Source organism: Cellulomonas fimi (assembly GCF_028527925.1).
GTDB classification, from domain to species: Bacteria; Actinomycetota; Actinomycetes; order Actinomycetales; family Cellulomonadaceae; genus Cellulomonas; species Cellulomonas fimi_C.
Map to the genome: position 1 here is coordinate 1 of NZ_JAPESW010000032.1, position 40943 is coordinate 40943.

Below are 40943 nucleotides of genomic sequence, written 5' to 3' on the forward strand. Positions count from 1 at the left end.
GCGTCCCTCTCCCCCGGACCCGCCCGCCCTCGGGCATGCGTCGTCGGCTCCCCGACGACGCTGGCGGGCATGACCGACGACCCCCACGGCCTCGTCTGGAACCCCGACCGCGACGCCCCTGACCGCCACGACCCTGACCGCGAGACGAGCGACGACGTCCCGGCGCCGGACGCCTCGACCTGCGGCACGCGTGCGCCTGCGCACGGCGACGACTGGTCCGACGTCCCGTGGCTGCTCGACCCCGCCGTCCCCGGCGACGGCGGCCTGCCGCGGGTCCCCACCAGGCCGCTGCGTGCGCACGAGGACGTCCTGGACCTGCTCCTGGAGGTCGTGGGGCCCGAGCGGGCCGGACCGCCCGCACTGTGGTTCGTCCTGCTCGACGCCGACGACCGGTGCCTGCCGGTGGTGCTGCCGCTCGCCGAGGTCCCGCTCACGGCGTCGCCGGGCGTCGCCGCGCACGTGATGCACGTGCTGGCGTCGGTGCTCGACCGCGACGCTCCCGGCGGTTCGGTGCTCGTGGGGCTCGTGCGCGCGTCCGGCGGTGACCGAGGGACGTTCGAGACGTCGTGGGCGCCGGTGTTGCGGGACGCCGCGGACGAGCACGGTGCCCGCATCCGTGCCGTCGCGGCGATCGGTGCGAGCCGTGCACGCGTGATCGAGTGGTGACCGGCGCCGCACCGTCCGGATGCGGCGCGTCGACGTCGTCAGGCGGGGCCGGGCGCCACGTCGTCGATCGCCGCGAGCTGCTCGAGCGTCGGCTCCCACAGGATGCTCGTGGCGTTCGCGCGCAGCTGCTCGGGCGTGCGCGCGCCCGCGATGACGCTGGTGACGGCCGGCTGCGCCGCGAGGCCGCCGAGCGCGAGGGTCGGCAGGTCGATGCCCCAGTCCGACGCGAGACCGGCCAGCGCCTCGATGCGGTCGAAGTCCGCGGCGGCGAGCCGCTGCGGCATGCGAGTGAGGCGGCTCCCCTCCGGCGCCCCCGCCCCGCGCTGGTACTTGCCGGTCAGCAGGCCGGACGCGAGCGGGACGTACGGGATCAGGCCGACGCCGGTCCGCTCGAGCGCCGGGACCAGCTCGGCCTCCGCGCCTCGGTCGAGCAGGTTGTAGCGGTTCTGGGCCGACACGAACGGCGTGGTGAGCGTCGTGCGGGCCGTCCAGTCGGCGTCGACGACCTGCCACGCCGCGAAGTTCGACGACCCGACGTACAGCACCTTGCCCTCGGTCACGAGCTCGTCGAGCGCGGCCAGGGTCTCGCCGATCGGCGTCACCGGGTCGGGCGCGTGCAGCTGGTACAGGTCGATGCGGTCCGTGCCCAGTCGCTGGAGCGACCCCTCGACCGCGCGGCGCACGTACCGCCGCGACCCGCGCGCACCCCAGTCGGTGCCGGCGAGGCCCCCGACGTCCATCCCGAACTTGGTCGCGACGACCACGTCGTCACGACGGCCGCGCAGCGCCGCACCGAGCAGCTCCTCGCTCTGGCCGGGACGCCCGCCGTACACGTCGGCGGTGTCGAAGAACGTGATGCCCGCGTCCAGGGCGGCGTCGACGAGCGGGCCCACCCCCTCCGGCGGTAGCGTCGCACCGAACGTGTTGCAGCCGAGTCCGGCGACGGAGACGGTGAGGCCGCTGGCCCCGAGCCGGCGGAAGGACATGGTCGGCGCAGAGGTCGTCGTCATCCGCAGCACTCTACGTCCCGGTCAGGCAGCGGCCACTCAGCAGAAACCGGGTCGCTCGGGTGCGGGCCCTCCTCCCTGTCGGCGGCGGCCGTTCACCAGACCTTCACGGCTTCCTGGAACACTGAGAGGTCGACCGCCGTTGACAACGGTGGAAGTTCTCACTCGACGGCCGGAACCCGGCACGGAGGTCCCCAGATGGCAAACCGGTCCCTGCGCGGCATGCGCATCGGGTCCCACAGCATGGAGACGGACGAGGGCGTCGACTTCGCCCCCCGCCTCCAGGCGCACTACGACTGCCCCAACGGGCACACCATCATCCTGCCGTTCTCGGTCGAGGCCGAGGTCCCGGTGGTGTGGGAGTGCCGTTGCGGCGCCGAGGCGCTGCTGCGGGACGCGTCCAAGCCCGAGGCGAAGGCGGGCAAGCCCGCTCGTACGCACTGGGACATGCTGCTCGAGCGCCGCACGATCGGCGAGCTCGAGGAGCTCCTCGACGAGCGCCTGGGTCTCCTGCGCGCCGGGAAGCTGCGCCGCAGCGCCTGACGCCCCGCGCCGAGGCACGCCCCCGCCTCAGCGCACCCGCGCGCTCCGCGTCCTGCCGAACGCTCCCGCCACCTGGCGGGAGCGTTCGCGTATCCCCCACCGGGTGACGCTCAGCAGCGCCTCCGCCACGATCGCCCGGCTCATCTTCGACCGCCCGACCTCGCGCTCGACGAACGTGATGGGCACCTCGACGACGCGCGCACCCGCCCGGACGGCGCGCCAGGCCATGTCGACCTGGAAGCAGTAGCCCTGCGACGCGACCTCCCCGAGCGGCAGCGACCGCAGCAGGTCGGCGCGGTACGCGCGGAAGCCGCCGGTCGCGTCGCGCAGCGGGATGCCCAGGACGAGACGCGTGTAGGTGTTGCCGCCGAGGGAGAGCACCTTGCGGTGCGACGGCCAGTTCACGACGCTCCCGCCCGGAACCCACCGGCTCCCGAGGACGAGGTCGGCGCCGGCCGTCGCGTCGAGCAGCCGCGGCAGGTCCTGGGCGCGGTGCGAGCCGTCGGCGTCCATCTCGACCACGACGTCGTAGCCGCGGGCGAGCGCCCACCCGAACCCCGCGACGTACGCGGTACCGAGACCGAGCTTGCCGGTGCGGTGCAGCACGGCGATCGAGCGGGGGGCGTCGGCCGACGCGGCCTCGTCGGCTGCGATCTTCTCGGCGAGCTCGCCCGTCCCGTCCGGTGAGCCGTCGTCGACGACGAGCACGTCGGCCGTCGGCACGTGCTCGCGGAGGCGCTCGAGGACCACCGGGATGTTCTCGCGCTCGTCGTACGTCGGGATCACGACGAGCACACGTGCCGCGCTGGGGTTCATGCCGCGCTCTCTTCTCGGTCCGGACGGGGCACGCGGCGGGCACCGAGAGCTCCGGCGACCACCATGCACACCGCGAGGGCGTCGACGACGAGCCCGGGCCAGGGGCCCAGCGCCGTCGCCGGTGTCCAGGTGGTGCGCAGGGGCAGGTCGGCGACCATCTGCTCGGCGGTGAACAGACCGGTCTGCTGGCTCACGGTCCCGTCGGGACCGATCACCGCGCTCACGCCGACGGTCGAGATCTGCACCGTCGCGCGGCCGTGCTCGACGGCCCGCAGCCGCGACATCGCGAGCTGCTGGGTCGACTCGTCGCTCCGGCCGAAGGACGCGTTGTTCGTCTGGACGACGAGCACCTCTCCCCCGGCGCGCACCGCGTCCCGGACGAGCGAATCGTAGGCGACCTCGAAGCAGATGACGTCGCCGATGCCCACGGTGCGACCCAGACGCTCCGACTCGAGCGGCACGTACCCGGGCCGGTCCCCCGGCAGCATGTCACGCGTGACCGTGTCGACGGCCGACGAGAAGTTGCGGACGAACGACCGCATCGGGATGTACTCGGCGAACGGCGCCGGGTGCTGCTTCGTGTACGTCGCGACGACGCCCTCGCCGGGGACCCACAGGACCGCGGTGTTGTAGCGGCCCCCCTCGGGCGGGTACTCGACCGTCCCGACGAGCATCGGGGCGTCGACGGCGCTCGCGGCGGAGTCGATGAGGTCGGCGGCGCGCTCGTCGACCTGCGGGTCGATGTCGGTGCCGTTCTCGGGCCACAGCACCACGTCGAGCTCGCCGGGCTCGACCTGGTCGAGCAGCGCGAGGGTGCCGGTCACGTGGTTCGCGAGGACCGCCGACCGCTGCCCGAACGCGTCGAGGCCCGTGCCGGGCACGTTCCCCTGCACCGCTCCGACGCGCAGCTCGCCGGCCTGCGCGGCCGTCGCGAGCGGCACCATCACGCCGCCCACCGCGACGACCGCGGCGAGGGCGACGGCACCGGTGGCACGCAGCACGCGCCCGCGCGCGACTGTGACCGCACCGCGTGCCAGGAGCACGCCGACCACGACGACGAGCGCGGAGACGAGCGGCGTGCCACCCCACGAGGCGAAGGCGACGAGCGGCGAGTCGGCTTGCGAGAACGCGAGCCGGCCCCACGGGAAGCCGCCGAACGGCCACGTCGAGCGGAGGTCCTCGGCCGCGACCCACAGCACGGTGAAGACGACGACCTGGAGGCCGCCGTTGCGCCACACCGCCTCCCCGCGGCGTGCCCACGCCCAGGCGGCGCCGAACAGCGCGACATAGGACGCCTCGAGCACGGTGAGGGCGAGCCACGGCACGACGCCGACGGCGTCGCCCGCCCAGGTGATGAGCGGCCCGAAGAAGGCGAGGCCCCAGACGAACCCCACGAGGGCGTTCCACCGCGCGCTGTCGCGGCGCATCGCGAGGTACAGCAGCGCCATCCCGACGAACGCGGCCGGCCACCAGCCGGGAGCCGGGAACGCGGCGCGCGTGACCAGGCCGCTGATCAGGGCGAGGCCGACCGCCCACCAGCGGGAGGGTTGACGCGCGAGCACCGCGCAAGAGTACGACAGCGGGTTGTGAGCCTCCGCGGGTGGTCGGGAAGCGCCGGGTGGTGAGCCCCGCGCGGGCGGCGCTGGAAGCGATCCCCTACCGACCGGCCCGCGTGTCCTTCGTACCGGTCCGCGCGCGCGGCGCGACCGTTGTCTGTTGAACACGCGGGCCCGGTCGGAGCCCAGGGATCCGCCCACCGGGCCTCGTCGGGAACCGTCGGCCGCCGACTGCTGCGTCGGCCCGCTGACGGTCTCGCCCGACCGGTCCCCCCCGGTCACGGATACCTTCAGGAACCTACCGAGATCGGCGGAGGTGTCAAGGCGCCGTCCTCGCAGGTGGTGGACCTCTGCCCAGGTCACCACGGCGCCGATCCGGGCCGGCACCCCGTGCGGTGCGGCGTGTCGTGTGGCGTGTCGCGAGAATCGGACATGCGTCCAGATGGCGACCGCGGCGGCAGCCGCAGAAGTTTCACCCGCTCGGGCCTCATGCCCGACCGCCCGGCCGTCCGGCAGCGCGGACCGCGGGCGCGCGATCGCGGATCAGCCGAGCGCGTCGAACAGCACGACACCGTCGCGCACGGTGCGCAGGCAGCGAGGCGTGTCCTCGTCCGGACCGAGGTACGGCAGCAGCGGGGTGCCCGCGCGTGCGTCGGTGCTCCACGACGCCAGCCGACCGTCGGGCGCCTGCACCACCAGGTGGTCGGCCCGCCACACCGCGAGGTGCGCGGGGGCGCCGACCCGCAGCTCGCCCGCCCCCGTGTGGTCGAGGCCCGCGAGCCGCCACCCGCCGCGCGTCGACGCGCGGAACGCGGCCCGCGCGGAGATCCGCTGCTCGGGCGCGGTGTGCAGGACGGCGGCCCGGACCCCCGCCCACGGGTCGACGGGCGTCACCGGCGAGTCGGACCCGAACGCGAGCGGGATGCCGGCACCGGCGAGGTCGGCGAGCGGGTTGAGCGCGGCCGCACGCCCGGCGCCGAGCCGGGTCGCGTACATGCTCTTCTCGCCACCCCAGGTGGCGTCGAAGGCGGGCTGCACGCTCAGCCGCACACCGAGCAGGATCAGCGACGCCAGCGTGGGCGCGTCGACCATCTCCGCGTGCTCCAGGCGGTGCCCGGCACGGCCGATCGCCTCGACGCCCTCGACGTCGGCGGCGGCGCGCAACCCGAGGGCGACCTCGTCCATCGCGCGGTCGCCGATCACGTGGAAGCCGCCCTGCACGCCGGCGCGCGTCACCGCGGTCACGTGGTTCGCGATCTGCTCCGCCGACAGGTACAGCGCGCCGCTCCCCTCGGCGTCCGCGTACGGGGTGCGCAGCGCGGCGGTGCGCGACCCGAGCGAGCCGTCGACGTTGAGGTCACCGCCGATGCCGGTCAGGCCGGGGATCGCGGCGAGGATCTCGCGCGCGTCGTCGACGGTCACGCACAGCTCGCCGCGGTACCCGACGACGAGCGGCAGCCGGCTCGCGGCGTCCGCGGTCGTCGCCAGCAGCTCCACGAGCCCGTCGCGCGTGTCGATGAACGGCGCGCTGAGCTCGTGCACCGACACCACGCCCCGGGACGCCGCGTGCTCAAGGGCGCGGCGGTACAGCGCGGAACGCCGCTCCGGCGTCAGGCGGCGCGCCGCCTCACGGGCCGCGTGGTGCGCCTCGCGCTCGACCCGGCCGTCGTCGGACCACCCGGGCAGCCGGTCGAGACCCTCGGCCTGCGCGAGCGCGGTCGACACGACCGCGGAGTGCACGTCGACGCGCGCCAGGTAGACGGGGGCGCCCCCGGCGGCGGCGTCGAGCTCGGTGCGCGTCGGCGGCCGCCCCTCGGGCCACTCGAGCTCGTCCCAGCCGAACCCGAGGAGCGGGGTCCCCGCGTCGGTGGCGGGACGCTCGCGGGCGGCACGTGCGACGGCGTCGAGCGCGTCCGCGAGGGACCGGACGCCCACGTCGGCGGACAGCGCGACGCTCTCGAGCGCGAGGCCCGTCTCGAGGACGTGCACGTGCGCGTCGACGAAGCCCGGCGCGACGAGCGCGCCGTCGAGGTCGACGACCTCGTCGGCGCGTGCGGCCAGTCCGTCGGCGGTGTCGTCGTCGCCGAGCCAGGCCACGACGCCGTCGTCGACGAGCAGCGCCTGCGCGAACGGGTCTGCCGGGGAGTGGATGACGCCGTTGCGGTAGAGGGTCGCGCTCACATCGGCTCACGATAGGGCAGGTCAGCGCGTCGCACCCGGGCGAAATCGGGACGGATCGCCATGCGTGGGACCGTCGGCCCCGTCACAGCGGTCGCGTCAGACCGACGAGTACGCCACGACGCCGCGCCGGACGGCGTCGACGGCCCGTCGTGCGGTGGTGCGGGTCCGCTCGTGCGGGGCGGCCTGGGCGACCTGATCGAGCACGTCGATGACCTGCTTGCACCACCGCACGAAGTCGCCCGCGGACAGGTCGCCGCCGCGCAGCACGGCGTCGAGGCTGCGGCCGGCGGCCCAGCGGTGGACGGCCTCGACGAGCCCCAGGTCGAGCGGCACGGTCGTCTCCAGCCGGTGCTCGGCCTCGAGGTCCTCGAGCTCCGACCAGGCGCGCAGGGTGCCGTCGAGCGCGACGCCGAGACGGCTCGCGGGGCCACCGGGGACGTGCGGGTCGCCCTGGTCCTCACGCCGGGACCGGTACACGAGCGTCGAGACGGCCGCGGCGAGCCCGGGCGGGTCGAGCTCGTCGAACGTGCCGCGGCGCAGGCACTCGGCGAGCAGCAGGTCGTTCTCGGCGTACAGCCGGCGCAGCCAGCGGCCGTCGTCGGTGACCTCCAGCGCGCCGTCCGTGCGGTCCAGGTAGCCGAGCCGGACGAGGACGTCGCAGATCCGGTCGAACACCGCGGCGATCGACCCCGTGCGTCCCTCGATGCGGCGCACGAGGGCGTCGTGCTCGCCGCGCAGCCGGTCCCAGCGCTCGGCCCAGCGGGCGTGCTCGTCACGGTCGGGGCACGCGTGGCAGGGGTGCGCGCGCAGCCGGCGGCGCAGCTCCGCGATCTGCGCGTCGTCCTGCGCGGCGGTGTGCCGCGGCGGGCGTCCGCGGCGGGCGCCCGGCCGGCGCTCGCCGCGCGGGTCGCCGTCACCCACGGCGCCCGACGCGACGGAGGACCGCAGCGCGGCGGCGAGCTCGCGGCGGGCGGCGGGGACGCGGGCGCTGAATCCCTTCGGGACGCGCAGCCGGCCGACGGTGCGGGCGCCGGTGCCGACGTCGGCGACGGTGAGGCGCCGCACCTGCCGGTCGGTCGTGAGGACCATGGGCCGCGGGCCGTCGAAGCCTCCGGCGCCGCCCGGGTCGATCACGACGGCGTGCCCGGAGCGTCGTCCGACGGGGATCTCGAGCACGTCGCCGACGTGCAGACCCTCCAGCGAGCGGGCGACGTCGGCGCGGCGGGCGGCGGCTGCGGCACGGGACTGGTCGCGCTCGAGCCGGGTGATGTCGCGCCGGATGCGCGCGTACTCGGCGAAGTCGCCGAGGTGGCAGCGCATCGCCTCGGCGTACCCGTCGAGCGCCTCGGCGTGCAACTGCGCCTGCCGGGCCAGCCCGACGACGCCGCGGTCCGCCTGGAACTGCGCGAACGACGTCTCGAGCACCTCGCGCGCGCGGTCACGGCCGACCTGCGCGACGAGGTTGACGGCCATGTTGTACGTGGGCCGGAAGCTCGAGCGCAGCGGGTACAGGCGCTTGGACGCGAGGCCCGCGAGCTGCACCGGGTCGAGCCCGGCGTGCGCGACGACCACCGCGTGCCCCTCGGTGTCGATCCCGCGCCGGCCCGCACGCCCGGTGAGCTGCGTGTACTCCCCCGGCGTGATGTCGACGTGGTTCGACCCGTCCCACTTGACGAGCTTCTCGAGCACGACCGAGCGGGCCGGCATGTTGATGCCCAGCGCCAGGGTCTCGGTCGCGAACACGACCTTGACGAGCCCGCGCGAGAACAGGTCCTCGACGGTCTCCTTGAACAGCGGCAGCATGCCCGCGTGGTGCGCCGCCACGCCCCGCGTCAGCGCGTCGAGCAGGTCCCAGTACCCCAGCACGTCGAGGTCCTCGGGCGGGACCGCCGCGCACCGCTCCTCGACGATCCGCCGGATCGTCGCTTGCTCGGCCGGGTCCGTGAGGCGCACACCGGCGGCCAGGCACTGCTGCACGGCGCCCTCGCACCCGGCGCGGGAGAAGATGAACACGATCGCCGGCAGCAGCTCGTCCTTGTCGAGCGCGTCGACGACCGCGAACCGCGGCGTCGGACGCCCGAACACCGCACCACCGCCCGGACGGTGCCCGCCGCGGCCGCGGTAGCCGCGGTCGCCCGGACCGCGTCGCCCCGGACCCTCCGAGCGCTCGCCGCGGCGCAGCAGCTGCACGAGGTCGGGGTTGATCGGCGGGTCGACGCCGGGGTCGGTGGGGTCCACGTGCCCCGCGTACAGGTCGAGCAGGTCGCCGCGGACCAGGACGTGCTGCCCGAGCGGCACGGGTCGGTGCTCGCTGACCACGACCGAGGTGTCGCCGCGCACCGTCGCGAGCCAGTCGCCGAACTCCTCCGCGTTGGACACCGTCGCCGACAGCGACACGAGCTGCACGTCGTCCGGGAGGTGGATGATGACCTCCTCCCAGACCGGTCCGCGGAACCGGTCGGCGAGGTAGTGCACCTCGTCCATCACGACGAAACCGAGCCCGGCCAGGGTCTGCGAGCCCGCGTAGAGCATGTTGCGCAGCACCTCGGTCGTCATGACGACGACCGGCGCCTCCCCGTTGATCGTCGTGTCACCCGTGAGCAGCCCGACCCGCTCCGGGCCGTACCGGCGCACCAGGTCGCCGTACTTCTGGTTCGACAGCGCCTTGATCGGCGTCGTGTAGAACGCCTTCCGGCCACCCGCGAGGGCGAGGTGCACCGCGAACTCCCCCACGACCGTCTTGCCGGCCCCGGTGGGCGCCGCGACGAGGACGCCGCTGCCGCGCTCGAGCGCCGCGCACGCGTCGAGCTGGAAGTCGTCGAGGGGGAAGCTCAGCAGCTCGCGGAACTCCGCGAGCTCACCGCGCTCCGTCTCCGCGCGGCGGCGCGCCGCCGCGTACCGCTCGGCGGGCGACGGCTCCGCGGACACCGTCGACGTGCCGGGACCGGAGGACGGACGACGCCTGCGAGACACCACACGCACACCCTAGGCACGTGGGGGCGCGTCGCACGCGACGGACCACGGGCACGCCGACCGGTCACCGGCCCGGCCGCGCTCGCGGGCGGCTCACGCGAGGACGGACAGCGCCCCGGGATCGACCTGCACGCGCAGCGGCAGCGGCCCGACGCGCTCCCCGTCCGCGAACGCCGCGGGCGGCACCGACCCGGCCTCGGCGAGCGGCTCGATCAGCACCGCGCGGCTGCGCAGCACGGTCACGGCCGGGTGGTGCACGTGCCGGCCCTGGTAGATGCCCGGGAAGATCCGCGTGACGGCCGTCCGTGAGAGCGGCCCGGCGACGACGACGTCGAGCAGGCCGTCGTCGACGCGCGCGTCCGGGGCGATCCGCAGCCCGCCGCCGAACGACGGCACGTTGGCGACCGCGACGAGCGTCCCGGCGGACTCCCACGTCCGGTCGTCGAGGGTGACGCGGTAGCCGTAGGGCCGGAACGACGCGAGCTCGGCGGCCAGCGCGCGGACGTAGCGCGCCGAGCCGCGCGGCCACGTCATGGTGTTCGCGCGCGCGTTGACGGCGGCGTCGATGCCGCACGACAGCACGCCGAGGTACCACTCGTGCGCCGAGTGCTCGGGGGTCCCGACGCGCACGGCGTCGATCCGGCGCGGACCGGTGTCGAGGGCCCGTTCGACGACGTCGACGGACGCCTCCACGTCGCCGCGCGGGAGGCCCAGGGCGCGCGCGATGTCGTTGCCGGTGCCGGCAGCGACGATCCCGAGCGGCAGGGCCGTGCCGGCGACGACGTTGGCGCCCAGGTGCACCATCCCGTCGCCGCCCACGACGACGAGCGCGTCGAGGCCCTGGACCGCCGCGGCACGCGCCCGGTCGGTCGCCTGCGCGAGCGTCGGCGCGGACAGGTCCTCGACCTTGAGGCCGCGGGCCACGAGCAGCTCGTGGACGTGACGTCCCGCGGCGGCGCCTCGACCCTTGCCCGCCGTCGGGTTCACGACGACGCCGACGTGCCTCACGTGGCGGCAGGCTCGGCGTCGTCCGGGAACGTGCCGTCGAGACGCGGCAGCCCCGCCGCGACACGGCGGCGGTCGACCCGACGGTCGTGCACCGTGCAGATCACCAGCGCCCCCGCGTAGAGGAGGCAGATCGGGATCGCGACCGCGATCATCGTGATCGCGTCCGGCGTCGGCGTCATGATCGCGCTGAACGTGAACGCGATCATCACCGCCCACCGCCAGCCCTTGCGCCACGTCGCGGCCGTGCCGAGCCCCGCGAAGTTGAGCGCGACCATCACGACCGGCAGCAGGAACGCGAGACCGAACACGAGCATCACGCGCATGACGAACCCGAGGTACGTCTGCGCGTCGACCAGGTTCGTCGCGCCCGACGGCGTGAACTCGATGAGCAGCTGCACGGCGTGCGGCAGCACGTACCAGGCCAGCAGCGCGCCCCCCAGGAACAGGGGCACCGCCGCCCCGAGGAAGCCGAACGCGTACCCGCGCTCGCGGCGCGTCAGCCCCGGCGTGATGAACGCCCACAGCTGGTACAGCCACCACGGGCTCGACAGGATCACGCCGAGGAAGATCGTGATCTTGACCCGCATGTCGAACGGCGCGGCCACACCGGCGAAGTTCAGCGAGACGAGCCCGTCACGCGTCGATCCGGCCGCCTCCAGCGGTTGCTGGATGGCCTCGAAGACGGGGTCGTAGAAGATCCAGGCGAGCACGGCGCCCAGGACGACACCGACGGACGCGAGGACGAGGCGCTTCCTCAGCTCGAGGAGATGGGCCCGCAGCGGCATCCTGCCGCCGGGGTCGCGCCCGCGGCGGGAGCTGCTCACGCGGTCAGACCTTCGGAGGCGTGGTGCCCTCGGTCGGCTCGTCGGGACGCTTGTCGTCGTCCCGCAGGTCCTTCACCTCGGACTTGAAGATCTTCATCGACTGGCCGACGCTCTTGGCGAGCCCCGGGAGGCGGTTCGCCCCGAACAGCAGCAGGACGACCAGCACCAGCACGATGATGTGCCAGGCGCTCAGGTTTCGGATCACGGGGCTACCTCCGTCGCGGTGCGAGTCCCGCGCATCCTAACCCCGCCGGACCTGTCCGGATGCTCCCTCAGCTCCAGTACGCACGCCACGACTGCCGCGTCCGCGCGTGCTTCTCCGCACGGTCGGCACGGCGCGCGTGACGCTCCTCGCGCAGCACCGCGCGACGCTCCCGCAGCGGTCCGCGAGGCGCCAGCACGGTCGGTCCGGTGTCGACCCGGTTCTCCGCCGCCAGCGCCTGCAGCTCGGCCAGCCGGTCGGACAGCTGCTCCCACGTCTGCCCGGCCCTCGCGAGCTCGCGCCCGAGCGCGAGCCCCGACCGCCACAGGCGTCGCCCGAGGACGAACGCGCCGGCGAGCGTGCCCACGACCAGCACCGTCCACACGGTGAACCACAGCACGGCGTCAGCCCTCCTCGTCCGCGAGCGGACCGTACGCGGCGAGCGCCGCCCGCGCGGCCGCCGCGACCTCCGTCGCCACCCGGGCCGGGCGCACGTCGAGCACCTCGTCCGCGACCTGCAGCACCAGGTGCCGCAGCCACGCCGGGCGCAGGACGCGCAGGTCCACCTCGAACGAGCCGTCGTCGAGGTTGCGCACGGCCTCCACGGGCGTGCTCTCTGCGACCCAGCGCGCCGAGCTGCGCAGGTGCAGCGTCACGAGCTCGCCGTCGGGGCCGGGCTGGAACTCCGCCGCGTCCGGCGCGACCGTGTGGTCCGCGACCGGTGCGTCGAGGACCTGCGCCGCCAGGATCCGGTCCACCCGGAACAGGCGCTCACCGTCCACCAGGCGGCACCACGCGAGCAGGTACGACCGCTCGTCGTCCGTGACCAGGCGCAGCGGGTCCACGTCCCGCTCGGTCGTCACGTCGGAGGCGTCGACGTAGCGCAGGTGCAGCCGCCGGCCGTTGCGCAGCGCCGTCGCGACCGCCGTCGCCACCTCGGGGGCGGCGTCCAGACCGAGGCGTACGTCGAGCGCCGCGGCCGCGTCACCCGCCGCCGTCGTGAGCTTGTCGAGCGCCGACGACAGCACCGCCGACTGCTCCGCGTCGAGCGCCGGGCGCAGCGACGAGTCCAGCGCCCGCAGCGCCGCGAGCAGCGCGACCGCCTCACGCGCCCCGAGACGCAGGGGCCGCGTCATCCCGCGCGACTCCGTCAGCCGTACCACGCCCTGCTCGTACGACGCCGCGTCGAAGTCGATCAGGTCGTGCGGGAAGTACCCCGGCGTTCCCGTGACCCACAACGTGTCGATGTCCGACAGCACCTGGTCCGCGGTCACCCCGAACTGCTCCGCGATCTCCTCGACCGGGACGCCCGCGTGCCGGTCCAGGTACGTGATCATCCCGAGCATGCGCAGCAGGCGGTCGCTCGCGCGCTCAGCCATCCGTCCCACCCCCGACCGTCGTGCGGTCCAGCGTCGCCGCCGTCCGCAGCAGGTGCAGCACCGCGTGCCGCACGCTCGGCGGGTCCAGCACGACCACCGCGTCGCCGTACCCGACGAGCTCCTCCGCGAGCTCCCAGTCGAGCCGGAACGGCACGTGCACCACGTCGCGGTGCGCCAGCACGGCAGCCAGCCGCGGGTCGGAGCGCACGTCCGGCGCGTCGTCGGGCGCCGGCACCGCACGCGCCCGCGCCGCACCCGCACGCTCCGGCAGCACCGCGAGCGTCGCGACCCGCTCCGGCCGCTCCTCCCACGGGTGCAGCGCCGACGCGAGCTCCTCCGCGGGCGGTGGTTCGAACGCACCCGGCGCGCCCACCAGACGCACCGTCCCCTCGACCCGGCTCAGCCGGAACGAGCGCGGCGCGTCGCGCTCGCGGTCACGCCCCACCAGCAGCCAGCCCCCGCGGCGCGCGAGGAGCTTCCACGGCTCGACGGTCCGCTCCCGCACCTCACCCGTGTTCGCCGCGCGGTACACGAACCGCACGACCTGCCGCGCCTGCACCGCGTCGAGCAGCGGGCCGATCGCCCCGCCCCCCGAGCGCACGCGCGGCGCGAGGCCCGCGACGAGGTCCGTGGACTGCGGCGCCGCGCCGACCGCACGCAGCTTCGTCAGCGCACGGGACGTGTCCGCGCGCAACGACTGGTCCTGCCACACCTGAGCCGCCATCGCCAGCACACCGAGCTCTCCCGCCGTGAGGTCCAGCGGTGCGAGCGCGTACTGCTCGGCGTCGATCCGGTAGCCGATGTCGTCCCCGTGACCCGCGTCCGTGACCGTCAGGACCGGGATCCCGAGCTCGCGCAACGTGTCCTTGTCCCGCTCGAACATCCGCTCGAACGCGTCGTCCGACGGCGCGTCCTGGTAGCCGGCGACGCTCGCGCGCACCTGCTCCTTGGTCATGCGGCCGGACGTGTTCACGAGGGCGATGACGAGGTTGAGCAGGCGCTCGGCGGGCGGGATCGCGGGGGGCATCGGGGAACACGGTAGCCGCCCCGGTACGGTGGGGCCGTGATCACGTGGCGTTCGGGTGTCGTCGTCGCGAGCGGGACGGCCTGGCCGGGCGCACAGGAGCTCACGGTGGCCCTCGACGACCCGGGCACCGGCCCCCTGCCGGACACCGTCCGGGCGCTCGCCTACCCCGCCCTCGTCGGCTCCCCCGGCGTCGGCGACCGGGTCCTGCTCAACGTCTCCGCGCTGGCCCGCGGGCTCGGCACCGGCGGGTACGCGCTCGTCGCCGCCCCCGGCGGCGAGCTCCCCGCCGATCCACCCCCCGGTCCCGGGCACCTCGTCAAGGCCCGCTACACCCCCCTCCAGGCGATGGTCCTGGGCGTCGACGACCAGGAGTCCCCCCACCACGAGACGCTGCGCGACGCGGACGACCTCGACGGCCTGCCCGTCGTCGTCGCCGACCTGCACTCCGCGCTCCCCGCGATCGTCGCCGGCGCCCGGTACGCCGCCGCCCGCGCCGGCCGGCCCGCACCCACGGTCGCCTACGTCATGACCGACGGTGGCGCCCTCCCCGCCTGGTTCTCCCGCACCGTCGCCGGCCTGCGTGACGCCGGCTGGATCGACGCCTGCGTCACCACCGGCCAGGCGTTCGGCGGCGACCACGAGGCCGTCACCGTCCACACCGGGCTCCTCGCCGCGCGGCACGTCGTCGGCGCCGACCTCGTCGTCGTCGCGCAAGGACCGGGCAACCTCGGCACCGGCACCCGCTGGGGCTTCTCGGGCGTCACCGCCGGGGAGGTCGTCAACGCCGCCGCGACCCTCCGCGGCCGCCCCGTCGCCTCCCTGCGCGTGAGCGGCGCCGACCCCCGCGAACGCCACCTCGGCGTCTCGCACCACTCGCTCACCGCCTACGGGCGCGTCGCGCTCGCGGCCGCCGACGTCCCCGTGCCGGTGTTCGACCCGGACCCCGAGGGCGGGCTCGACGCGCTCGGCCGGCGCGTGCGGCACCAGGTCGCCGCGCTCGCTGCGCCGCACGGGCGGCACCGCCTGGTCGACGTCGAGGCCGGTCCGAACCTGCTGAGCGCGCTCGCGGGCGCGCCCGTGCGGCTGTCGACCATGGGACGCGGGCTCGACGACGACCCGGCCGCGTTCCTCGCGGCCGCCGTCGCGGGCGTGCACGCGGTCGACCTGCTGACGTCCGCGCCCTGAGCGCGCCGTCGCTCGGGGTCAGTCGTCCCGGGAGGTGCGGGTGTGCTGCGCGACGAGCGTCGCGAGCCGGCGTGCCTCGGCCTCCGCGAGCTCGCCGTCGGCGCGCTGGATGCCCATGACGGCGAGCGTGTCCCCGTCGCCCAGGTCGAGCTGCACCCACGGCCGGCCGTGACCGAACCGGACCGACACGATCTCGGACCACTCGAGCCGCCGCGTGAGCATCAGGTTGCGGACGGTCAGGCCACTGTCGTCCGCACGCGCGCTCACGGTCGCCTGCCGCCAGCAGAACCACGCGATGAGCAGGCCGACGAGCGCGAAGCCGGCGCGGTCCAGCGGTCCGGCGTTCGGCAGCACCACGATGATGACGGCGGTGAGCACCAGGACCACCACGGCCAGCGCGAGCGTCACGAAGCGCGCGAGCCGCGGCCGGAAGACCGTCGGGGTGGCCACGGTGACCGTCACAGACGGCACGCGTGGATCGAGGTCACGAGGATCGCGCGCGCACCGAGGTCGTAGAGGGCGTCCATGACGCGGTTGGTCTGCGACCGCTGCACCATCGCGCGGACCGCGGCCCACTCGCGGTTGTGCAGCGGCGAGACGGTGGGCGACTCGAGACCGGGCGTGATCGCGACGGCCTGCTCGACGAGCGCGAGCGGGACGTCGTAGTCGATCAGCACGTACTCGCGTGCGGTGAGCACGCCCTGCAGTCGTCGGGTGAGCACGTCGAGACCCGTCGGCTCGTCGGTGCCCGCGCGGCGGACCAGGACGGCCTCCGAGCGCAGGATCGGCTCGCCGAAGATCTCGAGCCCGGCGGCCTTGAGCGTGGTGCCGGTCTCGACCACGTCCGCGATGACGTCCGCGACCCCGAGGCGGGTCGCGGTCTCGACCGCGCCGTCGAGGCGCACGATGCCGGCGGCGTTCACGCCGCGCTCGGCGAGATAGGCGGCGACCAGGCCCGGGTACGACGTAGCCACGCGGCGACCCTCGACGTGCGCGACGTCGCTCATCTCGCCGACCGGCGCGGCCCAGCGGAAGGTCGAGCGGCCGAAGCCGAGCGCGAGGTGCTCGACGGCCGCCGACTCCGAGTCGAGCAGCAGGTCGCGGCCTGTGATGCCGACGTCGACCGTCCCGGCGCCCACGTACACCGCGATGTCGCGCGGGCGCAGGAAGAAGAACTCGACGTCGTTGTCCGGGTCGGGCAGGACGAGCTCACGGGAGTCGCGGCGCTGGCGGTAGCCGGCCTCCCGGAGCATCTCGGCGGCGGGCTCGGAGAGCGAGCCCTTGTTGGGGACGGCGATCCTCAGCACGGGGGTCCTATCGGGGGTGTCGGTGCGGGCGGCGGCAGGCTCAGAGGTGCGTGTACACGTCGTCGAGCGTGAGCCCGCGGGCCAGCATGAGCACCTGCAGGTGGTACAGCAGCTGGGAGATCTCCTCGGCGGTCCGCTCGTCGCTCTCGTGCTCGGCGGCCATCCACACCTCGGCGGCCTCCTCGACGATCTTCTTGCCGATCGCATGGACGCCGCCGTCGAGCTCGGTCACGGTGCGGGAGCCGGCGGGGCGGGTGGCCGCCTTCTCGGCGAGCTCGGCGAACAGGACGTCGAAGGTCTTCACGTCGGACAAGCCTAGACGCGCGTCCGGGGTGGCCCGTCGCGCGTCCGCCTGTCAGGCGCCGGCCCCTCCCCTCCGGGCTGAGCACGGCGTGCGGTGAGCCGGAGATGCGGCGTGGGGTGCGGGCATGTCGGACATACACATGCAATGGCCTGTTATCGCACATCTCGGACCCGATGGTGCCGGAACACACCGGCGTCCACCTGCACCGCGTCCGCCTGCACCCGTCGGGCGGCCGCGGGTCGGCAGCGGCCCGTGTCGCGGGCACGGGCGCGACCCACGCACGCGCCTCGCTCCTCCCCCCTTCCCCACGCGCAGCGCACCCCCGGGCTCCGGCGACGGCCCCGGGGGTGCTGTGCGGGCTGAGGGGCCCGGGGTCAGGCGGTGACCTCGCGCCGCTCCCCCGCCGGCACCGCGGGCTCCTCGCCGCGCGCACGGAGCCACACGGTGAAGCCGTAGATCACGACGCCCGCGTAGACGACGTAGAGGACCGCCGACGGGTAGTAGCCCGCCGAGACCAGCAGCGGGACACCGACGACGTCGACCGCGATCCAGATGAGCCAGAACTCGATCCAGCCGCGCGCCATGCCGTACGTCGCGAGCAGCGAGCCGACGAAGATCCACGCGTCGGCCCACGGCCCCCACGAGCCGAGCGCCGAGAACAGGGCCGCGAAGCCGACCGTCCCGAGGACGGCCACGCTCCCGATGAGCACCCACCCGCGGGGTCCGGCCCACCGCGGCACGACCGCCGGGGTGTCGGCCGGCGCACCGTGCTCGAGCGCCGCGCGCTGCGTCTGCCGCCAGCGCACCCACCCGTAGACGGAGACCGCGACGAAGAAGACCTGGCGCCCCGCCTGGCCGTACAGGTCGGTCTGCTGCGGGGTGTGGAACACGCCGCCCAGGAAGACGGTGAACAGCAGGACGTTGCCGACGATGCCGACGGGCCACGCCCAGACGCGGCGACGCAGGCCGCCCACCGCTGACGCGAGGCCGAACAGGTTGCCGACGATCTCCCGCCAGAGGATGTCGTGGCCCGCGATCGTCAGGGTCGCGTCGAACAGCCAGCCGAGCGGCCCCACGTCACAGGCTCCGCAGCGTGACAGCGGTCGCGACGGCGGCCTCCGCGGCCTCGGCGCCCTTGTCCTCGCGCGAGCCCTCGAGGCCCGCGCGGTCGAGGGCCTGCTGCTCGTCGTCGCACGTGAGGACGCCGAACCCGACGGGCACGCCCGTCCGGACGGCGACGTCGGTGAGGCCGAGCGTCGCGCCCTGGCACACGTACTCGAAGTGCGGGGTGCCGCCGCGGATGACGACGCCGAGCGCGACGACCGCGTCCGACGTGCGCGCGGCGACGGCGGCCGCGACGGGCAGCTCGAACGTGCCGGGCACGCGCACGACGCGCACGTCCGTGACGTTCGCGTCCGCCAGTGCGCGGTGCGCGCCGGCGAGCAGCCCGTCCATCACGGTCGTGTGCCAGCTCGCGGCGACGACGGTGACGCGCAGGCCGGTGCCGTCGACGGTCAGGGTGGGTGCTCCGGCACCGCTCATGCCAGGTCCTCCAGGTTCTCGAACGTGTGGTCGGTGGTGTCGGCGCCGGGCGTCGCCGGGGCGGCGAGCACGGGCCGGACGGGGATCGGGTCGCGCTGAGCGCCGGTCGGCAGGTGCAGCAGGTGCCCCATCGACGTGGCCTTGGTGCGCAGGTACGCCTCGTTCTGCGGGGTGCGGCCGACCTCGAGCCCGCGGACCTCCGCGACGTCGATGCCGTGCGCGCGCAGGCCCGCGACCTTGGCGGGGTTGTTCGTCAGCAGGCTGACGCGTCGCACGCCGAGGTCGGCGAGGATCGCGGCGGCGGCCCCGTACTCGCGCCGGTCGGCGGGCCAGCCGAGGTCGAGGTTCGCCTCGACGGTGTCGCGCCCCTCGTCCTGCAGCGCGTACGCGGCGACCTTCGCGAGCAGGCCGATCCCCCGGCCCTCGTGCCCGCGCAGGTAGACGACCGCACCGCCCTGCTCGGCGGCGAGCTCCAGGGCCGCGTCGAGCTGCGGCCCGCAGTCGCACCGCGCCGAGCCGAACGCGTCGCCCGTGAGGCACTCGGAGTGGACCCGTACGACCGGTGTGGTCGCGAGGCCGCGGGTCGGCACGAGCGCGACGTGCTCGTCGCCCGTGCGCAGGTCGCGGTACCCGTGGATGCGGAAGTCGCCGTGCCGCGTCGGCAGGTAGGCGGAGTGCGTCGCGTGCACGCGCTCGCGCAGCGGCGCGGCCGCCGGGTCGACGGGCTCGACGTCGTCGTGCGCGGTGCGCCACGCGACGATGTCCTCGATCGTCAGCAGCACGAGGCCCTCGGCCTGCGCGAGCGCCGACGCGTCCGGCAGGCGGGTCATGGAGCCGTCGTCGTGCACGAGCTCGGCGATCGCGCCGACGGGCTCGAGACCGGCGAGGCGGCACAGGTCGACGGCGGCCTCGGTGTGACCCGCGCGGTGCAGGACGCCGCCCGGGACGGCGCGCAGCGGCAGGACGTGACCAGGGCGGATGAGGTCCTCGTGCCCGGAGGCCGGGTCGGCGAGCACCCGCAGCGTGCGGGCACGGTCGGACGCGGAGATGCCGGTCGTCACGCCGGTCGCGGCGTCGACCGTGACCGTGTAGGCGGTGCGTCGGGGGTCCTGGCTGTGCGGGACCATGAGCGGCAGGTCGAGCGCGTCGGCGCGGGCCGCCGGCATCGGGGCGCAGAGGTAGCCCGACGAGTGCCGGATGGTCCAGGCGACCCACTCGGGCGTCGCGGACTGCGCGGCGAGGATGACGTCGGCCTCGTTCTCGCGGTCGGGTGAGTCGGCGACGAGGACGGGCCGGCCGGCGCGCAGCGCGTCGAGCGCGTCCTCGACGGTGCCGAGCCGCACGTCGCTCACCGGGCGGTCCCAGCGGTGGCGAGCAGGCGCTCGGTGTACTTCGCGAGGACGTCGACCTCGAGGTTGACGCGCGCGCCGGGCGCGAGGGTGCCCAGCGTCGTGACGGCGAGCGTCGTGGGGATGAGGGACACGCCGAAGGAGTCGTCGCCGACGTGCGTCACGGTGAGCGACACCCCGGAGACGGTGATCGAGCCCTTCTCGGCGACGTACCGCGCGAGCGCCGGGTCGAGGCCGATCTCCACGTCGTCCCAGCGCGGGCCGGGGGTGCGCGACAGCACGGTGCCGACACCGTCGACGTGGCCCTGCACGACGTGCCCGCCGTACCGGCCGCCGACCGCGAGCGCGCGCTCGACCTGCCGCTCATGGTCCCGCACAGCCAGGACCGCGCACGCGACCCCGGACCCCCAGCCCACCCAGGAGGCCTGAATGTTCACCGGCATCGTCGAGGAGATCGGCACGGTGGAGGCCGTCGAGCCCGGCACCGACGCCGACGGGGTCGTCACCGACGCCCGCCTGCGCGTGCGCGGCCCCCTCGTCACCTCGGACGCCCGGCTCGGCGACTCCATCGCCGTCAGCGGCGTCTGCCTCACCGTGACGGAGCTCCCCGGCGACGGGACGTTCACCGCCGACGTCATGCCCGAGACGCTGCGGGTGGTGAGGCGGAGGGCGTCGCCGATGGTGGTGACGCCGAGGTCGGCGACGGCTGCGGGTCCGGCGCCGAGCAGGACGGGGGCGACGTAGGCGTGCACCTCGTCGACGAGCCCGGCGCGCAGGAACGCGGCGGCGAGCGTGGGGCCACCCTCGACGAGGAGGTGGCGGACCTCGCGCTCGCCGAGGACGCGCAGCACCTCGGCGGGGTCGTGCGTGCGGACGTGGACGAGCTCGCCGCCGGGGCCGTGCAGGCGCGCGCCCGCGGGGACGTCACGGTGGCCGACGACGACGCGGAGGGGCTGGTCGGTGTGGAGCTCGCCAGCGGCGTTGCGGGCCGTGAGGGTGGGGTCGTCGGTGAGGACGGTGCCGGTGCCGACCGCGATCGCGTCGACCTGGGCGCGCAGGTCGTGCGCGTGGTGGCGGGCGACGTCGGAGGTGATCCACCGGCTGGTGCCGTCGGCGGCGGCGGCGCGTCCGTCGAGGGTCGTGGCGAGCTTGAGGGTCACGAAGGGGCGGCCGCGCTCGACGGACTGCAGCCACGTGCCGAGCAGCGTGCGCCCTTCGTCCTCGAGGACGCCGGTGAGGACGTCGACCCCGGCCTGCCGGAGCCGGTCGGCGCCGCCGGCGGCGACGGGGTTGGGGTCGGCCACGGAGACGACGACGCGGGCGACGCCGGCGGCGAGGAGCGCCTCGCTGCAGGGACCGGTGCGGCCCGTGTGGTTGCAGGGTTCGAGGGTGACGACAGCGGTGGCGCCGGTCGTGTCGTGGCCGCGGCGGGTCGCGTCGGCGAGGGCGGCGACCTCCGCGTGCGGGGTGCCGGCGCCGGCGTGCCAGCCCTCCCCCAGGACGACGCCCGCGGTCCCGAGCAGGACGCAGCCGACGCGTGGGTTGGCGCCGTGCCGGGGTCCACGCCGGGCGAGGAGGAGCGCCTGCCGGAGGGCGGCGATCTCGACGGGGGTGGCGGCGCTCGTGGGGATGGCCGCCCCGCGCGTCGCGCTCGCGGCCGCCGTTCGGGGGGCGCCGGTGGGGACGGGTGCACCGGTCGTCGTGCTCGTCATGGTCCACCTCCGGGCGCCGTCGAGCCCCGGGGTCGCGCAGGAGGGTGAGTCCTGCCACGGGACGACGCCGAGCGTCGCCCCGCCACGTACTTCCTCCCATCCGGACTTTCACCGTCGGTCCTGGAGTTCCACCAGGTCAACCGCCCGGTCCGTGAGGACCGTGCGGGTCGCGGACTGTCACCGCCGGCTCGGAATTACACCGACCCCGGAGCACGTGTTCGTGTTCTGCACTGCGCCAACGATCTTGCCACACGGTGAATCCCCGCCCGGCGGGCGTGGACGCGCGTCTCACTTCCCGGACGATCCGTCCGGCAGGTGGTCCGACCGCCAGGGCTGCCCGGCAGCCCGGTGGGCGGACCGTCAGCGCTGGTGGGCCGCGTCGGCCAGGGAGCGCAGCGCGGTGATCTCCCCGGCGACGTCGTCCGCGCCGTACACCGCGGAGCCCGCGACGAAGACGTTCGCTCCGGCCTCGGCGATCCGCCCGACCGTGTCGCGCGACACTCCCCCGTCGACCTGCACCCAGGTGTCCAGGCCGGCGGCGTCGATCGCGGCGCGCGTGCGGCGGATCTTCGGCAGAGTGCCCTCGATGAACGACTGGCCGCCGAAGCCGGGCTCGACGGTCATGACGAGCACCATGTCGACCTCGGCGAGCAGGTCGAGGAACGGCTCGACGGGCGTCGCGGGGCGCAGCGCGACCGAAGCCCGCACCCCGGCGGAGCGCAGCTCGCGCGCGAGCCGGACGGGTGCCTGCGCCGCCTCGGCGTGGAAGGTGACCGACGCGGCGCCGGCCGCGGCGTACTCGGGGGCCCAGCGGTCGGCGTCCTCGATCATCAGGTGGACGTCGAGCGGGACGGGTGACACCTCGGCGATGCGTCGCACGACCGGCAGCCCGAGCGTGAGGTTGGGCACGAAGTGGTTGTCCATCACGTCGACGTGCACGAAGTCCGCCGACGCGATCGCGGCGAGGTCGCGCTCGAGGTTCACGAAGTCGGCGGACAGGATGCTCGGGCTGATGAGGGCGGGCACGCGCCTCAGCGTAGTGAGCCGCGACCTCGGCCGCCGTGCCGGTCCTCCCCCGGGGCGCGACGCGCGCCTCAGGACGTACGGCGCAGCAGCGTGAGGTGCATCGCGTCAGTGCCGTGCACGTGCGGCCACAGCTGCACGTGCGAGCGGTCGGTGAGGTCCACCTCGCGCCGCGCGACGCCCTGCACCACGGCCGCGGTGTCCAGGCGCTCGACGTCGATGCCCGCCTTCGTCGCCGCCCGCAGGGCGTCCTTCACGACGAGCCGCGTCTCGGCCAGGTGCGGCGAGCAGGTCACGTACGCGACGACTCCGCCGACCCGCACGGCCCGCAGCGCGGACCCGAGCAGGTCGCGCTGCAGGGCCGTGAGTGCCGTCAGGTCCGCGGGGGTACGGCGCCAGCGCGCCTCGGGCCGGCGCCGCAGCGCGCCGAGCCCCGTGCAGGGCGCGTCGACCATGACCCGGTCGAACGCGCCGGGCTCGTCGTCACCCAGCACCCGTCCGTCGCCGGTCCGGACGACCTCGACCGCGTCCGACGGGACCGCGCGCAACGACTGCCGCACGAGTCGCGCGCGGTGCGGCTGCACCTCGTTCGCCACGAGCCGCGCACCGCGGCCCGCGGCCTCCGCCGCGAGCAGGGCCGCCTTGCCGCCCGGACCCGCGCACAGGTCGAGCCAGCGGGCGTCGCGGCCCTCGAGCGGTGCCGCCGCGAGCGCGAGCGCGACGAGCTGGCTGCCGTCGTCCTGCACCCCCGCGCGCCCCTCGCGCACGGCGGGCACCGACGCGGGGTCACCGCCGGTCAGCACGACGGCGGTCGGCGAGAGCGGGGCCGGCGCGTCCGACGTGGCGCCGAGCTCGTCGACGGTCGCCAGGCCGGGTCGCGCGACGAGCGTGACGAGCGGGGCCGTGTTGTCGGCGGCGAGCAGGGCGTCGAGCTCGTCGACGGGCCGGCCGTCCCCCGCGAGCGCCTCGCGCAGGGCCCGTGCGACCCACAGCGGGTGGCTGTCGACCACGGCGAGCCGGGCGACGGGGTCCTCGCCGGCGGCGTCGGCGATGCGCCGCTCCCACGCGTCCCACGGTTCACGGGAGACGGCGCGCAGGACGGCGTTGACGAACTGGGCCGGTCCGGCGCCGAGCGCGTCGCGGGCGAGCCCGACGGTCTCGGACACGGCCGCGTGGGGCGGGACGCGCATGCCGAGCAGCTGGTGCGCGCCGAGCCGCAGGACGTCGAGCACGGGCGGGTCGATGCGGTCGGTCGAGCGGGCCGCGGCGAGCTCGAGCACGGCGTCGTAGCGGCCTCGCAGGCGCAGGGTGCCGTACGCGAGCTCGGTCGCGAACGCGGCGTCGCGCCCGGTCAGGCCGCGCTCGCGCAGCAGCGGCGGCAGGACGAGGTTGGCGTAGGCGTCGCTCTCGGCGACGGTCCGCAGCACGTCGTAGGCGACCCGCCGGGACGGGTCGGTGCTGCGGCGGCGCTGGGAGGGTGCCGCGGCGGTGCGGGACGAGCGGCCCTCGCGCCGTGCCGCGCCGCGCTGGCGTCCCTGCGCGTCGCGCCCCGCGCCGCCGTCGCCGCGGCCGCGGGCGTCTCGGGGCCCGTCCGGTCGGTCCGCCGGGCTCACGCGGCACCGTCCGCGCCGAGGACCGTGCCGTCCGCGGGTCGGGCACCGCGCGCCCAGTCGGCGGCGTCCATGGGTCGCTTGCCCGGCGGGGTGACGAGCCCGAGCCGGACGGCACCCCCGCCCGTGCCGACGAGCACCTCGCGCTTGGTGGCGCGCAGCTCGCCGGGCCGCAGGTCGCGGACGTCGGGCAGCGGGGTCACCGGGCCGAGGCCGAGTCGCGCGCCGTCGGGGAGCGTCGTCCACGCGCCCGGAGCCGGGGTGCAGCCGCGGATGCGGCGGTCGACGGCGTGCACGGGGTGCGACCAGCGGACCCGGGCGTCGTCGACCTCGATCTTGGGCGCGTGGCTCACGCCGTCGGCGGGCTGCGGGACGGGGCTGAGGATGCCGTCCTCGATCGCGTCGAGCGTGCGGACCAGGAGGCCCGCGCCTGCGTGGGAGAGCCGGTCGAGCAGGTCGCCCGCGGTGTCGCGCGGGCGGACGGTCTCGGTCAGCGTGCCGAAGACGGGCCCGGTGTCGAGGCCCTGCTCGATGCGGAACGTCGTCGCGCCCGTGACCTCGTCGCCGGCGATCAGGGCGTGCTGCACGGGCGCGGCGCCGCGCCACGCGGGCAGGACGGAGAAGTGCAGGTTGACCCAGCCGTGGGTGGGCACGTCGAGGACGCTCGCGGGCAGGATCGCGCCGTACGCGACGACGGGTGCGGCGTCGACGGCGAGCTCCTTCAGCCGGGCGACGAACTCCTCGTCGCGCGGGCGTGCGGGCGTCAGCACCTCGACGCCCGCGTCGAGCGCGCGTTCCTTGACGGGGCTGGGGTGCAGGGTGCGGCCGCGGCCGGAGCGGGCGTCCGGCCGCGTGAGGACGGCGACGACCTCGTGACGCGACGCGAGGAGCGCCTCGAGCGACGGCACCGCGGCCGCAGGTGTTCCGGCGAAGAGCAGTCGCATGCGGACGATCCTAGGTGGCGCCGGGGTCGGCTCCCGCGTCGAGCAGGCCGCGCGCGACGAGGTCCCGGCGCAGCGCGGCCGCGTCGGTGAAGACGATCCCGTCGAACCCGGCCTCGCGCGCACCGGCGACGTTCGCCGGGGAGTCGTCGACGAAGAGGGCGTCCGCCGGGTCGACGCCGTACCGCTGCGCGAGCAGCCGGAAGATCGCCGGATCGGGCTTGGCGAGACCCACCTCCCCCGACACGAGCACGTCCTCGAGCAGTCCGATCGCCGGCGCCGCGGGTGCGGCGTGGTGGAACGTCTCCGCGGACCAGTTGGTGAGGCCGAGGAGGCGCACGCCAGCGGCGGCGAGGTCGCGGACGACGTCGGCGCTGCCCGGGACGGGCCCCGCGAGGGTGTCGGCGAAGTGCCGGACGTACAGGTCGAGCGCGGGGACGTGCTGCGGGTGCGTCGCACGCACGGCCTCACGCGCGTCCGCCCAGGGCCGCCCCGCGTCCTGCTGGTGGTTGAGCGCCGCGAAGTCGACGTCGGCGAAGAACCGGTCGACGTCGGCCCGCGCCATCCGACCCGCGTACGCCCCGTACGGGTCCCACCGCACGAGGACGTTGCCGAGGTCGAGCACGACGACCGTCACGACAGGTCCGCCGGGTCGAGCTGGACCCGCAGCGTGCCGCCCTCGCGCCGCGCGCTCCGGACCGCGAGCGAGGCCGCCATCGCGCGGGCGAGCGCGCCACCGCGGGCTCGCGGCACCCGCACGAGCGCCCGCACGTCGGGCTCGAGGGCGGTCGTCGGGCCGCGGCCGGGTGCGACCGGCGCGGGGACGGGCCCGAGCACGTCGACGTCGTCGAGGTCGAGGCGTGCGACGACGGCCTCGACGGCGTCGCGCGGGCCGGTGACGGCGGCGACGCGGACCGCGGGCGGCAGCCCGAGCTCGACCCGCTCGTCGGCCTCGCGCTCCGCCAGCCCCGCGGGGTCCCACCGGACCAGGGCCTGCGTGGGCCGCTCGGGCGCGTCGCCGACGAGGAGGACCGTGCCGCCGTCGGCGGAGGGTCGCACGAGTGCGGCGGCGGCCAGCCAGCGCCGGAGGGCCGCGACCGCGCTGCCCAGTCCCGCGCCCGACGTGCCGACGGCGGCGTCGAGCAGGACCGCGGCCGCGTACCCGGCGGGCGCGACCGGCTCGGCGCCCGGGGTCGCGACGACCACGGCGGGCGCGTCGGGCACCTGGTCGAGCACGCCGCCCGACGCGCGCGCGCCCGACACCCGCACGGTCACGCCGGGGAACGCCCGGCCGAGCTCCTCGGCGGTCCGCTCCGACCCGACGCGGACCGAGCGCAGCGCGGTCGACCCGCACGCGCCGCAGCGCCACGACGTCGCGAGACGCCCGCACCAGCGGCACGTCGGCACACCGTCCTGACCGGTGAGGCCGAGCGGGCCGTGGCACGTCCCGCACCGGGCGTCCGCGCGGCAGCGGCCGCACGCGACGACCGGCACGTAGCCCGCCCGGGGCACCTGGACGAGCACCGGACCGGCCGCGAGCCGGTCCCGGATCGTCCGCCATGCCGGCGACGGCAGGCGGGCGGCCGCCGCGGGCCCCTCCCGCGCCAGCTCGACCGACGTGAGCGCCTGGACGCGGGGGGTGCGCGCGCGGACCGTCGGGCGGTCGGCCGCGACCTCGCGCGCCCAGCCCGACGCGACGAGCGCCTGCGCCTCGACCGTCCGCGCGTGCCCGCCGACGAGCAGCGCGCACCCCGCGAGGTCGGAGCGCAGCGCGAGCACCTCGCGGACGTGCGGGTACGGGGCGCGCGGCTCGGCGTGCAACGGGTCGCCGTCGTCCCAGCAGACGGCGAGGCCGAGGTCCCGCACGGGCGCGAACGCCGACGCGCGCGTCCCCACGACGACGTCGGCGGCGCCGCGCAGCGCCGCGAGGAACGCCCGGTACCGCGGCGCGGGCCCGTCGTCGGCCGTCAGCCGGACGACTCCCCCGGTCGTCTCGGGCGACCACGCCGGCACGCCCGCGGTTCTGAGCGCGGCCAGGACCCGGACGACGTCACGCGCGTCCGGCACGACGACGAGCGCGCCGCGGCCGCCCAGCACGCACGCGGCGACGGCCTGCGCGACCGCGTCCTCCCACCGGTCCCCGGGGCCCCCGGGCAGCGCCGTCCAGACCGCGCGCGGCGCACCGCCGGCCTGCACGTGCTGCACGAACGCGGGCCCGCCGCGGTAGGCCGACCACGCCGACGCGTCGGCGCCGGCGACGGGCGGGCGCGGGGCGCCGTCGGGGACGGCGAACGTCTCGGACTCGACGCGTGCGTGCCGCGTGGGCACCGCCAGGCGCAGCACGTCGGACAGGGTCCCGGCCCACCGGTCGGCGACCGCGCGCGCGAGCGCGAGCACCTCGGGCGACAGGACCGGCTCGCCCGACACGACGCGACGCAGCGGCGCGAGCGTGCCCGTGTGCTCGGCGGTCTCGGCGCGGTCCAGCAGGTAGCCGTCGACGTCCTGACCGCCGAACCGGACCTTGACCCGCACGCCCGGCACCGCCTGCGCGTCCAACCGCGCGGGCACCAGGTACTCGAACGTCCGGTCGAGGTGCGGCGGGGACAGGTCGACCGCGACCCGCGCCACCGGCAGCCGCTCCGCCGGCTCGAGTCCGGCCGCCCCGAGACGCGGGCGCGCGCGACGACGCGGGCCCGGCACCCCGTCCAGGACGAGCTGCTCGCCCGCCGTCACGTCGACGACCCCGTCCGGCGGGGCGCTCGGCTGCGCGGCACGCGTCGCGGCTCAGCCGACGGCGGCCAGCAGGTCGGCCGCGCGGTCGGTGCGCTCCCACGTGAAGTCGGGCAGCTCGCGCCCGAAGTGGCCGTACGCCGCCGTGCGCCGGTAGATGGGACGCAGCAGGTCGAGGTCGCGGATGATCGCGGCCGGGCGCAGGTCGAACACCTCGCGGATCGCCGCGGTCAGACGCCCGACGGGCACGACGCCCGTGCCGAACGTCTCGACGTACAGGCCGACGGGGTGCGACTTGCCGATCGCGTAGGCGACCTGCACCTCGCAGCGCTTCGCGAGGCCCGCGGCGACGACGTTCTTGGCGACCCAGCGCATCGCGTACGCGGCCGACCGGTCGACCTTCGACGGGTCCTTGCCGGAGAACGCGCCGCCGCCGTGCCGGGCGAAGCCGCCGTACGTGTCGACGATGATCTTGCGACCCGTCAGGCCCGCGTCGCCCTTCGGACCGCCGACGACGAACGTGCCCGTCGGGTTCACGAGGAGGCGGTGGCCCGACGCGTCGAGGTCGAGCTGCGCGAGGACCGGCGCGACGACGTGCTCCGCGATCGCGGGGCGCAGGTAGCTGTCGAGCTGGACGTCGGGGTCGTGCTGCGTGGAGAGGACCACGGTGTCGAGCGAGACCGCGCGGTCGCCCTCGTAGCCGATCGTCACCTGCGTCTTGCCGTCGGGGCGCAGACCCGGCACGAGCTCCTGGCGGCGGACCTCCGCGAGGCGCTCGGCGAGGCGGTGCGCCGCCCAGATCGGCAGCGGCAGGAGCGACGGGGTGTCGTCGCACGCGTACCCGAACATCAGGCCCTGGTCGCCCGCGCCCTGCAGGTCCAGCGGGTCGATGTCCGCGGAGTCCTGGCGAACCTCGATCGACTTGTCGACGCCCTGCGCGATGTCCGGCGACTGCTGCCCGATCGAGACGGACACGCCGCACGAGTCGCCGTCGAAGCCGATGTGCGACGACGTGTAGCCGATGCCCTTGACGACCTCGCGGACGACCTGCGGGATCTCGACGTACGCGCTCGTCGTCACCTCGCCGGCGACGTGCACGAGACCGGTGGTGACCATCGTCTCGACCGCCACGCGGGCCGCGGGGTCCTGGTCGAGGATCGCGTCGAGGATCGCGTCGGAGATCTGGTCGCAGACCTTGTCGGGGTGGCCTTCCGTCACCGACTCGGACGTGAACAGGCGCGCGGAAGCCTCAGTCATGGCGCACAGCCTAACGGGACGGAAACGGCCCCCTCACCGGCCGTTCACCAGCGCGTGAGCACCGCGTCCCACACGGCGTCCGCGACGTCGTCCTTGCTCCCCGCCGCCGACGCCACCACCTCACCCGCCCCGTCGAGCACGACGACGTCGTTCGTGTCCGTGCCGAAGCCGCGGCCGTCGCCGACCGCGTTCACGACGAGCAGGTCCGCCTTCTTGCGCAGCGCCTTGGCCCGGCCGTGCTCGAGCACCGACCCGTGCTCGTCGCCCGTCTCGGCGGCGAACCCCACGACGACCTGCCCCTCACGGAGGCGGTCCGCGGCGAGCTCGGCCAGCACGTCCGGGTTCTCGACGAGGTGCAGCGTCGGGGCGGACCCGTCGCCGCGCTTCTTGATCTTGGCGTCGGCGAGCGACGCGGGCCGGTAGTCGGCGACGGCCGCCGCCATGACCACCGCGTCCGCGTCCTTCGCGGCGGTGCGCACCGCGTCCCGCAGCTGTGCCGCGGTCTCGACGGGCACCGCGTCGACGCCGGGCGGGACCGGGACGGAGAGGTTCGCGGCGACGAGCGTCACCTGCGCACCGCGCGCGGCGGCGGCCCGCGCGAGCGCGACGCCCTGCCGGCCGGAGCTGCGGTTGCCGAGGAACCGGACGGGGTCGAGCGGCTCGCGCGTCCCGCCGGCGGAGACGACCACGCGGCGACCCGCGAGGTCGCGCGGGCCGACGAGCGCGAGGGCCGCGGCGGCGATCTCCTCGGGCTCGGGCAGCCGGCCGGGGCCGGTGTCGGCGCCCGTGAGCCGGCCGCTCGCGGGGTCGAGCACGTGGACGCCGCGGCGGCGCAGGGTGTCGACGTTCGCGACCGTCGCGGGGTGCTCCCACATCTCGGTGTGCATCGCCGGGGCCATGAGCACCGGGCAGCGCGCGACGAGCAGCGTCGCGGTGAGCAGGTCGTCGGCGCGGCCGGTCGCCGCACGCGCGAGCAGGTCGGCCGTCGCGGGGGCGACCACGACGAGCTCGGCCGTCTTGCCGACGGCGACGTGCGCGACCTGGTCGACGTCCTCGAAGACGTCCGTCGTCACGGGATGCCCGGACAGGGCCTCCCACGTCGCGCGCCCGACGAACTCGAGCGCGGCGACGGTCGGCACGACGCGCACGTCGTGCCCCGCCTCACGGAAGAGGCGCAGCAGCAGCACCGCCTTGTACGCGGCGATGCCGCCCGCGACGCCCAGGACGATCCGCATGTGCGGTGCCTCAGGCCTCCGTGGCCTCGGAGGTCAGCAGTCCGGCGTCGATCTCGCGCATGGCGATCGACAGCGGCTTCTCCTGCGGGCGCGTGTCGACGAGCGGGCCGACGTACTCGAGCAGGCCCTCGTTGAGCTGCGAGTAGTACGCGTTGATCTGACGGGCGCGCTGCGCCGAGTACAGCACGAGGGCGTACTTGGAGTCGGCGCGCTCGAGGAGCTGGTCGATCGGCGGGTCGGTGATGCCCGTGGGGGCGGCGACGGTTCCGGACACGATGGTCTCCCGTGAGGTCGATGGGGGGTGCGGCGCGGTGGCCGCGGGGCGGAGCCTGCCCACGATCCTACCTGGTCGCGATCCCCATCACCCGGACCAGCTCGTCCGTGGCCCGGTGCACGTCGTCGTTGACGATCACGGTGTCGAACTCGGACTCGGCCGCGAGCTCGACGCGCGCCGTCGCGAGGCGCCGCTCGCGCTCCTCCGCGTCCTCGGTCCCCCGCCCGACGAGCCGGCGCTCGAGCTCGGCGAACGACGGCGGGGCGAGGAACACGAAGTGCGCGTCCGGCATGGACGCCCGCACCTGGCGGGCGCCCTGCAGGTCGATCTCGAGGAGCGCCGGCTCACCGGCGGCGAGCCGACGCTCGACGGGCTCACGAGGCGTGCCGTACCGGTTGCGACCGTGGACGACCGCCCACTCCAGCAGGTCGCCGTTCTCGACCATCCGGTCGAACTCGTCGACGCTGACGAAGTGGTAGTGCACCCCGTCGACCTCGCCCGGTCGTGGCGACCGCGTCGTCGCGGACACCGACAGCCAGACCTCGGGGTAGCGCGTGCGGACGTCGGCGGACACCGTGCCCTTGCCGACGGCGGTGGGTCCGGCGAGAACGGTCAGCCGGGCGGGCGTCGTCGTCATGGGTGGTGCGGTACTCCTCGTGCGCAGCGGTGACGGGCGACCGTCACCCGAAGCGGTCGACGAGCGCCTTCACCTGGTGGGGTCCGAGGCCGCGGACGCGCCGCGTCTCCGAGATGCCGATCTCGGAGATGATCGCACGAGCCTTGACCTTGCCCACACCGGGCAGGGACTCGAGGAGGGCGAGCACCTTGAGCTTGCCGATCGTCTCGTCCTTCTGGCCCTGCTCGATGACCTCGGACAGGGTGCCCTGGGAGTACTTGAGGCGGTTCTTGACCTCGGCACGGGCCTGCCGGGCGGCGGCGGCCTTCTGGAGCGCTGCGGCTCGTTGTTCGGGAGTCAGCGGAGGAAGAGCCACGCGCGTCACCTTCTCGTCAGTGGGCCAGCGATCTCGACGGATGCGCAGGGATCGTGACAACGAAACTAGCGAGGCCCATCGAGGTCGGCAACGCGGACGCGCCGGAGCGACCTGCGAGGACGCCCGTTCGGGCAACCGACCCACGAGTGCCCGCGGCACCCACGCGGCCGCGGGCGCGGCCGGACTCGCGCACCGGCAGCCGCCCGCGCGGGGGCCGCCGGTGCGCGAGCCGCGCGGGTCAGGCGAGCGCCGCGGCGGCCTCGTCCGCGGCGCGACGGGCGGCCGTCCGCAGCCGCTCGACGTCCGGTCCCGCGGCCAGGACGCCCCGCGAGGACGACGCGAGGACCTGCCGGCGGGCGGCGCCGAAGACGGCCGTGAGCTCGCGCGGTCCCGCGCCCTGCGCCCCGACGCCGGGGGCGAGGAGCGGGCCGTTGACCGCGGTCAGGTTCGTACCGGTCCGCGCGGCCGCGTCGCCGACGGTCGCGCCCACGACCAGGCCGATCGAGCCCATCGGCTGGACGCCGGCGTTGAGCGCCGCGGCGCGCGCCGCGATCGTCGCGGCGACCGTCGAGCCGTCCGCGGTGCGGGCGTGCTGCACCTCGGGGCCCTCCTTGTTCGACGTCAGGCACAGCACGAACAGGCCGCGGCCCGTCGCGAGCGCGGCGTCGACGGCCGGGTCGAGCGACCCGAAGCCCAGGTACGGCGAGACCGTGAGCGCGTCCCCGGCGAGCGGCGAGCCGTCCCGCAGGTACGCGTCGGCGTAGCCCTCCATGGTCGAGCCGATGTCGCCACGCTTGGCGTCGACCACGACGAGCGTGCCCGTGCGACGGCCCTCGGCGACGACGTCCTCGAGCACGGCGACGCCCGCCGAGCCGTGCCGCTCGAACAGCGCGGCCTGCGGCTTGACCGCCGCGACCCGGCCGCCGACCGCCGCCATGACGGTCGACGCGAAGGCGCGCAGGCCGTCGGCGTCGTCCGTCAGGCCCCAGTCGGCGAGCAGCGCCGGGTGCGGGTCGATGCCGACGCACAGCGGGCCGTGCGCGGCCATGGCGGCGGCGAGGCGCACGCCGAACGGCTCGCGCCCCACCTCCCCGTCGACCGCACCGGTGCCGGCCGGGGCCGTCACGCGGTCACCACGGCTGCCTGTGCGCGGCGCTGGTCCGCCGCGGCGTCGTGCTCCTGCAGGCTCGTCACCGCGAACGGCCCGGCCTGGGCCGCCTCGATGGCCTGCACGGCCGCACCGAGCTGCTGCACGGTCGTGACGATCGCCTTGTCGGCGGCCGTCGTGGCGGCGCGGATCTCGTAGCCGTCGGCGCGCGCGCCCTGACCCGAGGGCGTGTTCACGACGATGTCGACCTCGCCGGCCGTGATGAGGTCGACGATCGTCGGCTCGCCGTCGACGCCCCGGCCCGACGAGTACTTGCGCACGACGCGCGAGCGGATGCCGGAGCGGTGCAGGACCGCCGCGGTGCCCTCGGTCGCGAGGATCTCGAAGCCGAGCTCCGCGAGCCGCTTGACCGGGAACACGATCGAGCGCTTGTCCCGGTCGGCGACCGAGATGAACGCGGTGCCGCTCGTCGGCAGCCCGCCGAACGCCGCCTCCTGCGACTTCGCGAACGCCGTCGGGAAGTCGACGTCGAAGCCCATGACCTCGCCCGTCGAGCGCATCTCCGGGCCCAGGACGGTGTCGACGACGACGCCCTCGGCGGTGCGGAACCGCTTGAAGGGCAGCACGGCCTCCTTGACGGCGACCGGCGAGTCGAGGTCGAGCACGCTCGCGTCCTGCTGCGGAAGCAGCCCCGCCGCCCGCAGGTCGGCGATCGACCGGCCCGCCATGACGAGCGCCGCGGCCTTCGCGAGCGAGACGCCCGTGGCCTTGGAGACGAACGGCACGGTCCGCGACGCGCGCGGGTTGGCCTCGAGCACGTAGAGCACGTCGGACACGAGCGCGAACTGGATGTTGAGCAGGCCGCGCACGCCGACGCCGCGGGCGATCGCCTCGGTCGAGAGGCGGATGCGCTCGAGCTCGGACGTCGACAGCGTCACGGGGGGCAGCGCGCACGCCGAGTCGCCCGAGTGGATGCCGGCCTCCTCGATGTGCTCCATGACGCCCCCGAGGAACAGCTCCTCGCCGTCGAACAGCGCGTCGACGTCGATCTCGATCGCGTCGTCGAGGAAGCGGTCGATGAGCAGCGGCGGGAGCGTCCCGGCGCGGCCGCCGTCGGCGGCGTTGTCGAGCGCGCGCTGCACGTACTCGGCGAGCTGGTGCTCGTCGTAGACGATCTCCATGCCGCGGCCGCCGAGGACGTACGACGGGCGGACCAGCACGGGGAACCCGATGCGACGCGCGGTCTCCCGGGCGCCCGCGAGCGTCGTCGCGGTGCCGAAGGCCGGCGCCGGCAGGCCCGCGGCCTCGAGCACCTTGCCGAACTCGCCGCGGTCCTCCGCGGCGTCGATGGCCGACGGGGGCGTGCCGAGGATCGGCAGACCCGCGTCCGCGAGGCGCTGCGCGAGCGACAGCGGCGTCTGGCCGCCGAGCGTCACGATGAGCCCCGCGACCGGGCCCGCCGCGAGCTCGGCCTGGTAGACCTCGAGCACGTCCTCGAACGTCAGCGGCTCGAAGTACAGGCGGTCCGAGGTGTCGTAGTCCGTGGAGACGGTCTCGGGGTTGCAGTTGACCATGACGGTCTCGAACTCGCCCTTGAGCGCCAGCGCGGCATGCACGCACGAGTAGTCGAACTCGATGCCCTGCCCGATGCGGTTCGGGCCCGAACCGAGGATGAGGATCGCGGGACGCTCGCGCGGCCGCACCTCGGTCTCCTCGTCGTAGGACGAGTAGTGGTACGGCGTGAGGGCAGCGAACTCCGCGGCGCACGTGTCGACCGTCTTGTAGACGGGCCGCAGGCCGACCGCGTGGCGGGCGCCGCGCACGGCGTCCTCGGTCGTGCCGCGCAGCTGCGCGACCTGCGCGTCCGACAGTCCGTGCCGCTTGGCGTGGGCGAGCACCTCGCGGGTCAGCGCCGGGGCCGCGGCGGTCTCGGCGGCGACCTCGTTGACGAGCTGGACCTGGTCGAGGAACCACGGGTCGATGCCCGTGCGCGCGTACACCTCGTCGACGCCCACACCGGCGCGCAGCACCTGCTGCACGTCGATGAGCCGCCCCTCGGTCGGTCGGCCGATCGTCCCGAGCAGCGCGTCGAGGGCCTCCCCCGTCGCCGGCTCACCGGCCCAGTGGAACACCGAGCCCTTCTTGTCGATCGACCGCATCGCCTTGCCGAGCGCCTCGGTGAAGTTGCGGCCGAGCGCCATGGCCTCGCCGACGGACTTCATGGTCGTCGTCAGCGTCGGGTCCGCGGCGGGGAACTTCTCGAACGCGAACCGCGGCACCTTGACCACGACGTAGTCGAGCGTCGGCTCGAACGACGCCGGTGTCGAGCCCGTGATGTCGTTCGGGATCTCGTCGAGCGTGTAGCCGACCGCGAGCTTCGCGGCGATCTTCGCGATCGGGAAGCCCGTCGCCTTCGACGCGAGCGCCGACGACCGCGACACGCGCGGGTTCATCTCGATGACGACGACGCGGCCCGTCGACGGCTCGACCGCGAACTGGATGTTGCAGCCGCCGGTGTCGACGCCGACCTCGCGGATGACCGCGATGCCGATGTCGCGCAGCTTCTGGTACTCGCGGTCGGTGAGCGTGAGCGCGGGCGCGACGGTCACGGAGTCACCGGTGTGCACGCCCACGGGGTCGACGTTCTCGATCGAGCAGACGACCACGACGTTGTCGTGCTTGTCGCGCATGAGCTCGAGCTCGTACTCCTTCCAGCCGAGGATCGACTCCTCCAGGAGCACCTCGGTGGTCGGCGAGTAGTGCAGGCCCTGGCCGACGATGCGGCGCAGGTCGTCCTCGTCGTACGCGATGCCCGAGCCGAGGCCGCCCATCGTGAACGACGGGCGCACGACGACCGGGTAGCCGAGGTCCTCGACCGCGGCCAGGGCGTCGTCGATCGTGTGCACGATCGCGGACCGCGCGGACTCGCCGCCGCAGACCTCGACGACCTGCTTGAACTGCTCGCGGTCCTCGCCCTTCTGGATCGCGGGGATGTTCGCGCCGATGAGCTCGACGTCGTACTTCGCGAGCACGCCGGCCTCGTCGAGCGCGATCGCCGCGTTGAGGGCCGTCTGGCCGCCCAGCGTCGGCAGGATCGCGTCGGGACGCTCCTTGGCGATGATGCTCGTGAGGACCTCGGTCGTGATCGGCTCGACGTAGGTCGCGTCGGCGAACTCCGGGTCCGTCATGATCGTGGCGGGGTTCGAGTTGACCAGGACGACCCGCAGGCCCTCCTCCTTGAGCACGCGGCAGGCCTGCGTCCCCGAGTAGTCGAACTCGCACGCCTGGCCGATGACGATCGGGCCGGACCCGATGACCAGGACGCTGGAGATGTCGGTGCGGCGGGGCATCAGGCGGCACCCTTCGTGGTCGGGTCGTCGGTGCCGGTCATGAGCCCGACGAAGCGGTCGAACAGGTAGGCGGCGTCGTGGGGACCCGCCGCCGCCTCCGGGTGGTACTGGACGGAGAACGCGGGCAGGTCGAGCGCGCGCAGGCCCTCGACCACGTCGTCGTTGAGGTCGACGTGGCTCACCACGACCCGGCCGTAGCGGCCGCCGTCGTGCGGTGCGGTGGACTCACCGTCGAGCGGCGCGTCCACGGCGAACCCGTGGTTGTGCGCGGTGATCTCGACCTTGCCGGTCGCGCGGTCGATCACCGGCTGGTTCACGCCGCGGTGCCCGTACCCGAGCTTGTAGGTGCCGTAGCCGAGCGCGCGCCCGAGCAGCTGGTTGCCGTAGCAGATGCCGAAGAACGGGATCTTCCGGTCCAGCACGTCGCGCAGGAGCTCGACCTCGTGCGTCGCGGCCGACGGGTCGCCCGGGCCGTTCGAGAAGAACACGCCGTCGGGCTGCGTCGCGAGGACGTCGTCGATCGTCGAGGTCGCGGGCAGCACGTGCACGCGCACCCCGCGCTCGGCGAGCCGCTGCGGGGTCATGGCCTTGATGCCGAGGTCGACGGCCGCGACGGTGGCGACGGGCGTGTCGAGCGGCGTGCCGTCGGGGCCGAGGGCCTCGACGACGTAGGCCTCGTCGGTCGAGACCTCGCCCGCGAGGTCGGCGCCGGCCATCGCCGGGGCCGCGAGCACCTCGTCGAGCAGCTCGTCGACCGGACGGCGCTCGCCGTCGGGACCGACCAGCGCGCCGCCGGAGAACACGCCGGCCCGCATGACGCCGCGCTCGCGCAGGTGCCGCGTGAGGGCACGGGTGTCGACGCCGCTGATGCCGACGACGCCCTGCGCGTCGAGCTCCTCGTCGAGCGTGCGGCGCGCGCGCCAGCTCGACGACCTCCGCGCGGGGTCGCGCACGACGTACCCGGCGACCCAGATGCGACCCGACTCGGGGTCCTCGTCGTTCACGCCGGTGTTGCCGATGTGCGGCGCCGTCATCACGACGATCTGGCGGTGGTACGACGGGTCGGTCAGGGTCTCCTGGTAGCCGGTCATGCCGGTGTTGAAGACGATCTCGCCGAGCGTCCGGCCGGTGGCGCCGTACGCCTGCCCGGCGAACGTCCGGCCGTCCTCGAGGACGAGCACTGCGTCGGTCATGGTGTCTCCTCCTGCCCGGCGGGGGCGCCGGGCGTGTGGTCGATGAGGGCGGCGACGGCGTCGACCAGCGCGGGGCGGTCGGCGGCGTGCCGGGGGCGCAGGCCGGTGTCGAGGCCGCGCGGGTCGTCGGGGTCGGGCTGCCAGGTGAGGACGACGAGCCCGTCGCCGCCGACGACCTTGCCCGCGATGCCGGGCGCCGTGCCCGCCGCGCGCAGGGTGCCGGCCGGGACGAACACGTCGGCCGCTCCGGTGCGGGTGATCCGCACGCCCGCGTCGTGGACCGCCACGACGGCCGGGCTGCGGACGCCGAGGTCGTGCGCGACGATCCGGTCGAGCCAGTCGCCGGCCCGGGTCGAGGACACGTAGAGCGCCTCGACCGGACCGAACCGGGTCTCCCCCAGCTCGGCGGGCTCCGCGGGCAGCGACGGGACGACCGCCTCGGAACGTCGTCGTCGGGCGAGCCAGCCCGAGCGCATGCCCCACAGGGCGAGCAGCGCGAGCGCGACGCACCCGGCGACGGCGAGCGCGGTGCGCATCAGCGGACCACCGCCGCGTCGCACGGCTCCCCGTCGAGGACGGTCGCGCGGCCGCGCAGGAACGTCGCGACGACGCGTCCGGGCAGCTCGCGGCCGCGGAACGGCGAGTTGACCGCCTTGGTGGCCTGCTGCGCCGGGTCGACCGTGGTGCGCGCGGCCGGGTCCCACAGCACGAGGTTGGCGGGCTCGCCGACCGCGATCGGCCGGCCGTGGTCGGTCACGCGGCCGATCCGGGCGGGTGCCTCGGACAGCACGCGCGCGACGTCGGCCCAGGTCAGGCGGCCGGTGTCGACCATCGTCTGCTGGACGACGGACAGCGCGGTCTCGAGGCCGGTCATGCCGAACGCGGCGGCCGCCCACTCGCAGTCCTTGTCCTCGCGCGTGTGCGGCGCGTGGTCGGTCGCGACGATGTCGATCGTGCCGTCGGCGAGGCCCGCCCGGACCGCCTCGACGTCCTCGGCGGTGCGCAGCGGCGGGTTGACCTTGAACACCGGGTCGTAGCCGCGGGCCAGGTCGTCGGTGAGGACCAGGTGGTGGGGCGTGACCTCGGCGGTGACGTCGATGCCGCGCGACTTGGCCCACCGGACGATCTCGACCGACCCGGCCGTCGACAGGTGGCAGACGTGCAGGCGGGACCCGACGTGCTCGGCGAGCAGCACGTCACGCGCGATGATCGCCTCCTCCGCGACGGACGGCCAGCCGGTCAGGCCCAGCTCGGCCGAGACGACGCCCTCGTTCATCTGCGCGTTCTCGGTGAGCCGGGGCTCCTGCGCGTGCTGCGCGACGACGCCGTCGAACGCCTTGACGTACTCGAGCGCGCGCCGCATGAGCACCGGGTCGTGCACGCACTTGCCGTCGTCGGAGAACACCCGCACCGCGGCCTCGGACTGCGCCATCGCGCCGAGCTCGGCGAGCTGCTCCCCCGCGAGCCCCACGGTGACCGCGCCGACGGGGTGCACGTCGACCCAGCCGGCCTCGCGGCCCAGCCGCCAGACCTGCTCGACGACGCCCGCGGTGTCCTGCGTGGGCGAGGTGTTGGCCATGGCGTGCACGGCGGTGAACCCGCCGAGGGCCGCGGCGCGCGTGCCGGTGCGGATCGTCTCGGCGTCCTCGCGGCCCGGCTCGCGCAGGTGCGTGTGCAGGTCGACGAGTCCGGGCAGCAGCACGAGGCCGGTGCCGTCGACCTCGACCGCGTCGTCACCGGCCTGCGCGCGGGCGTCCGCGCCGATCGCGGCGACCACGCCGTCCGCGAGGAGCACGTCGACGGGGTCCGCGCCCAGCGGGGCGACGGACGTCAGCAGGTACCGGGGGTTCACGCGTCCACCTTCGTCGTCGGGGCGGGCGACTCGCCCGCGAGCAGCAGGTACAGCACGGCCATGCGGACGGCGACCCCGTTGGCGACCTGCTCGACGATCACCGCGCGCGGCGAGTCGGCGGCGTCGGCGGAGATCTCCAGGCCGCGGTTCATCGGGCCGGGGTGCAGCACGATCGCGTGGTCGGGCAGCGCCGCGAGGCGCCGCGCGTCGAGGCCGTAGCCGCGGGTGTACTCCAGCGGGCTCGGGAAGAACCCGCCGCCCGCGCTCGACATCCGCTCGCGCTGGACGCGCAGCATCATGACCGCGTCGGGCTTGTCGTCGGCGATGACCTCGTCCAGGTGGTACGAGACGCGGGCCGGCCACGCCTCGACCCCGACCGGGACGAGCGTCGGCGGCGACACGAGCGTGACGTGCGCGCCGAGCGTGTGCAGGAGCTGCACGTTCGACCGCGCGACGCGGCTGTGCAGGACGTCGCCGACGATCGCGACCCGCAGGCCCACGAGGTCCTGCCCGCTCACGTCGGCGCGGCCGCCGTCGCCCACGAGGTGGCGACGCAGCGTGTACGCGTCGAGCAGCGCCTGCGTCGGGTGCTGGTGCGTCCCGTCGCCCGCGTTCACCACGGCGCCCGACGTCCAGCCCGCGTGCGCGAGCGTGTGCGGCGCGCCCGACGCCTGGTGCCGGATGACGACCGCGTCGGCGCCCATGGCCTGCAGCGTGAGAGCCGTGTCCTTGAGCGACTCGCCCTTCGAGACGCTCGACCCCTTGGCGGAGAAGTTGATGACGTCGGCGCTCAGCCGCTTCGCGGCCGTCTCGAACGAGATGCGCGTCCGGGTCGAGTCCTCGAAGAACAGGTTGACGACCGTGCGCCCGCGCAGCGTCGGGAGCTTCTTGATCTCGCGCGCCTGCGTCGCGGCCATCTGCCCGGCCGTGTCGAGGATGCGCACCGCGTCGCGGACGTCGAGGTCCGACGCGGACAGCAGGTGCCTCATCGGGTCCCCCCGTCGATGACGACGGCGTCGCGGCCGTCGGTCTCCTCGAGCAGGACGCGCACCCGCTCGGTCGTCGAGGTCGGCAGGTTCTTGCCGACGTAGTCCGCGCGGATCGGCAGCTCGCGGTGCCCGCGGTCGACGAGCGCGGCGAGCTGCACCGCGCGCGGGCGGCCGAGGTCGCTGATCGCGTCGAGCGCGGCGCGGATCGTGCGGCCCGAGTAGAGGACGTCGTCGACGAGGACGACGACGCGCCCGTCGAGCCCGCCGCCCGGGATGTCGGTCGCGCCGATCGTCCGGGTGGGCTGGTGGGCCAGGTCGTCGCGGTACATCGTCACGTCGAGGCTGCCCGCGAGCGCGCCCGGGTCGAGTCCGGGCTCGACGTCGGCGAGGCGCTGGGCGAGCCGCCGCGCGAGCGGGAGGCCGCGGGTCGGGATGCCGAGGAGGACGACGCCGTCGCCGCCCTTGTTGCGCTCGAGGATCTCGTGGGCGATGCGGGTGAGCGCCCGGCCGATCTCGGGGGCGCCGAGCACGACGTTCGCGTGCTCGAGGCTGCCGCTGGACGCGGGCATGCCTGTGCTCATGCGGACTCCTTCCCCGCCTCACGGGACGGGTCTTAAAGGACGCTGGTGGTGCTCGGATCCTAACCCGCACCGTCCGTCGGGGCGGGGTGCTGTCTCATGCGCGCGGCGTGACGAGGCCCGCGCGGCGCGCCTCGCGCAGCTGGTACGCCTTGTGCGAGGCACGGGTGTCCGCGTCGGGGTCGTTGACCCAGACGGCGGGGAGCAGGGCCCGCAGGCCGCGCCGGCCC

At 75.3% G+C, this 40943-nt stretch carries 38 protein-coding genes, 1 pseudogene and 1 riboswitch; of the genes and pseudogenes, 3 read left to right on the forward strand and 36 right to left on the reverse strand.

The genetic code is table 11. The features are described from left to right. Nucleotides 1-69 precede the first annotated feature (69 nt). Nucleotides 70-666 carry a hypothetical protein gene (locus OMK64_RS14245; protein WP_272729031.1) on the forward strand — a complete coding sequence of 199 codons (597 nt, stop codon included), beginning with the start codon at nucleotides 70-72 and terminating at the stop codon, nucleotides 664-666. 38 nt (nucleotides 667-704) lie between these two features. Here the strand turns inward: OMK64_RS14245 and OMK64_RS14250 are convergent, their stop codons facing one another. Beyond that, nucleotides 705-1652: an aldo/keto reductase gene (locus tag OMK64_RS14250; RefSeq protein ID WP_272729060.1), complete on the reverse strand. Its 948-nt coding sequence runs from the start codon at nucleotides 1650-1652 to the stop codon at nucleotides 705-707. A gap of 219 nt (nucleotides 1653-1871) precedes the next feature. Between OMK64_RS14250 and OMK64_RS14255 the strand changes: the two genes are divergently transcribed. Next, on the forward strand, nucleotides 1872-2216 hold the full coding sequence (locus OMK64_RS14255) for an RNA polymerase-binding protein RbpA (protein WP_130781058.1): 345 nt from the start codon (nucleotides 1872-1874) through the stop codon (nucleotides 2214-2216). A 27-nt stretch (nucleotides 2217-2243) separates the two neighbouring features. On the opposite strand, the gene OMK64_RS14260 is transcribed toward OMK64_RS14255, so the two are convergent. The 10 genes from OMK64_RS14260 to OMK64_RS14305 all read right to left on the reverse strand — a co-directional run bounded on the left by OMK64_RS14260 (nucleotide 2244) and on the right by OMK64_RS14305 (nucleotide 14182). Next, nucleotides 2244-3032: a polyprenol monophosphomannose synthase gene (locus OMK64_RS14260; RefSeq protein ID WP_272729032.1), complete on the reverse strand. Its 789-nt coding sequence runs from the start codon at nucleotides 3030-3032 to the stop codon at nucleotides 2244-2246. After that, nucleotides 3029-4594: an apolipoprotein N-acyltransferase gene (lnt, locus tag OMK64_RS14265; protein WP_272729033.1), complete on the reverse strand. Its 1566-nt coding sequence runs from the start codon at nucleotides 4592-4594 to the stop codon at nucleotides 3029-3031. Before lnt ends, OMK64_RS14260 begins: the two co-directional genes overlap by 4 nt. A gap of 537 nt (nucleotides 4595-5131) precedes the next feature. Continuing rightward, nucleotides 5132-6769 (reverse strand): amidohydrolase, encoded by a 1638-nt coding sequence (locus tag OMK64_RS14270; RefSeq protein ID WP_272729034.1) that lies wholly within the window; start codon nucleotides 6767-6769, stop codon nucleotides 5132-5134. A 96-nt stretch (nucleotides 6770-6865) separates the two neighbouring features. Next, nucleotides 6866-9745 (reverse strand): DEAD/DEAH box helicase, encoded by a 2880-nt coding sequence (locus OMK64_RS14275; RefSeq protein WP_374694101.1) that lies wholly within the window; start codon nucleotides 9743-9745, stop codon nucleotides 6866-6868. A gap of 90 nt (nucleotides 9746-9835) precedes the next feature. After that, nucleotides 9836-10750, reverse strand: a complete 915-nt coding sequence (locus OMK64_RS14280; RefSeq protein ID WP_272729035.1) for a diacylglycerol/lipid kinase family protein — start codon at nucleotides 10748-10750, stop codon at nucleotides 9836-9838. Further along, on the reverse strand, nucleotides 10747-11535 hold the full coding sequence (gene tatC, locus OMK64_RS14285; RefSeq protein WP_272729062.1) for a twin-arginine translocase subunit TatC: 789 nt from the start codon (nucleotides 11533-11535) through the stop codon (nucleotides 10747-10749). Before tatC ends, OMK64_RS14280 begins: the two co-directional genes overlap by 4 nt. A 43-nt stretch (nucleotides 11536-11578) precedes the next feature. Beyond that, a complete protein-coding gene (tatA, locus tag OMK64_RS14290) occupies nucleotides 11579-11779 on the reverse strand; it encodes a Sec-independent protein translocase subunit TatA (protein ID WP_272729036.1) in 201 nt (66 codons plus the stop codon). Nucleotides 11780-11846: 67 nt separating this feature from the next. Then, nucleotides 11847-12176: a hypothetical protein gene (locus tag OMK64_RS14295; RefSeq protein ID WP_272729037.1), complete on the reverse strand. Its 330-nt coding sequence runs from the start codon at nucleotides 12174-12176 to the stop codon at nucleotides 11847-11849. A gap of 4 nt (nucleotides 12177-12180) precedes the next feature. Then, a complete protein-coding gene (locus OMK64_RS14300) occupies nucleotides 12181-13155 on the reverse strand; it encodes a helix-turn-helix transcriptional regulator (protein WP_272729038.1) in 975 nt (324 codons plus the stop codon). Next, nucleotides 13148-14182 (reverse strand): helix-turn-helix transcriptional regulator, encoded by a 1035-nt coding sequence (locus OMK64_RS14305; protein WP_272729039.1) that lies wholly within the window; start codon nucleotides 14180-14182, stop codon nucleotides 13148-13150. The genes OMK64_RS14300 and OMK64_RS14305 overlap by 8 nt, the downstream gene beginning before the upstream one ends. 36 nt (nucleotides 14183-14218) lie before the next feature. On the opposite strand from OMK64_RS14305, the gene OMK64_RS14310 reads away from it, so the two are divergent. After that, nucleotides 14219-15367 carry a DUF3866 family protein gene (locus tag OMK64_RS14310; RefSeq protein ID WP_272729040.1) on the forward strand — a complete coding sequence of 383 codons (1149 nt, stop codon included), beginning with the start codon at nucleotides 14219-14221 and terminating at the stop codon, nucleotides 15365-15367. 18 nt (nucleotides 15368-15385) lie between these two features. Here the strand turns inward: OMK64_RS14310 and OMK64_RS14315 are convergent, their stop codons facing one another. The 25 genes and pseudogenes from OMK64_RS14315 to pyrR form a co-directional block, all read right to left on the reverse strand. Further along, nucleotides 15386-15838 (reverse strand): PH domain-containing protein, encoded by a 453-nt coding sequence (locus OMK64_RS14315; RefSeq protein WP_272729041.1) that lies wholly within the window; start codon nucleotides 15836-15838, stop codon nucleotides 15386-15388. Next, nucleotides 15826-16674, reverse strand: coding sequence for an ATP phosphoribosyltransferase (gene hisG, locus OMK64_RS14320; RefSeq protein ID WP_272729042.1), 849 nt, complete (start codon nucleotides 16672-16674; stop codon nucleotides 15826-15828). Before hisG ends, OMK64_RS14315 begins: the two co-directional genes overlap by 13 nt. A 40-nt stretch (nucleotides 16675-16714) precedes the next feature. Beyond that, nucleotides 16715-16978 carry a phosphoribosyl-ATP diphosphatase gene (locus OMK64_RS14325; RefSeq protein WP_124342814.1) on the reverse strand — a complete coding sequence of 88 codons (264 nt, stop codon included), beginning with the start codon at nucleotides 16976-16978 and terminating at the stop codon, nucleotides 16715-16717. Nucleotides 16979-17352: 374 nt separating this feature from the next. Further along, complete coding sequence (gene pnuC, locus OMK64_RS14330; protein WP_272729043.1) at nucleotides 17353-18054, reverse strand: nicotinamide riboside transporter PnuC; 702 nt, start codon at nucleotides 18052-18054, stop codon at nucleotides 17353-17355. A gap of 1 nt (nucleotide 18055) precedes the next feature. Further along, complete coding sequence (gene ribH, locus OMK64_RS14335) at nucleotides 18056-18520, reverse strand: 6,7-dimethyl-8-ribityllumazine synthase (RefSeq protein ID WP_272729044.1); 465 nt, start codon at nucleotides 18518-18520, stop codon at nucleotides 18056-18058. After that, the gene (gene ribB / locus OMK64_RS14340; protein ID WP_272729045.1) at nucleotides 18517-19872 is read right to left on the reverse strand and encodes a 3,4-dihydroxy-2-butanone-4-phosphate synthase; all 1356 of its coding nucleotides are present in this window, start codon (nucleotides 19870-19872) and stop codon (nucleotides 18517-18519) included. Before ribB ends, ribH begins: the two co-directional genes overlap by 4 nt. Then, complete coding sequence (locus OMK64_RS14345) at nucleotides 19869-20438, reverse strand: riboflavin synthase (RefSeq protein WP_524536916.1); 570 nt, start codon at nucleotides 20436-20438, stop codon at nucleotides 19869-19871. Before OMK64_RS14345 ends, ribB begins: the two co-directional genes overlap by 4 nt. 21 nt (nucleotides 20439-20459) lie before the next feature. After that, a pseudogene (ribD, locus tag OMK64_RS14355) lies at nucleotides 20460-21581 on the reverse strand (bifunctional diaminohydroxyphosphoribosylaminopyrimidine deaminase/5-amino-6-(5-phosphoribosylamino)uracil reductase RibD); the annotation flags it as partial. A gap of 82 nt (nucleotides 21582-21663) precedes the next feature. Then, nucleotides 21664-21799, reverse strand: a riboswitch (FMN riboswitch). Nucleotides 21800-21941: 142 nt separating this feature from the next. Further along, nucleotides 21942-22607, reverse strand: coding sequence for a ribulose-phosphate 3-epimerase (gene rpe, locus OMK64_RS14360; RefSeq protein ID WP_272729046.1), 666 nt, complete (start codon nucleotides 22605-22607; stop codon nucleotides 21942-21944). A gap of 68 nt (nucleotides 22608-22675) precedes the next feature. Beyond that, entirely contained in the window at nucleotides 22676-24217 is a 1542-nt protein-coding gene (locus OMK64_RS14365; protein WP_272729047.1) for an RsmB/NOP family class I SAM-dependent RNA methyltransferase, read from the reverse strand. Further along, complete coding sequence (fmt, locus tag OMK64_RS14370) at nucleotides 24214-25158, reverse strand: methionyl-tRNA formyltransferase (RefSeq protein ID WP_272729048.1); 945 nt, start codon at nucleotides 25156-25158, stop codon at nucleotides 24214-24216. The genes OMK64_RS14365 and fmt overlap by 4 nt, the downstream gene beginning before the upstream one ends. Nucleotides 25159-25168: 10 nt before the next feature. Then, nucleotides 25169-25792 (reverse strand): HAD family hydrolase, encoded by a 624-nt coding sequence (locus tag OMK64_RS14375; RefSeq protein WP_272729049.1) that lies wholly within the window; start codon nucleotides 25790-25792, stop codon nucleotides 25169-25171. Continuing rightward, nucleotides 25789-27888 (reverse strand): primosomal protein N', encoded by a 2100-nt coding sequence (locus OMK64_RS14380; protein WP_272729050.1) that lies wholly within the window; start codon nucleotides 27886-27888, stop codon nucleotides 25789-25791. The genes OMK64_RS14375 and OMK64_RS14380 overlap by 4 nt, the downstream gene beginning before the upstream one ends. Before the next feature lie 51 nt (nucleotides 27889-27939). Continuing rightward, entirely contained in the window at nucleotides 27940-29142 is a 1203-nt protein-coding gene (gene metK / locus OMK64_RS14385; RefSeq protein WP_272729051.1) for a methionine adenosyltransferase, read from the reverse strand. A gap of 44 nt (nucleotides 29143-29186) precedes the next feature. Beyond that, nucleotides 29187-30377 (reverse strand): bifunctional phosphopantothenoylcysteine decarboxylase/phosphopantothenate--cysteine ligase CoaBC, encoded by a 1191-nt coding sequence (gene coaBC, locus OMK64_RS14390; RefSeq protein ID WP_272729052.1) that lies wholly within the window; start codon nucleotides 30375-30377, stop codon nucleotides 29187-29189. A gap of 10 nt (nucleotides 30378-30387) precedes the next feature. After that, on the reverse strand, nucleotides 30388-30651 hold the full coding sequence (gene rpoZ, locus OMK64_RS14395; RefSeq protein WP_162352032.1) for a DNA-directed RNA polymerase subunit omega: 264 nt from the start codon (nucleotides 30649-30651) through the stop codon (nucleotides 30388-30390). A 67-nt stretch (nucleotides 30652-30718) separates the two neighbouring features. Next, nucleotides 30719-31288: a guanylate kinase gene (gene gmk, locus OMK64_RS14400; protein WP_162352033.1), complete on the reverse strand. Its 570-nt coding sequence runs from the start codon at nucleotides 31286-31288 to the stop codon at nucleotides 30719-30721. A 43-nt stretch (nucleotides 31289-31331) separates the two neighbouring features. After that, entirely contained in the window at nucleotides 31332-31643 is a 312-nt protein-coding gene (mihF, locus tag OMK64_RS14405) for an integration host factor, actinobacterial type (RefSeq protein ID WP_124343482.1), read from the reverse strand. A 238-nt stretch (nucleotides 31644-31881) separates the two neighbouring features. After that, nucleotides 31882-32769, reverse strand: coding sequence for an orotidine-5'-phosphate decarboxylase (gene pyrF / locus OMK64_RS14410; protein ID WP_272729053.1), 888 nt, complete (start codon nucleotides 32767-32769; stop codon nucleotides 31882-31884). Beyond that, nucleotides 32766-36101 (reverse strand): carbamoyl-phosphate synthase large subunit, encoded by a 3336-nt coding sequence (gene carB / locus OMK64_RS14415; protein WP_272729054.1) that lies wholly within the window; start codon nucleotides 36099-36101, stop codon nucleotides 32766-32768. Before carB ends, pyrF begins: the two co-directional genes overlap by 4 nt. Further along, nucleotides 36101-37294: a glutamine-hydrolyzing carbamoyl-phosphate synthase small subunit gene (gene carA / locus OMK64_RS14420; protein ID WP_272729055.1), complete on the reverse strand. Its 1194-nt coding sequence runs from the start codon at nucleotides 37292-37294 to the stop codon at nucleotides 36101-36103. The genes carB and carA overlap by 1 nt, the downstream gene beginning before the upstream one ends. Further along, nucleotides 37291-37830, reverse strand: coding sequence for a PH-like domain-containing protein (locus OMK64_RS14425; protein WP_272729056.1), 540 nt, complete (start codon nucleotides 37828-37830; stop codon nucleotides 37291-37293). The genes carA and OMK64_RS14425 overlap by 4 nt, the downstream gene beginning before the upstream one ends. Then, nucleotides 37830-39146: a dihydroorotase gene (locus OMK64_RS14430; RefSeq protein WP_272729057.1), complete on the reverse strand. Its 1317-nt coding sequence runs from the start codon at nucleotides 39144-39146 to the stop codon at nucleotides 37830-37832. The genes OMK64_RS14425 and OMK64_RS14430 overlap by 1 nt, the downstream gene beginning before the upstream one ends. Continuing rightward, on the reverse strand, nucleotides 39143-40135 hold the full coding sequence (locus tag OMK64_RS14435; RefSeq protein ID WP_272729058.1) for an aspartate carbamoyltransferase catalytic subunit: 993 nt from the start codon (nucleotides 40133-40135) through the stop codon (nucleotides 39143-39145). Before OMK64_RS14435 ends, OMK64_RS14430 begins: the two co-directional genes overlap by 4 nt. Beyond that, nucleotides 40132-40716 carry a bifunctional pyr operon transcriptional regulator/uracil phosphoribosyltransferase PyrR gene (gene pyrR / locus OMK64_RS14440; RefSeq protein WP_272729059.1) on the reverse strand — a complete coding sequence of 195 codons (585 nt, stop codon included), beginning with the start codon at nucleotides 40714-40716 and terminating at the stop codon, nucleotides 40132-40134. The genes OMK64_RS14435 and pyrR overlap by 4 nt, the downstream gene beginning before the upstream one ends. Nucleotides 40717-40943 lie beyond the last annotated feature (227 nt).

Bases quoted from the DNA above. Each gene is read 5' to 3' on its own strand.
- tatC (WP_272729062.1), bottom strand. From the start codon at position 11,535: ATGCCGCTGCGGGCCCATCTCCTCGAGCTGAGGAAGCGCCTCGTCCTC.
- OMK64_RS14305 (WP_272729039.1), bottom strand. From the start codon at position 14,182: ATGCCCCCCGCGATCCCGCCCGCCGAGCGCCTGCTCAACCTCGTCATC.
- carB (WP_272729054.1), bottom strand. From the start codon at position 36,101: ATGCCCCGCCGCACCGACATCTCCAGCGTCCTGGTCATCGGGTCCGGC.
- gmk (WP_162352033.1), bottom strand. From the start codon at position 31,288: ATGACGACGACGCCCGCCCGGCTGACCGTTCTCGCCGGACCCACCGCC.
- fmt (WP_272729048.1), bottom strand. From the start codon at position 25,158: ATGCGACTGCTCTTCGCCGGAACACCTGCGGCCGCGGTGCCGTCGCTC.
- coaBC (WP_272729052.1), bottom strand. From the start codon at position 30,377: ATGCGGATCGTCCTGGGCGTCGCGGGCGGCATCGCCGCGTACAAGGCG.
- OMK64_RS14425 (WP_272729056.1), bottom strand. From the start codon at position 37,830: ATGCGCACCGCGCTCGCCGTCGCCGGGTGCGTCGCGCTCGCGCTGCTC.
- OMK64_RS14260 (WP_272729032.1), bottom strand. From the start codon at position 3,032: ATGAACCCCAGCGCGGCACGTGTGCTCGTCGTGATCCCGACGTACGAC.
- OMK64_RS14245 (WP_272729031.1), top strand. From the start codon at position 70: ATGACCGACGACCCCCACGGCCTCGTCTGGAACCCCGACCGCGACGCC.
- OMK64_RS14435 (WP_272729058.1), bottom strand. From the start codon at position 40,135: ATGAGGCACCTGCTGTCCGCGTCGGACCTCGACGTCCGCGACGCGGTG.
- carA (WP_272729055.1), bottom strand. From the start codon at position 37,294: ATGACCGACGCAGTGCTCGTCCTCGAGGACGGCCGGACGTTCGCCGGG.
- OMK64_RS14300 (WP_272729038.1), bottom strand. From the start codon at position 13,155: ATGGCTGAGCGCGCGAGCGACCGCCTGCTGCGCATGCTCGGGATGATC.
- ribH (WP_272729044.1), bottom strand. From the start codon at position 18,520: ATGAGCGGTGCCGGAGCACCCACCCTGACCGTCGACGGCACCGGCCTG.
- OMK64_RS14255 (WP_130781058.1), top strand. From the start codon at position 1,872: ATGGCAAACCGGTCCCTGCGCGGCATGCGCATCGGGTCCCACAGCATG.
- metK (WP_272729051.1), bottom strand. From the start codon at position 29,142: ATGACTGAGGCTTCCGCGCGCCTGTTCACGTCCGAGTCGGTGACGGAA.
- OMK64_RS14345 (WP_524536916.1), bottom strand. From the start codon at position 20,438: ATGGAGTCGCCGAGCCGGGCGTCCGAGGTGACGAGGGGGCCGCGCACG.
- pyrR (WP_272729059.1), bottom strand. From the start codon at position 40,716: ATGAGCACAGGCATGCCCGCGTCCAGCGGCAGCCTCGAGCACGCGAAC.
- OMK64_RS14250 (WP_272729060.1), bottom strand. From the start codon at position 1,652: ATGTCCTTCCGCCGGCTCGGGGCCAGCGGCCTCACCGTCTCCGTCGCC.